Raw genomic sequence first — 42,384 nt, forward strand, 5'->3', positions numbered from 1 at the left:
CATCCTTCCTTCCACCCGATTGTATACCAGCCCTTTAGCGGCCAGCTTCTCAATCAGTCGGGTTACGGTGGATGGCTGGAGGTGAAGAATTTCGCCTAATTCCTTCTGCGAGATTCCTTCCTTCTCATATACAGCCATAAGCAGATATGCATACGTAGGCGACAATCCGCTTGCGGCAAACTCGTCTTCGGCCATCTTGGTAATGACCCGGCTAAGGCGATTGGCTGTGAAGTAAAGGCATTCCTTGATATACGTATTGAGCATAACGGTTACCTCTTTCGCTGAAGTTCATCATGTTGAAACACCACATATTGTTTGCACATACAAATATAGTGGATTTCGAAATAAAAGTAAAGCGGCAGTTTCCCCCCGTCTCTTGGAGTCATCTGCCGCTTCATTCTATTAGGATATGTCGTTCAGGTTGCGATCCTGCTTAGGATAACGCTGCTTTATTCAACATGGCTCTGATCCATGTACATGACTTCCCATAGATGTCCGTCCGGATCCTGGAAGCTCCATCCGTACATAAAACCGTGATCCACCGGGTCGTTGGAAGGCGATCCCCCAGCAGCCAGCGCAGCGTTCACGATGTCATCCACCTGCTCCCGGCTTTCTGCCGACAGCGCCAGAATCACTTCCGTTGTGTTGGCCGCATTCGACAGATCTTTCTTGGTGAACGTCTTGAAATAATCCTCGGTGAGCAGCATGGCAAAGATGTTATCGCCTATGACCAGGCAGGCCGCATTCTTATCCGTAAACTGCTCATTAAACTCAAAACCGATTTTCGAGAAAAAGTCTTTCGTTTTCTCCAGATCCTTAACCGGAAGATTCACAAAAATATTATCGATTTTCAATGCCATCTACGATCACCTCATCCATTTGATAGATTCATCTTAGCATGGGCAGCGGCATGGCATTTCTTTTCGCTTGCTATGTTCAAGCCAGTATTCGTCCAATTCCGTGAAAAACACATCCGTAAAATGGCCTCCGCTCTCTTATACCGTCATATTAGTTCGATAACTCCGCTGCACGCAGTAATCTCATAACCGTTACGACCGTTTGAGCTTTGGTTACGTGAGATTGCGGATCCAGCTTGGTAGCAGACACCCCCAGCATTATCTTCTGTTCTACGACAAAGGCGACAGAAGACTTCGCATAGGACGAAACCCTGGAGTGATCCTTGAATTTGTTTAACAGGCCTTTGTTAGCTTCATCATTCTTCTTACCGGCATACTCCAGCACATTGCTTAGAATAACCGCCAATTCCTCGCGCGTAATCAAGCTGTTGGGATCAAAGATATCGCCTGTGCGTCCCTTCACCAGTCCTGCAGCTTTGGCAGCCGCGATTTCTCTGGCATATCGGGATTTCGGATCCACATCCTTGAAGCTGGAATCCTTGTCGTCAGGCAATAGACCCAGCGCTTTCACCAGGATGGAGATGATCTCGGCACGGCTAATGTTTTTATTTGCACCGAACGAACCGTTATTTTCTCCGGATACGATCATTTTGGCGGTAGCTTGCGCCACGTCTTCCCGTGCCCATGAAGGAATCGCGTCACTAAATCGGATGTCCTGCTGTACCAGCGCATAAACGCCGCTGCCGGTTTTCTTGATTTCAACGGTCACCGTGCCGTCCGTATTCACTTTAAACAATGTCGGAACGGATCGAAGCTCGTTTGTACCCGGTATATAGACCACTCCGGTCGCACGTTTTATATTTATCTTTTTCGCATCCAAGGTAACAAACTCGCTGACATGGGATTTCCCGAAGCGTGTCAGCTCGGTTGCCGTTTTATCCGCGTGTACTTGCTCAAGCTTGAACTGCAGCGGACTCGCCAGTGTTTCTTTCCCTTGAAGCAAGGCGGCTAGGCTTGCTGCGTCCTTATTATCTGGAGCCACAATCGAGACTCTCACCGGCCCGGAAACCGAGATGAGCGAAGCCGGAATCCGGTATTCCGTACCGTTTAGGAATACGGACAGACTGGCTTTGGCCCCTTTTTTCGCAATGGCCGCAATCACTTCTTGCGGAATTTCCAGCACCGCCTGCTTCGCGCCCGCACCCGCATGGAGCTGGAAGTTGGAGGATTGCGAATGGTTAATGCTGTTAACTGCCGCAGCCGCAGGCACGGTAACTAGAGCCTTATCTCCTTCAAGCACAACGTTTGCTTCGAGTTGATCCTTGCCTTTAGGCGGCTGTGGCGTCGATGGCGTTGTAGAACCGGATCCGCCGGAGCCTCCTCCGCCTTCAGAGCCACCGGAGCCGTTGCCCGAAGTCGTGATGCTCAGCTGATTCGAAGCGCTGGAGACGCGGTTGATCTCATCTCCCGTTCGATCCACGGCAAGCACATGGATCTTGTAATTCGTTAGGGGGCTGAGGCCCTTCACGGTATAACCGTTCGTTGCTACCGAGCCGGACAACGCATGATTCACGTACACTTCATATCCCGTTGCTCCCGTCACGGCATCCCATTTCAGCTGGATGGAGCCGGAATCGGCGCTTACCTTGGACAGATTCCCTGGAGCTGGGAGTGCCGATGCATTGGCTTTGCCGTTGATCGGCAGATCGTGAACGAGTTGGGTCGTCAGCGTCTTATTGCGGTCGCCGCTGATATCCCAGCTCATGACGCCTGCGATATCCAGCGATTTCACGATGGAATCCGTATACTTCATGGTGTCCTTATCGTTGTAAGTGATGAACACTTTATTTTGCTCATTGTACAGGTATGGAACTTTGGCGGATTCGTTCCAGTATCTCTTATAACCGTTCTTGTCGATGTAGTTATTCTCGAGATCGCTGAAATCGAAAATGCCCGCTTCCCATGTCTTTAATGCGGATCCGCCTTTGCAAGTCTGATATTGGCCGGTAGGCGGGCAATCATCCCAGCCTTTACCGTAATATGGCACCCCGGCGATCAGCTTGTGCGTTGGCACCCCGCCGTTCAGATGGCCCAACAAACCGCCGAGCACATGATTTCTCGGAGCGGAGGAGGCGGCTCTTGGATGCTTGTGGTCAAAGAACAGCGGTGCATTATGGTGACCCAACGTCTCCCAGCTGCCGCTGTAATCATAAGTCATGATATTGATGAAATCGAGATACGTCACGGAATTCGCAAGATCGGCATTTTTAACGAAATTATCGCCCTGCCCGGAAGCAATCGTCAGCAGATAGTACTTCCCGTCTTCTGATCCGGCAGCATCCAGCGCCTCGCGAACGGTCTTCATTAACAATGTGAAGTTTTCCGTATCCTCCGGTCCTCGGGAGTTGTCGTCTTCCCCGCCTTCAACAGGATACTCCCAATCGATATCCAAACCATCGAATTTGTATTCTCGGAGGAAATCCACCGCGGAATTCGCAAAGGCCCGGCGTGTTTCTTCGGTCTTGGCCATGTTGGAGAAATGATTGGACCAGGACCAGCCGCCAACCGATATCATAAGCTTCAAATGCGGATTAGCGGCTTTGACGGATTCGAAAGCTTGGAAATTTTCGAAATCCTTTTCGGGATCGCCAAGTATCATCTCGCCATCATACACGTATCGATTTTGCAGCGGAACCTTCGGGTCTTCACATGCTCTTACCGTGCTTCCGAACTTCTTCCAACACAAATCAGCAAACGCATAATTGATATGCGTGATTTGAGAAACGTCAAGATCGGACGGATAGAAATTCCGTTCGGCTGGTAGTGCTGACCAAGAGGTGTAGTAGGTAATATTATTATAATTGCTGCCTGGTATAACAATAATCGCTTGACTGATCGGCGATGTCCATAAACGATTTACAGCGATGATCTGGAACGAATACGTTTTACCTTCCTGCAATCCGGCAGCCACAAACCGGTTCTCGCTGCTTGTCGCCACCTTATTTCCGTCCTGATAAATATGATAGCCCGTTGCTCCCGGAACCGGAGCCCATCCCAAGGAGACGGTAGACCTTGTAGCTGTAACAGCCTGCAGCCCCTTTGGTGCAGCGAGCTCTCCCCATTTTAAATGTACAGCGTTACTCTTCACCGAAGTTTCCGGGTTCTGTCCCTGCAATGCTTTTTGAGCAGTAACTTCAAAGATATAATCGCGATTGGCTGTTGGGTCCAGGGAGTACGTGACCGACGTCACCGTTTCCAAAGTATCGACTTTATGGCCGTCCACATACAGCTCGTATCCGGTAGCTCCTGAGCTTGCTCCCCAATTTAATGTCACCGATTTCTGGGAAACGTCCGTTACTTTCAGGTAACTCGGAGGTGAAATCGGAGCTTGTTCATATACGGTTTGATCCGCGGTGGTCGTGAATTCAAGAATATTGCTCTTCATATCCTTTGAGGGCCTGTGGTCATACCAGGTAATATATATGCGGTAGGTTGTCTCGGGCTTAAGCCCTGTAACAGCATGCGTGGTTAAATTTCCCCACGTGATATAAGCATCCGTATCTGCATTCCAGACATCGATATCGTTCTTGTCTCCCTTGAGGAAATCCCATTCAAAGGTAGCCTGGTTATGCGTTACCTCCACTAATCGCAGATTCTGGGGAGCGGACGTTTTTGGAGGCTTAACCTCGCCATCCAGCGTAGTAAACTCGATTACATTACTCTTATGCCGTTGGTCCGGACCTTGAGACGGTCTCTCATACCATGTAATGTATAATTTATAGGTTGTGTTGGGTTTCAAATCATCCAGGGTCCGGCTTCCGCCGTTCCCCCATGTATACCATGCATCATCCACGGCGTTCCAGACATCAATATCAAACGTATGCTGCGGATTATTTTTGTCGTAATCCCATAGTATCGTTGCTTCGGTGGCCGTGATGGAGTCTTGCACAATTCGCAGATTCTGCGGTGCCAGCCGATCCTGGGAGCCATAGGTCGAGCTAGTTACCGTCACCGGATCGATGCCGGAGCTCGTTGCGGCAATTTCTGAAGGAGATGCGCCTTCTGCTGCATAGGATGCAGGCGCATGAAGCAGTGGGGTAAACATGAGAATAAGGGCCAAAAAACACAGTACCCATTTTGGGCGTCTCTTCGTGATATAGGGTATCACCGTTTTCACCTCTGTCGATTAAATTTCGATTGCAAATGATACAGCATTTCCATGAATGTCTGTTCCTCTTGGTGTCACCCGGGTGGTATCCTTGATGACTTGCCCAGCTTCGCATATCGCTCGAAATCCATTCGTTTTTGAAAGCGGTTACCAATCCAGGTGAACTTAACTATGTAAAATTCATCCCTCCCCCTTGTCGCTCCATACCTACACTCACTTGCTCGATCGCTCTACTACGGCCCCCTTTCAATGAAATCCATGTTGTTCAATCCATATTCATATAGTTGTATCATGGAACCTGCGCCATCGATTGAGAAGGGATACATTTCCATAGACATGGGATAAATTCTTGTAATTTTATATTCTGTTAATAAATTCAATCTACAAAAAAGAGCCCTCCAAAGGCTCTTCTTCTGTTTCCTATGTAACAGGTGACGGCCGATTCATCCCATTGAACTTAGATGCTCATGCTTTAATTTCCATGCGCCGTCGGCATCTCGAACGAATACGTTCGTTGCTCTCCCGCTCCCGGTCGTGAATTCCCCCTGAAAATACCCCTCGTAGCGATAAGTATAAATACAAACAGCCGAATGTACATCAGTCGCAATCCACACCACGTCCTCCGCCCGGTACACCTCATCTCGAATGACGTCCCAAGCGTGCTCGAAATAGGCCCTGATTTCCTCCAGGCAACAGCAGCTCCGGTCCGAGAACCAATACACCGCTCCCTCATCCAGCAGCCGGGCTACCTGATCAAAATCATGCGTATTCGTAGCCGCTATGTAGGCCTCAAATGCTTTTTGATATGACATTGTTTCGCACCTCCCTATCTTATATCCTACGTATTCTTCAGGATCCACGCCACGATTCTAGCAATCTTTATGGTATGATATGTAGGCAATTTTATTCTCAAAAAACAACAGGTGAACGCCCATGATGAGCATCGCTCAATTCGCAGAACGCACCGGCATGGTCCCCAGTGCGCTTCGTTTCTATGAATCTAAAGGAGTTCCACACCTACGATCCATATGGCAACCAGATCAATGTATGGTGTTACGAAGACTGTTAGTTCATGATTTGACACATCCATGAGTGATTCCGCGTGTATGGTTATTAGTTGAATGATCAACAAAATCTGACCAATCGTCATGATCGGATCCCTTAATAATAGGGCTGCGAGCATCCCTAAAGATATCGCAGCGCTTATCGTATCGTTCACATACTTTTACTTTAACACTTGGTTTGAAAATTCGCCTTTCCTTCCAAGACGGCATTCAAGAATGTCTTCGACTTTTTCAATCGCTTCTGGATCTCTTCAATTTCTTTGATTTTTTGTTCTACCATTTTCGTCTTTGCCTCGTATGACAGGTTAAGTTGTTGATTGACTAACAAACTTAATTCTTCTATAGAAAAATCTACCGATAAAAGTACCTTCACATCATCTAGAAACTCCACAATCTCTTCGGAATAAATTCGATAATTATTTGCATCTCGTTTAACAAATGTGTCCGGAATTAGGTTCTTACGTTCATAGAATCTCAACGTCGATATGGGCAGACCCGTTAATTTTGAAACCTCGTTTATTTTCATAATAGGACCTCTTTTATTTCTTGCTATAAACCTAGGTTCATAGTTCATAATACGAAATATGATAACGAACGACATCCACAATGTCAAAAAAAATCAATGTTATCAAAAGGAGAGGTTCTATGTTTAACCATATTCAAAACAACGATTTCGCCAATATCGTTATGGGCCGACGTTCTGTCCGTAATTATGATGAGAACTTTAAAATATCGAAAGAAGAGATGAGCGACATGATTTCGGAAGCCAGTTTGGCTCCATCCTCTGCTAATATGCAGCCTTGGCGTGTAATTGTGGTCGATACTCCGGAAGGAAAAGAAAAGCTAAGACCTCTTGTGAGGTTCAATACGTTACAGAATGATACTTCATCAGCCATGTTATTGATTTTTGGCGATACCCAAAGCTATTTATATGCTGAAGAAATTTACAATACGGCTGTGGAACAAGGAAAAATGCCGGCAGAAGTACGAGATCGTCAACTCGAAACCATTCTATCCCTGTTTCCGACTCTATCAAGAGAAATGAAAGTTGAAATTGCAAAAATCGATAGCAGCCTCTTTGCCATGCAGTTCATGTTAGTAGCTCGTGCGCATGGGTATGACACGAATCCAATGGCAGGCTTTGAAGCTGATCAGTTAGCCAAAGCATTCGATTTAGATGAAGAACGCTATGCTCCAGTCATGATTATTTCATTAGGAAAAGCCAAGGAAGATGGGCATGAGTCCGTTCGATTAGTGCCTGACAAGATTACATTCTGGAGATAACCATGATCCGTAGTCGATTCCTCTTCAAAATAACATCAGACTCAAACCGTAGGTTTATGCAAACCGAAAAACTCAATCTAAAAGAAAACGGCAGCCGGTCATTGTGATCGGCTGCTTATGATGGTTAAACAAGCAGCCGAGGTAACATCGTTGGGTCCTCATTCGTAATATCCTTGCACAGCAGGCAATTGCTTATACTCCTCCCGCTCCTCCACCATGCCGATGATATCATCAACCAGCATGGTCATCCGTTTACCGTCTTCGCTCTTATCGCATTCGCTCCATGCAAAGTGGTAACTTCCATTCGCTATCTTGACCGTCAGGTCAAAGCTCTCATGCGGCTTTTTATTGCATGCAGTTATTAAGGATTCGTCCTCTTGATAATCGGCAAGCACCAACGCCTTATAGATGCTCTGACGGTCCTTATCGGTGAATTCGAAATTGCGGATCGTCGCAGTCTCTCCATTCTGAAGATCCTTCACGACGGTTCGTTCCTTTGTATTGATTTCGTTCCTCTGATTAACGCCGAACCTCAATTCCATGTCGAACGTTACCTTCGGCCTAAGCTCATACTCCATTCGCAGGATATCCACCTCAGAACGTTCACCGTCACAACCAGTCAGCGTATAACTCAGATAAGTATCCGTCTCGACTCGCTTCAGTTCGCTGCACATACGGGTAGTAACTTGTTGATTCCCTTCCCTGTCCCACCTATTGTCATAACGCAGCTCAATTCGATCTCCGATATGATTCAATTCATGAAATACAGGATCGCCCTCAATCGTATAATGTACAACTCGCTGCGTTCCCTCCGGCTGATCGATAAAGGCATCCAGTTTCCCCCGATTTTTCACGTTCACACCATGTTGGCTGATCACATCCATGGCCTCATCTATGATCGGAACTGCCTGTTCCTTCTCGAAACAACCTAACACGATCCATACCGCTAAAAGTGCTGCAGCAACCAGGCCTTTTCTCATCCTTCTATTCCCTCCTAATAGAAATACGTCGGAGACGGCGTAACTATTAGACGGATGTTTATCCTATTTTGTTCCACCCGCTGCATGAACAAACAACAAGCAAGCCAATATTTCATGCCATGAATTATATTTTGTTTGTATACATGATTTTGCCCACATCGTGTCTAACGGTTTTATGACCTTGTTTAATTCCTTTCCCAATGGCAATAAGCATCACATCTTCATACCTGTCAGAAATCTGTAAGGTTGACTTTAATTGTTCGGAATCATACCCGGACATGGTAATCGTATGGAGACCCGCCTCGTTCGCCAGTAAGACTAACGACATAGACGCCAGGCTTGCGTCTCTTACTAATTCGAGCTTCAAATCTTCTTTGGATTTATTTAGATAATATTGAATAGCCGCGCTGGCTAAATAATCTTTTAATGATGCGTCAAAATAACCCTTTTGAAATCCTTCTTCATGGATATGTATAATATTCTCTTTTTCAAATGCTTGATAATCGCCCAGTACAACGATTAGAGCCGACGCTTCTATTACCTGTTGCTGATGAAAGGCAATGGGGAGTAACACGTTTTTTAAATTCGGTTCGTCGATAACCAGGTACCGTGTGGCTTGAATATTGTTTCCGTTGGGCGATTTACTGGCTCCTTCAATCAAAGCCGCCAACGTTTCCGATTCCATTTTATAATGGGGGTCATAATGCCTGACAGAACGTCTTTGCTCTAATATATCTCTCACACTCATTGTGCTCACTCCATATGTTTTATTTGCTTCACATTCCGATTATAATGGACCGTACAGTGGCAGAAAATAACGCACAATAAAGTGGGTTAGCCACCTTTATGTGCCTATTCAGGAGGAATACATAATGAACAGCCTCAACACGGGAATCAATATTTTTATGAACACGGTAGGAGGAAAGTGGAAATGCTTAATTCTCTTCTTTCTGAGTCAAAAGCCAAGGAGAACTAAGGAGTTCTACCTGCTCATGCCGACCATTACGCAGAAAGTCTTAACCGAGCAATTAAAGCAGCTGGAAAAAGATGAGCTTGTCCGAAGAGAAGTATTTAAAGAAGTACCGCCTAAGGTAGAATACAGTTTAACTGAGCTGGGCCAATCCTTCGTGCCTGTACTACATACCATGTGTGAATGGGGCAACACCTACGCAACCTTACAAAACCTCGAAAGAGAAGAACAAATCTGTCGCCAGCATGAATAAGTGGTCGTGCATACATAGTGGCGCGAAAAAAAACGAGCAGACAATCATTCGTCTGCTCGTTCTATGTTCAAACTCCTTCATCCGTCTCATTCTCGGGAGTCTGCTCTTGCTCCTCCGAAAGCGCGCTTTCGGAGGACAGCTCATACGAGACGCCATCCACTACGACCTTCTCGACTAGGGATACGTCAAGCGCCTGATCCAGCTTCACGGTGACCTGACTCGTACCAGCCGGGTTTGCCGGAACGGTGCCAAGGTCATCCGAGGTCTCCACATCCTCACCTTCAACAGGATCAGACGTGTTTTCCCCTTCTGTTGTCCCGCTATTCGGATCCGCTTGGTTCCCGGATGAATCCGTCTCGGATCCTGACGGATCAGCAGCATCGGCTTCCCCTGTGGCTTCATCCGCGCACACCCGCGATAATTCAGGACTGGCCGCTTCAAGCAGCGTGCTTCCATCCTTGCCTATAATCTGTAATTTGTCCACACTGAAATCCCGGCAAGCCGCCGGCTGTTTAAAATGGAAATTCAGCTCGGTGCTTCCCGCCTGCTCACCTTCCTCCACCACCGTCGCCGTTAATAAAGGCTGCTCATCTATGGTCTCGGAAGAAGCCGGCGGTACCGTAACCGGCGGCGTAACGGCCGGATTCGGATTGGCATCGCCGTCCGCGGGACCTTTGCCGTTTTGGATCATCATGAAGGCAGCGCCAGCAACAACGATTACCACAAGCAAGGAAGAAGTGATTTTTACGAACCGCGAATGCCGGCGAAACCATTGCACCAACGGCGAAGCCAACTCGGCCTTAACCTGCGCATACACCGGTTTGAGGATGGGTGCAGGCGAACTGAAATAAGTTTTTACGTAATCCTTATTTTTAAAGGCTTCGCGGTCGTGGATTTTGAAATAATCGATGATGGCGGCGGCATAAGCGGGAACAAGTCCGCGCGGTCTAACGAATACCGGCTGCTCGGCAGACCACTGAATATATTGGTATACCACGTCCGGGCTCTTGCCGTATCTGTGCAAGTAATCCAGCAAGCTCCGATAGTCTACCGCACTGGAATTGATATCCGTGCAGAAAGCCAAGGTTATGCTCTCGAAATTGGACGGCTCCACATGATGCTGCAGCCACTTCCGCATGATATGCTGGGTGCGCTCCCGTTCCTCTGCCGAGAGTTCCGCCAGCACTTCCGCTCTAACCTCTTCATGGCCGGACCACTGGTGAAGGGCCAGCATGACCGCGGCTTTGGACCGAATCCGGGAATCGAACCGCTCTACCCAGCCTTTGAACTCCTTCGGCATTTGCAGGAACCCGATATCCATCAGCTGCTTCTGGCTTAATTGCTCAGGCTCCAGCTCACGCAAGAGAAAGAGATTGGCTGCATAGATCATCCGGTCCGCAAAGGCACGCCCGCCTTGATAACGGCCGATTCCCTTTTGCGGATCGCGTTCCAGCGCATCCAATTGATCCAGTACGGCATTGACCGTTCTCACAGGGTCGGAATCCTGCTGAAGCTTATCGATAAGCTGGGCTTCCGCAAGCCGTACATAATTCTCCTGCTCCAGCAGGAGAGGGTGATTCCGAACCCACAAGCCGATCAAATCCACGAGGTCTGCAGGCGTTGCCGCTTGCTTCATGCGCGTTTTCATGTAGGGATCGAACATCAGCGCCGGCAGCCCCGGACTGGTCAGCACCCTCGCATAAAAGGCTCGGCTTAAAGACGGGCTGCTCTCCAACAGCTCGTAAATCGCCATAGTCGTATCCTGACGCTGCTTCGATAAGGCATTATTTAAGGAGCGGATAAAATATTCCACGATCCAATCGTTATGCTGCCGGGGATTGATGCCATGATAATCCTTCAGGAATCCCGCGATCGCGGCATCCGGAACATGCCCGCCTTTGACGAGCTCGAACTCCTTGGCAAACAGGGCAAGAAACAGCTGATCCAGACGTTGCTTCGCATCCAGTGCGCCTGCCGGCTGCAGATAGAGCAGCGAAGCACGCAGCACGGCATGTTTATGCTCATGGTACAGGCCTTCATGGCCTTCTTCGATCTGGAACAGCATACATAAATCATCATAGCTGTCCAGCGAGATCTGATGTATCGGCTCCATGTCCGTAAGCATTTGCTCGGCGAAGGCAAAAAAACGTTCGGACCGATCCGGGTCCAGCAGCGTATCCCAAGCAAAATCAAGATAAGGCTGCTCGGACCATTTCAGATCGGCATTGATGACCCGGCCGGCAGCGAGTTCAAACAAGTAATCCTTCTCGATGCTCCGGTCATTCAGGCGCAGGCTGCCCTTCTCCACGAACATGAGATGAAGCCCCTTCTTGCTCTGCGGCTCCTTGGCATAAGTTACGAATCCAAGCACCCGGCGCAGCGCATAGGGCAATCGGCCAAACAGCACAAAGAGCAGCTGCTCCGCCTTCGCGGACAACTGTTCCACCGGGACATCCAGAACGATGTATACCTTTTTCTTCCCGGCAGCCGCGGATATGCAGGCATAGATCAGCTGCTTGAATACTTTCTCGTTGATTCCAAGCTCCTGCAGCAAGGCTGGCGTCCTCTCGGACGAGACAGCGGCCCGGGAATCGGCCTGTACCGGAATCGCAGGAATCTGCGGCAGATCGACGCCTTCTTCGATATCGTAATGATCGGCAAAAGCGGCCTGAAGCCATGTCCGGTAAGCGTTATGATCATCTCGATGGAAGCCTTCCGGAATGACGTAATGATGCGTAAAAAAGGCGCTGCGCAGCCCCGTGAAATCCGCAGGCTGAAACACGCTTCGGCCCAGCACCGTTTCCCCTGATTCGGTATGGAACAGATGAAGGGCAGCCGGATAAGACGCAGCGTCCCGTTCACTGCGCGCCGTCAGCTCGGCAGGTGCTTCGTATTGGCAGAAGGGATGCAGCACCTTTTTAATAAAGGAAGCCTCCAATCCGGACGAACGGGCCACCGTGTCAAAACCTTCGGCCGAGCGGAATATGCCTCGCCGCTCACGCGTGTACATCTGCTGCTGTATGTTTCGGGTTGGGAATTCCGGCACTAGTCTTCCCTCCCCTGAATGTACTTCAGCTTGTACAGAAGCCAGATGAACGGTTCATCCACCCGAATCGGGCTGACCACGCTCTGCAGCTTCTGATCGACAGGGTTGCTGCCCAGCGCCGACACGGCAAAATAGGCGGTATTCGAAAAGTACACATCCATCGTCCCTTTGAACGGACGGTCGACCTTTTCGATAAAACGGCGGATTTCGCCGTCAATATTTTCGAACTCGGTCAAATTCAAAAACTTGCGGTGCACCACATTGTTAAAAATATTGCTGTTCAGCTTCACATATTCGCCATCCTCATCCTTAAGCGCGTGAAGCATGTCGCTCTTGGTCAAGACGACGGCGGTTGGAATATCCGTCTTGCCCTTGTCCTCATACGCGATGAAATCGCCGAACATGGTCAGCACGACATCCCGCGGCTCATCATACTGGGATACCCACTCTCCGGGCTGATCGCCGAATTTCAAACGGATTTTTTCCCGAATGGAGCGGATTTGGAGCGGATCCACCATAAACAGAATGCCCGCGGAATTCTTGATATGCTGTCCGTGCAGCCCCAAATAATCCTCATCCACCATGCCCTCGCCCGCCACGTCAAAAAATACGAGCGTCAAAGGCGGCTTCGACTCATCCTTGAACACGAATTGGAAAATAAAAGGCTCCTGCATTTTCTCCTTCTGCGTAGACGCCAGCAAATCCCCGCGTTCAAACAACGGCTCCTCATAGCCGGTGCGGAACTTGCGGCTGATCTCGGCATTCAGCGGCATGCAGGCCGCATCGAAATGATCTGCCGTCGTATGCTGCAGCGTATGAATCAGCGAAGTCATATAAACCGATTTGCCCACTTGCGAAGCACCGATAATCGAGATAATGTTGCTTGGCACCTTCCCGGCGGTAACCGGCAGCTCATTGTGGCATTTCGGGCACAGCCGTCTGCGCGTGACGATGCCGTAACGGTCATTCAATCCAACCAGGACGTGTTCCGAATAAATGTGCTGCTCCTCCGGGATATCGCTCGGACGGATGATCGCTTCGATATCATACACCGAATCCAGCCCGAATCGTTCACGGTACCGATTCAGCTCCTCATCTTCCCCAAGCGCATAATCCTCGTCATCCTCGCGGTCGTGGGCAGCCCGGAAGACAACCTCCTTCGGAGCGAACTTACTGAAACAGTAAGGGCAGACAATATCATAGAACAGCGGCCTTGGCTCCGGCTCCGGTTTTTTCTTGAATATATCAAAAATGCCCATCTTTCGTACCTCCCTCTGAACCCTATGAAATCCACACGGACGTTCATCGATGTTAACCGTGTGTTCTTCGGTCTCTATCTATCTGTACACCAGCTCATATCGTTGTCCGTATTTCTTGCCGTCCGTAAAAAACAGGCGAACGTAATCGTTTTTGCCCACCTCGATCGCAGGCAAATCGTTGCGTCCGGCAGCAAAATCCCTCACGAACGGGTACAAGATGCCGTCTTCCTTGTTGACCGGATAAGCGCCCTGCTTCTTCACGTAACATAAAGCTTCCTTCGGTACCGGCACCTCTGCCGTCACCTGGATTTCGATCGTCTTATAGGGCTGCAGCCAGCGGCTTTTTTCGCGAATGGAGTAGACCAGTTTCGCTTTGCCGGTACTGAACCGAATGCGGTTCGATTCATCCTCCTGCCTGATTAACGCCATCTCTCCGTCTTCGGAAGACAAGGCGTAGACCGTGTACGTGATCTGACCGATCCCGTCAAGCCGGTCGCGGTACCCGTTGTTAGCCTTATACTCGTCACGGGTGTATAAACGCATCCCGCCTGGCTGCGAATCGCCTGCAGGCTGGCCGAATCCGTCGTCCATCGCACGGTGGATGTATACCGCTTGAAGACCCGGCGGCCAGCTCCAGCGGAGCGTGCAGTAACCATCGTCTAGTTGATAGCTTAATCCCTGAATGACCCATTCTCCGGGCTCCGCATGTTTAAACCGCATCTCGAACGCCCCCTGCTTTAAAATCCTCGGCTTGTTGAATCATTCGGCCGCTGCCCTCTTCCCGTTCGGCCCGGCCGCTGCACGTTGCGGATGATCTTGCTGCTCTCCTTAACCGGAATCACCAGCGTGAACAAAGCGATGATCCCCGCGAGCAAAAGGCAGGCAATCAGACGAACGGAGGCATCCCCGATTTCCTCGCCGGAGAGGCCGTATTCCAGAACCACGCCTGCCAGTACGCCCGATACCGCGCCGCCGATGCTGAAGCTCAGCGCAAGATGGCGATTGTCAAACACCGTGCCGAGGGCCAGGCCCATGGCAGCGCCGATGAGCAGCATCGCAGCGATTCTTCCGATCTGATGATACACGCTGTCTTCCATAGCGCCCGTACGTTTCGTCAACAGCGAACGGTCTCCAACGTCGTCATAGATTTTCTGGAAAACGAAAGACAAATCCTCCGCATGCTGAACGTCGTAATATTGTCCGCCCGTTTCCGCCGCAATCGTCTGAAGCAGCTGGGCACCGTCCGGGTTGACCAGGCTGAGACCAATCGTATTTACCGCGATTTGCTGCTGTTTGTACTCCGCAAGCACACGATCATGGTCGGTTTCGCTGAATCCGTCCGACAGCATGATGACCATGGCGCTTCGGCCGGCATCCCGGCTTTCCTGAATATGCGACATGGTATCCTCCAGCGCAAGGCTGATGTCCGTACCGCCATCGGTCGTTGCCAAACCGTCGATTTCCGCGATGATCTCATCCTTGGTTTCTTGGTTATTCACGCGCGTGAACGGCTGCAGTAACGTTGTTGCATGATCAAACATTATCACGGATACGCGGTTATCCCGATCCATGCGGTTGATCAGATTTTTGGCTGCCGTGTACCGATCCTGATTCGGGTCCGTCTCATTCATGCTGCCCGAATTGTCAATGACCAGCACGATATCCTTCACGGGCTTGGCGCTGCCCGGGTTCAACTGGTACGCCCATTCAAACAGCATGCCAAGGAGGAACAGGGCCACCAACGTGGATGGAATCAGCAGCTTCCATGATGTGCCCGTGTACCGCTGTCTCCATGAGCTTCCGCTCAAACGGGGGGAGATCAGTTCTGCGATTAAACAGGCCAAGCCGATGCATAAGGCCAGAATCCCGAAATAAATCCCCGTAACCACGATGACAGGAAGCCCTGTCCCCCACTGGCGAAGCAAAAACTCCCCAATGGCAAATCCGAGTCCCCCACCGACCAGGCTAAGCAGCAGCAGGAGAGGGTTTAATTTTCGTTGCACAATACACGCCTACTCTCTGTATCAGAATCTAAGAACGCTAACGCGGCTCGGGAAGCTGCGCCGGTTCCATGCCATGAAATTCATAACCATTTGCCGTGTAGGTCTCGTAGTAGGTTCTGCCATTCCGGTAATACATCAGATCCTCCAGATGGAAACCTCCCATCAGGTTCAGCTTCTCGACCCCGCTGGAGCGCTTCTCGTGCACGATGCCCAGCTTGTACACCCGTAAAGCTTCATCGGCATGGATCGCATAGCGGACGAATTCGCTGTCGGCATCGCCGAAGAAATATTTTTCCTCATATCGATGCTCCTGCGTATAATCAAGCAGCCTGACCAGCGTAACGGAGTTCTCCTCCAGCATCCGGTATAACACCTTAAACAGGTCTTCCTTGGCCAGCACCTGCTTGTTATTGTAGTCGATGGTGACGTTCGCCCGCCGCAACAGTTCTTCCTCGAAGGTCTGCACGAACGGCTCTGCCGTCAATAAATCCCTCAGACAGACCCGGATCATGTTCGACAGGATCGGTTCGATCCCTTCATGCGTAACGATGGAGAGATTGCCGACATACCGTTCCTCGAAGAACACGCCTTCGCCGCGCTTGCTCTCCAGCTCCAGCATCAGCTCCTCCGTCACGAGGCCGTAATACTCCATCAGGTTCTGGCCGATATAATCGTCTGCGGCACGGATGCTGGAACGGGCCGCCTCCAGCAGCTCCGCCTCCAGCTGATCCAGCATGCCCGCCTGCTGTTTGTACTGACGGTGAATACGTTCAAGCTCCGTCTCATACAGCCTGTAGAGCTCAAGCTCCGTTTCCAGCTGCAGCAGCTCATATTTGCGCCGATAGACCTCGCCCACGAAATATCGAATGAAATGGCGCATATTCTGTTTATCCCGAAAAGGAAGCTTCTTAAACGGCTGGCTTTCGACGCTTTCCTCATAATAGCGGTTTAGTTCGTCCTGCTCGGTCTTAAGCAAGCTGCCGAGATCCCGGATTCGGGATCGAACCGCTTCAAGCACAATGCCCGCTCCGGCCTTATCGCTCGTCCACGCTGCAATCTGATAACAACCGATTTGCGGGTGAGTCGCCAAAGAGCGGCGCAGCGCATCATGCAGTTCTTCTGCGATGCTCATATCGCTCAGTCTCTTTCGGGCCGCCAGCTCGTAATTGTCGCGAAAAAACTGCCGGCAGCCATCTCCGAAGAGCGCCTCTTCCGCCTCGCGAATATTCATTCGCTTCAGCCCGGCATAACTGACGGGATGCGACATCATGCCTTTCAGTCCGTCCAGATGCTCGGGGGCCGGCAGCATCCGGTCCGCTCTTGCCGTTACGGCCTCCGTGTCGAGACCGAAATAGGCCAGGCATTCATGAACCTCCGGCTCCGGCCTGTTCTTCATGCGAAGCAGCAGTCCGCGGCACAGATGGTAAAGGACCGTTAGCGCAATCGGCTCATTGGGCCTCTTCACCCGGGCAAAGCCGGCGGAGACAAAGCCTTGGCGACCGGATTCGGTCATGATATTGCTTTTGAATGACGTATTGTTGTAAATGCCTCGGATTCCGTCATAGGTCTCATCCTTCTGCTTCCGGTTCTTGAGCAGGCCCAGGTGGCAGATGATATCGTAGATATCCTGCATGCCGGCGTAACCCGAGATGCCGCGTTCATTCTTGTCGGACAGCACATAGACGAGATCAAACAATGGGGATGCCGGGTGGACGACCGGAATCGTCAGCCCGTCCTCCGTTACCTGCAGCGGCGCGGAGAAGCTGTATTCCCTGCTCTGCATCAGCTCCAGTTCCCGCAGAAACGCAACGCCTACGGAGCTCGCATAACCGTATGATTCAATCTGCTCCCTTTCATTAATGAGCGCATACAAATCCATTTGCACCGACTTGAACGACTGCTGGAATATGGATTCGGCCAGCAATGAAATTTCCGGGATAAATACATTAAACGGGTCATCGACCCGTGTAATGACAGACAGATGAACCCGGTCAAACGAAGCATAGCTGCGTCCAAAGTCTGAAATATGGTGGCTTAACTTCCGAATCGCTTGATTCAACCCGGACAGATAATGCGGGTTCTGATAGAAGCTCCGGTACAGCTCCTTCCGCATCGATTTGGATGCGGCGTCTGACACCGGCAGCTGCAGGTGGTACCTGTGAAGCCGACCCGAGAGTCCGGGGCCTTGGGGCTCTCGTCCCTCGCTCCGGTCCGTGCCTACATGAAAATAAACGACGCTGGCGCTGTTATCCCATTTGCGGTCCTGAATTTCCATGATCGGTTCGATGGCGGACGCTGTCTTGTCGCCAATGAACAAGTATACCTCCGGATAGTGGATGCTGCTCTGATCATCCTCCATCAAGGTAAGCTGCTCTTCCGACTTGGCATAGCCGGCAGCATACTGGCGAAGAATCTCCCTCATCGTCTATTTCAACCTTCTTCGGATGTCATTTAATTTCGAAGATACCTGTCTGTAGAACTGGTATCGCTCTTCGCCGTCCGCAAGCTCCACCTTCTCGTATTCCAGCCGGTCGCGCGTTTCCAGGAACCGTTCGGCCAATTCTTCCAGCTTCGTGAGCAGCGGCGTAATATCCTCGGAAGCGGTCAGCTCCTGATCGCGGCGGGAGGATTTGCGAAGCAGGGTGCTGCGGCTTTTCTCGTCCAGCTGACGGAAGTGCTTGTAGACTTCATACTCTACGTCGTTCACGCTTTTCAGCAGGTTGGCAAACGGCTCCCAGGAATCTTCCTCCGGATCGCGATCATAAACGAAGAGCGCACCCTTCTTGGTGATCGTCCCGGTGTACAACGCCTCGATGAATTGATCAAGCCACTTCTCTTCATTCTGATTGTCGCTGATCAAGAGCTCGAATTCCGTGATTTTGGCCGCGATGGCAGCATATTTCTTCAGCTCTTCCCGCACGATGCGGATCATTTCCGGCGAACGGATCAAATTCTCCTTGGCCATTTCCTCGTTGATGCTGTTGAAAATATCCTTTGAGCCTGCCCGCTCCAGCCCCTCGTTCATCAATCGCTTCAGCTCGGTCCATGCCCGCTTGACCTCGCCAAGGTTAGGCTTGGGACTATCGAGCTGCAGATCATAAGCGCGAAGCAGCTCATTCAGGTCAAACGGCTTCGTAAACACGACCGCATAGCGGCTGCTCGTATTCTGGTCAACGTCCTTCTGGATGACGACCTTATACTCAAGCGCTTGGTTGAATTCGGACCGAACCCGGGCATTGTACTCCTGAACCCGCGGGTTGACGTAGGTATCCCCCCAGGATTTTTCGGGAATCGGCGACGGCAGGTACGTCCAATTGTTACGGTCCGTCTGCACCAAGTGGCGTCCAACGCCTTCCTTGTCCATGATCGTGCGTTCGTAGCTTTCCTCATAAACCTTCAGCGGCGTGTAGACGAACAGCGGCACGCCGTTCTTCGTGTTCAGCCAGAAGATCCGGTTCTTCACTTCGCTTTCCTTCACGGTGAAATGGGATTTCCCGACCGAATTGTTCTGATAATTGCGAATCCCCTTCAGAATGCTCGGTGCCTGTACCGGCACGGACACGAAGCCCCAGGAAGGGAAGTACAGATTGCCTGCGCTGTTGCTCAGATGGAAGACCGGCACGGCTTCGTCATCCAGCTTGCTGGCGATACTGCGCTCTACGAATTTTTCGATGGAATCCTCCTGACCGAATTTCATGACCAGGAAATCCTCCATCGAACGGGTGATCAGATCGCCGAATTTATCGGTAAGAAACTCCGAAATGGAACGGACGACATCGATCTCCTGCTCCCGGGTCCAACGATTGGCATGACTCAGCAGCTCTTGGGCGAAATCGCGGATGAGATCGTCCACATCCTTCTGATCCATGATTTTGTTGATGACGTCGGAAATGTCGGGCACGCTCACCAGGTTCCAGTAATACGTCTTGTTCCCTTTATGATCCTGCTGTTCTTCCCCGTTCACGAGAATGTCGCCGTTCTTGGCGAAAATCGAATTCAGCGCATTCAGAATCTCCGTATATACGCTATAAATCCGGTTGTTCTCCTGGTTCAGCAGATCGTATAAATCCTCGTAAAATTCAATCATCTGCTCGGTGCGTTCCACATCGGCTTCCAGCCAATATTCGTTGATTTTGGCTTCGATATAGATGTTTTTCTTCTTGTCCTTCGAGACAAAAGCACTCTTTGCATCGCCCAGACGATCGATCGCCTGTTCTCTGGCCGACTCGATGTCCCGCGGTATGCGGGTCAGATTCTCCCGCAGCGCTTCGATGTAGGACAGCAGCATCTTCAGCAGGCTAAAGCCCTTCTCCGTATAGATCAACCGCGATACGTAAAACGGTCCTTGCTGCGGATGCAGGAACATCCGGCGGATTTGATCGCTGAACTGAGCCACGATCTCGCCCGGCAGCTGTTTCTTCGCTTTGATGTATTCCTCGCGGGCTCTGGCCAGAAAATTCTGTTCCAGCTCCGTGTCCATATTAATGACCTGGTTTTTCACCACGTTCGCGTAGCTGAGCCGCTCGCTGTTCTGGTATCCGGGCAGCGGCTCCGGTACGCGGGATTCGAAGTTCTTGGTCATTGAGTCCAGATCGATGCCCAGCTTGCTCGCAAATTTCTCGACGTCCTCCTGGCTCGGCGCTTTCTCGAACATGGTTTGCATTTTGCCGAAGACGCGGTATGCCAGATAAGTCGTCATCTCTTCGATCGGCAGCACGGCCGAAGATGCGCCGATGATGTTGTAGTCGTAATTGGCAGGATACGCCTTGTTCATCTGCGCAATATTGGTGCGGATGTTGCTGATATAGTCATGGATCGCAAATTCTTCGCCGGACTGTTTTTCCTCGCTGGCCATGAAGTTCGTGATGTTCTCCGCGGTAACGTTCATGCAGTAATCGTAGGCATTCTCCAGCAGCTTGCCTTCCGTATTCGTAGCGGATATCAGATGACATAGATTAAATGGAGGCAGCGGAGAATTCACGTTCAGAATGTTGCCGTACTGCTGCTTGAACCGTTCGCCTCTGGCATCCACGTTCATCCAGTAGTCCAGCTCTTTGAGCGCGGCATAACCGTTCTTCTTGATGTACTCGCGCGTGTGCTCGCTCAAGCTTTTGTTCGCCAGATTGATATCCGGCGTAAACAGATAGCCGAGCGTGTTCACGCGGTCGATGCCGGCAGAGCCGTGATCGCGTTCGATAATGCCGCGGACGATATAGGCGATGTCCAAGAAGCAGCCGCTGCCCGTACCGCCGGAGAGCCCCGTCAGCAGGAAGACCATCAGCTTTTTGTTCGTGCCGACCGACAGTGTTTTGATCTTCTTGTCGATCGCCTGCACCACTTGGGTAATCTTCGTGAACAGGAGCAAGCGGCCCGCCTGGCGTACGCCTGCGGCCCCGTTCATGCCGTCGGTAATGCTCAGCTCGGGCGACAGCCAATCCGTAATGTAAGGCTCCAGGATGCTGCGGTTCTGGAGAAGGCCTCCGATCTCGGCATTGGAGAGAAGCACGAATTCATTGATCGGATCCAATCCGATCCCCTTGTAGCGCTTATTCTTATCCTGTTCGTTGGTCTCAAAAGCCAGAAACTCCACGTTATCCGGCTTGTCCATTCTTTTCTTGGACAACGGATCCTCAGGCAGCTTGAAACGGCGGTTAATCTGATATTTCAAGCGCAGCAGCGCATCGATCCCCGTCCCTCCAAGTCCGATGATGAGGATCGGATTGTCGATGGTATCCACCCGTATTTTCTCGCTGACAATGCCGCCTCCGAGTGAAACGTCAAGCTGTTGTATATGTTCTCTAACTACCGGTTTCATAACTTCCCCTCCTGATAGGTCATGGCTTTAAGAGGTTGTTCAAAAAGTCCGCTTTTGATAAGAAAACCCATCGAGGTCAATTCAAGGCTGAGCGACCGCGATTCGGAAGTAGGTTTTCTTGCGACATAGAATTTCATCAACTCCGTTGATAACTTATAAATCCTATATCTAACACGAAGTGAATCAGGAAGCAGCTCGGCATCGAATCTTGAATTCTGCCGGGACTTCCGGTGCTCACGTACCCAAAACGTACGCTCCGCTCCTCACTCCCTAGCTTCATCCAACCTTCTCGGTGCTGAAAATCCGACTTTTTGAACTCGCACTTTAAGCCAAATATTCAAATAATATCGTTTTGTCCGCCTGCTGAAGGGAAACTCTCAGCCGGTCTCCGTTCTTCAGCTCCGTCCCGTTCGTTGCATCCAGAGCCCGTCCGGACTTCTCGATGACGGCTGAAGAAAGGTTCTTAAGTATGATGCGGTCGTTCTTGCCCGGCATGAACAGGATTTTCTCCGTTTCCTTGAGCTCCGGAGCAAGCTGCAGAAGCTGATGCAGATTGAACTTCCCTTTGAAGGAAGTCAGCTTCTTGTATTGCGGGGACGTCTTCTCCCCGGTGTTCTCATCCCTGATCTCAATCACGATTTGGCCGACAAAGCCCTTATTCGCTTTCTTTATCGCGCCGAGAATGAAATAAGCTGCCGCTCCAACAATGAGCAGCGCCGCGATGCCAATGATTACGGGCCATAATGGAAAAGGTTTCGCATCCTCGCCCGCGGTCATCTCCTTCCCGCCATTGCCGGAGCCGGAGGCTGCCGCCTTCGCGCTAATCTTCACAGGCGGGCTTTCACGGTAGAAGCTCTGCTCCTCCGCACGTACCCTCAGCTCGTAGTCATGCTTCTGCGGAATCTTGTAATCCCCTACAAAGCTGCCTTCTTTGTTCTCTAGTTCGACCTCCGACTCGTCCCCGGTGTCCAGGTCCTTGATCAACAGCTTGGCCGTCATATTGCCGTACTGTTCTTGGTCCTGCAGCTTCTGTCCATTGCTGACGAGGTACGCGTTAATGTCAATCGTATCCCCTGCCTTTACATTGGAAGATGGCGGAGGATCCATAGCCAGCTCCAGGTCGTAGTTGAACACAAGGTTGATGTCGATTTTGTCCTTCGATACACCCTTCACCTGCAGCTTCCAGTCGCCTTGCTGCGGCTTCAGCAGCTTGAGCAGCGAATAGGAATTGGACGTGGAGCGCAGTACGCTAGCCGAAGGGATGCTCTGCTCAGCACCGGCGGGATCAACCAGCTTCACGTCCACGGGGCTGGAGGACATAATGGAAATGTTCGCTTCCAATACGTTGGCATTCGGCACGCGGACCGTAACCTCCTGATAGCTTCCGTTGCCGGTAATCGACTGTACCGGAACGATCTTGAGCTGCTGGTGGCTGGCAAAAATCTCGCTTAATATTTGCGGAAGGTCATCCGCCGAACTCGTCGTAAAGGATTTGCCCCCCGTTTGGTTGGCCAGTTCAGCCAACGTTTCTTTGTTCAGCTTCCCGTCGGCATTGAGTCCGATCGTATAAATCGGAATACCGCTTCCCTTGGCCTCCTTGACGGCTTGGTTCAACTGCTCTGACGCTTCCTTGCTCGTCCTGCCCGTATTCGGATCCAGATCATTGTTACCGTCGGCCAAAACAACGATCATCGGCGCATGAGCCGGGTCCATCCCCTGCTTCAGCACCTTCACGGCTTCATCGAGACCGACGGACATATCGGTGTACGGTCCGCGATCCAGCTGATTGATAAATTCTTTCAGTGCGGTTTTGTCCGCCTCCGACTGAATTTCAAGCAAGGCTTTCTCCCGCTGAATCCGGTCGGTATAGGAAACGATGCCGACCTTGTCGCCGGTTGTCGCCAGCATGTCGATGAACATCTTCATCGCTTCGCCGCTAATTCGCTCCGGATCGCTATTTTTCATCGAATTGCTGGCGTCCATCACCAGTACGGCATCGATGTTGGAGCCTTGGGAGGCAGCCGCTGCCTTAGGCAAGGCTCCTCCGCTCCAGGTCATGATCAGCAGCACCGCTGCCATCAGAGAGAGCAGCCATTTATTTTTACGATGCATAGATTTACTCCTTCATCCATTTAGTCGAGCATCGGCGGATGTCTCGGTTCGTTAGTCAGACACTAGTTAACTGTAGGCAAAAAGTCTTAAAATCACATGAAAGGAAGCTTAAAATAATAACCGAAATATCCATTTCCCTAGTGTGTTTATATAGAAAATCCCATGCCAGTCACTAAAATATCCCAGTACTATGTCCATATGATATAATTATACCTGCCAAAGTTCAACATCATCAGTCGTGCCACCCGGACTTAGGACACAAGGCTCACCCGCATTTTCGAACCAATTTCGATACCGAAAGGAACCGACATATGATTACATACGGATGTCTCGGGATTTTGTTTCTTTTTGTCATCATCAAGATCACGGCCTATTCCAAGCGTAAGAAGAACGCCCCGACACCGGAGCAGCTGCAGCAAACTTTGCTTGAAGCGGCCAACTCAAAGAGGGAACAGCATGGATAAGAAAAAGCCGGTACAACTTCGTCCCTATTCTAAAACGAGATATGTCTACCAAAAGTTAAGGGTTTGCAAACATTGCCACAATTTCACGATTCTTTGGGAAGACAGCTGCGCTCACTGTAAACGCCAGACCCTGGTCCCCGTTATGGAACTTGCAGGGAGCATGGCCAAACGGTCCATGCAGAGCGATCGGCTTCTTTTCTACATTATAGGACTTTCCGCCGTGCTTCTCGGTCAGACCTTCTTGCAGATCGCGATCGCCTTTGCCTGCATGTTGGCCCTGCTCGTATGGTTATGGCTGACCCAGCGGCGAATGCTGCATACCGAGACCCTGCACGCGCTGGACAAGCTTATAAGAAGTCATCGAGAACAGATTCTGGAAGGCCTCGATCTGAACAAAGCGACGGCCGCCGCCGCCATCAAGGAAGATGCTCAGCTAGGCTTTGAGATCGTCAGGGAAATTGCTTCGTTGGTCCGGAATGACCGGATTCGCCTGCAGCAGATCGTCCTTCTGCAAAGCTTCAGCCTCCGCAAGGATATGGATCTTGAACTCGAGCCCTTGCTTCTGGACGAGTTTGATCCGGACCTGGCCGCCTATATCGGAGAAATCGCCAAAATTAAACGCGAGCTGATCAACAGCAAAGCCATTTCTTACCTGCTCGATCATGAAGCTGACATTTTACGGATGGAGCATGGCAGGCAGATTATGATCGACGCTGTCGGAGCAGCGGTACGGAAGAAAAAATATATCGATACGTTTCCTGATTTCATTAGCCGCTATGCGGATGGATTGCCAAGGTATCGCTTCCTCCGCCTGTATCAGATCGTGCGCCGCAATCCCGGCTTGTCGTGGAACGGCCTGCGGGATCGGGTATCGGCGATTTATAATGAACACTACCGCTCGGACCCTGATTTTCAAAAATGGGATTAGAGGGGCTATACCGTTATGACGATGAAAAACACGCTAACCCTGCGAAATTTGTATCTTTTTTTATGTATCGTCCTTCTGCTGCTGATCGGGTATAAGGGAATTCACATCTATCAAAAAATCGAGGCGATGACGCAAGCCGAGTCGTTGTATGCCCAGAAAAAGCTCGTTCAGGCAGAAGAGTGGTATCAGAAGGCCCGGAATAACCGTTCCCTTCTATATAAAGAAGATCTGCTTGCTTCAAGGCTGCAAGAGCTTGCGCCCATTACGTCCATGAAGGAAAGTCTCTCCTCTCTTGATCATCGATTAAGCCAGGTCGGGGAGGCCGGAGATTTCTCCGGCTTCATGAACGTATATGCCGAATTGCTTGAGACGGAGAAGAAGTTCTCGGAACAACAGGGCTCCCTCGCCTCGTATTACGACGAAATTGCGGCGTTCTATGGCATACCCGATGATGTGAAACGGACATTCCTGCAATTCATCGATTTGTTTACGCGCAGGGCCGACGAGCTGCTTGAAGAGCAGCAGTACGAGGATAACAGCTTTAAATGGAATCTACTTCGCATTCCGGATTCTTTCTACGGCAGCGAGAAACAGAAGGATGAGAAGCTGCTCCGCCTGTTCCAGCGATACGACGAGATGGTTTTGACCCGCCTGGCAGGGGCCGGGCAGTATGCCGACCTGTTGAATTGGTCGCAATCCATGGGTTCCGAGTATGCCAACCGGTCGATATCGGCTGCCTGGTTGAATCGAAAGGCCGATGAACTTGTGTATGCCATGCTGCAAAGGGATGTGCAGCGGGAACAACCGGCCGTTTTTGCAGCTCACGCCTCAGGCTACAGAAAGTACCTGGAACGGAACGAGCGGAAGAACGCGGAGATCATGGCGTATATTCAGAATGAGATCAACCGCTGGGTCGCAGCGGCCGATGGGATGGTACAAAGCCAGAACTACGAGGAAGCGGTCGCACTCTATGTGGCCTTGTCGGGGTACCAGGATATGAGCGGTAAACGGCAAGCTGCCGAATTGGCCTGGACGATCCACGATCCGATTCGTTTGTTCCACATGGCCGGTCTGAAAGGCAGCTTCAGCTACGTCAGCGGAGGCGGCACTCGTTTCGGAGGATTGGCATATGCCATAGGGGTCGACGAGGGGAGCATCATCTACTTAGCGGTCTTGAATGCCGATGAAACGGTGCAATTATTCCAAAACCACGATTACCCGTCCGATGTCGCGATCCATGAGGTTTCAGTCGAGGAATCGCTTAGCACCGAGAAGAATCCGGTCATCCTTGTGGAGGGCTCTGCGGGGACCGACTTGGTTTTCTATTCAGCCTATGAAGCCAGAGATTCTAATCTGACGCCGCTGTTCCAATTTACGGCCGAAGGCTACCAGGTGCTGCCGGACAAATCTTTGCTGGTCACGAATCTGGAAGGAGTCAGTCCGGACGAGATCGCCATCTTTGAGCGTCAAGGAGACCAATACGGATTCACTGGGTATCAGGTTCAATATAACGACATCGATATCGCTAATATCGAGGGTTATCCGAATGAGAAAGTACGCTTCTCTGTCCATATCCCGCAAGGCGGCTATGGCGAAGTCATTGCCGAACGTGATGGATACTATATCGTCTTGAGGGGAGACTTGGATTTCCCTGCGGGGAGCGCGACGTTAATCGGATCGTTCCATGGCGAGTATCAGCAGCGGGAGATCCCGGTAAGCAGCCAACCACCTGCGTCTCCGGACCCTGCCGAGCCGGAGACCGGACATGTTGACGGAGATCATCTGGATGAAACTGAGAATCCAAGCGATCCCGTCACTTCCGAGGAGATCAATCCGGATGATGTTCAACAAGACCTTAGCGGAAGCAGCGAAAGCGCCGCATCCGGTCAGACCACGAAGGTGCCTGTCATTCAGGTGGAATCGATCGAGTAAGTTACTGAATCTTTAATCACTTTAATATCTTGAATCCTTCTTAACATGACAAAAGGCTTCGCCCCTAATCACCAGGGGCGAAGCCTTTTCATTAATAAATTCAAGCGAGATGAATCCTAAATTTCATTAACAGAACAACTAGAGCAGATCTTAATTGCCCGCTCCTGCCTTACTCCACCGTCACGCTCTTCGCCAGGTTGCGCGGCTTATCCACGTCGTTGCCACGGGCAAGCGATGCGTAGTAGGCAAGCAGCTGTAGCGGTACGACAGACAAAGCTGCCGTCAAGATCGGCAAGGTCTTCGGAATGGCAAAGGCTTGATCCACGGATTTCAGCAGTCCGGCCACATGCTCTTCATGCGTAATGGCCATCACTTCCGCGCCGCGGGCCTTCACTTCCTTGATATTGCTCACCGTTTTTTCAAGTACGGTTTCTTGGGTTGCCAAGGCAATGACCGGAATTCCCTCTTCAATCAGGGCAAGCGTACCGTGCTTCAGTTCGCCGGCAGCATAAGCCTCGGAGTGAATGTAAGAGATCTCCTTCAGCTTGAGGGAGCCTTCCTGAGCTACGGCGTAGTCTTGGCCACGGCCGATGAAGAACAGGTTCTCATGCTCAGCAATCTGCTCGGCATATCCCTTGATCGATTCCGCGTTGGTCAGCATGGACTCTACCTGTTCAGGCAGTGCTTCCATTGCTGCAATCACTTCAGCAACGGCGTCTTCTGTCATCGTACCGCGCACTTGAGCCAGGTACAGACCAAACAGATAGAACGCAATCAACTGCGAGGTGTAAGCCTTCGTGGAGGCTACGGCAATCTCCGGACCAGCCAGGGTGCCAAGCACATCGTTGGCTTCTCGGGCAATCGAGCTGCCCACAACGTTCGTGATGGCCAGAACATGAGCGCCATGGCTTTGCGCTTCACGAAGCGCAGCCAAGGTATCTGCCGTCTCGCCGGATTGGCTCACAACGATGACAAGGGTTTCCGGCGTAACGATCGGCGAGCGGTAACGGTACTCGGACGCCACGTCATTTTCGACCGGAATGCGCACCATCTCTTCGATCACGCTGCGTCCCACCAGCCCGGCATGGTAAGCCGTACCGCATGCGACGATCTGAACATTGCGAATGTTCTTGATCTGTTCCTGTGTCAGCTTCAGCTCAGGCAGAACGACTTTACGTCCGCTCTCATCCACACGGCCCAGCATCGTATCCCGGTATGCTTTTGGCTGCTCGTGGATCTCCTTCAGCATGAAGTGATCGAATCCGCCTTTTTCCGCTGTAACGGCATCCCAGTCGACACGAATCATTTCCCGAGAAATAAAGTTCCCCTCAATGGTCATTAATTCGACAGCATCTGCCGTCAGCAGGGCCATCTCTCCATCGTTGAGAATATAAACGTTACGCGTATATTTCAAAATAGCCGGAATATCAGAACCGATGAAGTTCTCTCCTTCGCCAAGACCGATAATAAGCGGGCTTGCTTGACGCACAGCCACCAATCGATCCGGCTCATACTCGGTCAATACGCCAAGGGCAAATGCGCCTCTCATGTAAGAGATCGCCTTCTGCACGGCCTTAACGATATCTCCGTCATATTCTCGCGCAATGAGATGGGAAATAACTTCCGTATCGGTCTCGGAAGCAAACTGGTGTCCTTGACTGATCAGCTCTTCCTTCAGCTCCAGATAGTTCTCAACGATCCCGTTATGAACAACGGAGAACTTCTGGCTTTCGTCCGTATGCGGATGCGAATTCACGTCCGATGGACGGCCATGGGTTGCCCAGCGGGTATGACCGATACCTGCGGTCCCTACCAGGGGTGCAGACTCCAGTCGCTCCTCCAGATTGGCAAGACGTCCTTGTGCCTTCGCAACGCGCAGGCCTTCATTCGTAAAGACGGCAATCCCTGCTGAATCGTATCCACGATACTCAAGCTTTCTCAATCCCTCGATCAACACCGCTTGCGTTTTCTGATTTCCAATATATCCGACAATACCACACATTGTATGATTCCTCCGTTCGATTTCCCTATAATAGTTAGGCGGAAATAGAACACGGCAGCATCTGTGCGGCATCAGGAAAGAAGAATGATCTATTCAATTATCAACGTTCAAGAAACTCAGCAATTTGTTAGGCTGTTTAGTTGAACAGACATGAATGCACTCTTCTTCCACCGCGCTGCCCTGTTCTAGATCGCACATTCATGTTTTGTATATAAGTGATGAATACGCATCTGCGAATACGTTGTAAGAACGGTCGCCCATTCCTTTTCCGTTATCCGCTTACGGTTGATGCATAACCGAGAGGTCCCCGCCGAATAATCCGAACACCTCTACCTCGTCAACTTGCGTTCTGCCGTTTGGTTATCCTTAGCATGGCTATAACCAATCCCCGCGCAGGTACAAGCTCTGGCGCTTATAAAGCTTGAAGTAACCTCACGATCCTCGCTTTCTATATCTTGAATGACATCCTTTATTATATTCATGCCCTATCACTTTGGCAACTCGGCTGGTTCCTGACAATGCCAAGCCCTACCTAGGATGAACCCCATGAATGACACCGAATGGCCTATTTTCGCAAGCGATGCCGAACAAGCACCTCTTTGCAGGCAGGACAGGGGGTGTTGCGCTTTCATTCGACCGGCATTCTGGAAAACAGCGGGCCAGTGAACCGAAACTTCATAGTTCACTGGCCCTGACAGAAATTAGTGTGCTTTCCTTAAAAAATACACCCTTAGTCTTACGCCAATTCCCGCTTCACCACGTCTGCAATCTGTGTTACATAACGGTCAAGCTCATCTTTGTCCGGGCCTTCCGCCATGACGCGAATGAGGGATTCCGTTCCCGATGGGCGCACCAGGACACGACCGTTATCCCCCAGAATGCCTTCAACTTCAGCAATCGCAGACTCGATAACGGTATTGCCTTGGTACTTGCTCTTATCGCCAACGCGGACATTAACGAGTACTTGCGGATACTTACGCATGCTGCTCTTTAGCTCATGCAGCGGCTTGCCGGAGGCTACCAGCGTATCCACCAATTGAATCCCGGTCAGAATGCCGTCTCCTGTGGTGTTGTGGTCCAGGAAAATGACATGTCCCGACTGCTCGCCGCCCAGGTTGTATCCGCCGCGGCGCATTTCTTCCATGACGTAGCGGTCGCCGACTGCCGTTTTTGCCGTCTTCAGCTTCAGGCTGTCGCATGCTTTATAGAAACCGATGTTGCTCATCACGGTCGAAACGATCGTACCTTCCTTCAGCTTGCCGGCACGGTTCATGGCATCCCCGCAAATGCACAGGATGAAATCGCCGTCCACTTCCTCGCCTTTAGCGTCAATGGCAATCAGGCGATCCGCATCTCCGTCAAAAGCCAGTCCGAGGTCAGCGCCATGCTGGAGTACGGCCTCAACGAGTTTCTCCGGGTGAGTCGATCCGCAGTGATCATTGATATTCAGGCCATTCGGCTCAGCGCCGATGGTGATCACATCCGCACCCAATTCACGGAACAGTTTCGGAGCGAGCTCATACGCAGCCCCGTTTGCACAGTCCAGCACGATTTTCAGGCCGTCGAACCGGTTGCTGATCGTCGTTTTCAAATATTCCAGGTATTTATACTTAGATTCGTTATCTACCAGCAATTCACCTAAATCAGCCCCGATCGGTCGCGGCAGATTGTCGGTTTCCGCATCCATCAGCTCTTCAATCTTGAGCTCGGTTTCATCCGACAGCTTGAAGCCGTCGCCACCGAAGAACTTGATGCCGTTATCCTGCACCGGGTTATGCGAAGCCGAGATCATAACGCCCGCATCAGCCTTCAAAAGTCTTGTAATATAAGCCACCGCCGGCGTACTTACGACGCCAAGGCGAATGACGTGTGCGCCAATGGACAGCAGGCCTGCAACCAGAGCCGACTCCAGCATAGCGCCGGATACCCGGGTATCCATCCCGATGATAACGGTTGGCTTCTCTTTATCGCCCGTAAGCACATAGCCGCCGCAACGGCCGATGCTGTAAGCCATTTCCGCCGTCAATTCTTGATTCGCAACCCCTCTTACTCCATCTGTACCAAAATATTTCCCCATGTTTTATATACTCCTTTATCTACTCTTCGATATTATCCATCATTGGATGTTTCTGTGCCCGTTGTTCCATCGCTTGATCCGTCTCCCGGTGGATGTGATGGGTTTTCTCCTGACCCGGAGTTATCCGTGCCCTCATTCGCGGGAGGCGTCTCCGGATCCTCCCCTTGATCATTGCCCGTCCCTGTTCCAGTTCCAGTGCCCGTTCCCGTCCCCGGTACATCAGGCTTGTCTTTGTCGGTTCCCTCGTTGTTCGAAGTACCCGGGTTCGTTGTCACGGGTTTCGAATTATCCTTGAGCTCTATCTTTATCACAGGGCGATCCTGGTCCGTGCGGTTGATGAAATTAGGCAGCGTAATCTGCAGCGGAATTTCATGAACGCCGGCTTTCAAGCCGGTCGCGTTCGCTTCAACCCCAATATCCGTTGGCTCCAGACTATTAAGCAAGTCAGGCGCACCGGTGAGCGTCAGGGAGATCGTCTTCGTCTTTGGATCCGTAATGACGGCATCCAGGCCGGAGGCGACACCTTTTAACGTGATCGGAATGCCGGTAATCTCCCGTTCTCCATGCGATACAGCCGTAACTTCAACCGTTACAGAGCTCGGCTCGATTTTCTCAAAACCTTCAGGCGGCGTCAAGTCGGCCGTAAGCACTGTTGTTCCCGAATTTCTAACTTCTCCCAGATTGATGGCGGCTTCGATATAGGTCTCAGCTCCTGCCAGTACCTCTTTGCTGCCGAACAGCTTCACTTCTTTGACCTTCTGTTCTACCTTGGATAAGACAAACCCTTCCGGCAGCCTTCCGGTATATTGAAGCTCCAGCGGCAGGGTGACAAATGCAGGCTCAATCGGTACTTCAGCTGCTACCGTAGCAGGCTCAATGACCGCATCCTCCATTTCGGCGCCTTCTTTATCATATGCTGTTAGCTTGACTCGTTTCTCCGTAATCTTCTCTTTGGCTCCATCAAGCTCCACGTTACCTTTGACCTGCCCTAAATTTGCCATCGACGATTCCGGCAGGGTAACCGTGACTTGCCTTGGGTCAATCAGCACGGGCGTTCCGGCCCGGTAATCTTTAGCAGGCTCGCCCTTCGTGCCAATACTTACCGTCACGGATTTCGACACTCTCGGCTCTACGGTCACCGTAACAACGGATGGTTCCATCGATACCATCTCCACGCCGCTTGGGATGGAGTAGGTCAGGGGAAGTGTGTGCGTACCAGGTTCTTTGACGTTGCTCAGATCGAGTTTTACTTTATATTCGTCGGTCAAAAGCGAAATATTGGATTTCTTCCCCCGCACCTCGAGATTCACGCGATCTTGATCAATGCCGGTTAGCACATATTCGCCGTCATCAAATCCATAGGTTTGAATCTTAACGCCTTCAATGATCTTGGTATCATAAAAGGTCGTCGGCGGTGCGGGCGTTCCGCTGTCCATATGAACCATTGCCCATAACAGAATGCTGACAGCGAGTGCAATGAGCTTGCTTGCCGTGTTGTTCTTGATCCATTTATCCATTGCTGCCGTCCCCCTTCCGTTTCCAGAAGAACGTGCGTTTCTCCTTGATGGACGCGGCAGGTCTGAGCTCCTCATACAATTTCGATATCAGAGACTCTTCCTTAATATCCCGAACCACTTGTCCATTTAAGGCCAGCGATACTTGCCCAGTCTCCTCGGATACGACAACCGAAATCGCATCCCCCACTTCACTGATTCCGATAGCTGCACGGTGCCGCGTCCCCAGCTCCTTACTGATGAAAGGATTCTCCGATAGCGGCAAATAACAGCCTGCGGCCGCTATTTGGCCGTTCTGAATTATGACGGCTCCGTCATGGAGAGGCGTATTCGGTATAAAAATGTTGATGAACAATTCCGAGCTGATCACCGATCCCATCGGAATTCCCGATTCTACGTATTCATTTAGGCCTGTCGTCCGCTCAAACACGATCAGCGCCCCGATTTTGCGCCGCGACAAATAATTAACCGCCTTAATGGTTTCGCTGATTAACTTATTCGTTTCCTCGTCAATATCCGCGGTCCGCCCGAACAGCTTGCCTCGGCCGAGCTGCTCCAGACCGCGTCTGAGCTCAGGCTGGAAGATAATAAAAATCGCCAGCACCCCAAAGGTAAAGATCTGGTTCATCAGCCACTTGAGCGTATACAGATCAAACCAGGTGCTCAGCGCCCAGATGACCACCAGCACCAAAATTCCTTTGAGCAGCTGGACCGCCCGCGTGCCGCGGACGAGCAGAATCATCTGGTATATTATATAAGTAACGATAAGGATATCGATGATATCTTTAATGGATTCACCCCAGGTCATATCTGTGAAATACTCCACCATACAGCAACCCCCGTCATTTCCTTTAAGTGCGGGCCCAAAAAATCCGGTTCCTTCGAAGATGAACGCCCTGGTTTGAAACCGAGCCTGCTTTCCATCATCCTTCTAATCACGCGGAGATTCTTGAACATCCTCTTTAATAACGCATGAGACTATATATGTAGTATGTACTCTACACTCTCTAGGTTATAACGTTAATCTTTCCGATGCAAGCGGACTCCCTCCGCTTTCCATGCAAATCCGCATAAAATCAACAAAAGAAGCGCCGTCTTTTCACTGAAAAGAGGCGCCTTTGCTTCGTAATTGCGGTTTTCACCTAGCGGTAAGCGGCATCTGTAAACAGAGTGGAGATCTTATACCATATCCAATCCATGGCTCTATCTATATCCTTCACTTGACCCGCTATATGCGCGGTGGAAGCCTGAAATAATTCTCCGTCGATAACGGTCACATTGCCATTAACCTGACCGTAAACCTTAGTCTTTCCGTTCTCGACCGTAATATCTCCCGTGATGATCTGATCCGGTGGAATAATGACCGTATCCCCTTCAATCACCAGCTTTTCGAATTCATCGCTCTTTACAACCAGCTGAGTGTCCTGACTCCAGAAACTGATCGTGCTAAAGAGCATGACGACCAAAAACAAAGCTGCAGCCGTGATCGCAGGATGATTCTTAACCCATTTGACCCAAGCTTTTTGTTTCTTGGGCTGCGGCAGCATGCCCATTATACGTTCCGTTAAATCATCGGATGGCTTGGTCGCATGATGAGTTAAGGAAAAAAGAAGCATATCGGTATGCTCCAGCTTCTCGAAGTAATTCCGACAGTCAGCACAATCCAGCAAATGCTTCTGCAATTCTAGCTGCTGCGGGTCGGACAAGTCATTATCCAGATAATCATGCATCAAAGAGACGGCTAATTTGCAATCCATTTGTGAGCCAATCCTTTCATTCAATCTCTTTGCTGGGTCTATCCCCCCTAGGGGCATAAGACTTGCTTATTGTTCATACGTGCCGGAATCGGGGATGTTTCAACTTTTTTAAAAGAAAATCAGAAAAAAATTACGGGCACTGACTTTCTGATTTCCGCAAGAAAAAAAGCGCCCTTAAACGCGGTCTCTCTTCCTCAAAGAACGGCGATAGGCGTTTTTTCCTCACAATTTGTACTCTAATTTTTTCCGCAAAAATTCGCGTCCGCGATGTACGCGCGTTTTGATCGTTGTTACAGGCAGGTCCAAAATCTCGCTGATCTCTTGCAGGGATAAATCCTGGATGTACCTTAAAATCATAATGGTCTTGTACTTTGCAGGAAGTCCGTCAATGGCCTGATGGATAATGCGCTGCGTTTCCGATAGCAGCATCTCGCTCTCAGGCGTACGATTATCGCTTGGGATCAGGGAGTAGCCGTCCATACCTTCGCTTTCGTTCAGGTCGGCGTCCAACGAGAAAGAAGGCTTGCGCTTGCGCAGCCGATCAATGCTAAGATTCGTGCCAATTCGGTATATCCAAGTTGAGAACTTCTGGTTCTCGTCATATCGGTCAAGGTTCTTGTAAACACGCAAAAAAGTCTCTTGTACGACATCCTCGGCCTCATGGCGGTTGCTCAGCATCCGGTAAGCCAAATGAAAAATCTTGTCTTTATAAAGCTCTACGATTTCGGCAAATGCCCTTTGGTCCCCTTTTCGGGCCAGCTTTGCCAGTCTTACATCCAAATTGTCCACCATAATTCCCCCAGAATGGTCTGATGGGTAACGTCTAAAAACGCATCATTCAAATCGTAATTCAACTGTTTCTAAAAATCAACAATAATTCAAAAAGAATCCCATTCGTGTATCAAAGACAATTCACCTGCAGCCGATACTTTAATCATTAGGACGCAAGCTGCGCATAGATGAAAAAAACGAGGTCCCTCTAGGGAACCTCGCCTTATACTATCCCTTTCAAACAGCTTTAGCTTCTGCAGGGATCAGCCTGTATTGCGAAGCCCGGCGGCAATGCCGTTGATGGTCAGCAGTACTTCCCGAAGCAGATCCGGATCATCCTGCTCCTGCTCCCTTAGTTCACGCAGCTCGTTAAGCAGTTGAACCTGCAGATAGCTGAGCGGATCCACGTAAGGGTTGCGGAGTCTTATCGATTCCTGCAGAACCGGCTGGTTATCCAGAATATCCTGTTGTCCTGTAATCTTAAGAACCAGCTCTTTCGTCAATTTGAATTCTTCCTGAATCAGACCGAAGATGCGCTCGCGTGCTTGATCATCCTTCGTCATCAAGGAATACTCCTTGGCGATGATCAGATCTGCCTTGGCAAGTGCCATCTGAAGGGTATCGATCAGGGACGTAAAGAACGGATAGCTCGTGTACATCTGTTGAAGTACCTTCATATTCTCTTCCTTGCCTTGGTAGAAGCTCTGTAAGCCCGTACCAGCCGCGTACCATGCCGGAAGCAGGTAACGACTCTGCGTCCATGCAAACACCCAAGGAATGGCTCTCAGGTCCTCGAAACGGTCGCTGTTCTTGCGCTTGGAAGGCCGGGAACCAATATTCAGCTCGCCCACCTCAGGAAGCGGCGTGGATTCCTTGAAGAAGGTAAGGAAATCCGGATCGCGGAATATCAGATCCTGATATTTTTTCTGAGAAACGGCCGAAATGCTGGAGGAAATCACTTCCCACTCTTTTTCGGTCGATTCTTTTTCAGGGTAACGGGCATTCAGGGAAGCCGTAATCAGTGCTGAGGTCGCCTGATCCAAACTCCGGTAGGCAATGCCCTTCAAGGAGTAACGGGACGAAATAACCTCGCCCTGCTCCGTAATTTTGATGCCGCCTGCAATGGTCGATGCCGGCTGAGCCAAAATGCTGCGGTTCAGAGGCATACCGCCGCGTCCGAGCGATCCGCCGCGTCCATGGAAGTATTTTACCTTGATGCCGAATTCATTGGCTACGGCCGTAATCTCTTTGAGTGCTACCTGGAGCTCCCAGTTCGCCGTAATGGCTCCGCCGTCCTTGTTGCTGTCAGAGTAGCCCAGCATGATCTCCTGCAGTTCGTTCATGGCGCTCACCGCTTCACGGTAGATCGGCAGGCTGAAGAGCTTGCGCATGATATCCGGGGCGGCATGAAGATCGTCAATCGTCTCGAATAATGGAGCAGCCTGCAGCGTAGCGATTACGGAACCGTCGTTATCCTTCCGGAACAGCCCGACTTCTTTGGCAAATACCATAACTTCCAGAATGTCGCTTGCGCCCTCGGCCATACTGATCAAATAACTGGAGATGCATTTCACGCCGAATTCCTGCTGCGCACGGAAAACGGTACGGTATACTTCGAGGCATTCCTCGGTGCTGTCGCTATACTCCTGATAAGGCGTAGTCAACGGACGCGGATCGTTAAGCAAGTTATTGAGCAGTTCGATCTTCTCGTCTTCGCTCAATTGGGCGTAGTCCTGCGTCACGTTCATTTTCCGCAGAATTTCGGCCATGGCATTCTCATGCTCTTGGCTATGCTGTCTGATATCCAGCGTTGCGGTATGGAAACCAAACAACTCCGCCTGGCGAATCAGCTTTTGAATATAGGTGTCTGCAACATAGTCAGCAAAATGGAAACGCAGGCTTCGATCAATGATTTTCAAATCCTCGATGAATTCCTCAGGGGTCTGATAACGCTCGCCGCCCGTCATGTTCTCATCCAGAATGTGACTCATTTTAGCCAGCATATATACCAGTTTTACACGATAAGGCTCTTTCTCATTGTGCCAAATTTCCATCTTCTTCAGTGTTACATGCTCGCGGTCTTTTTCAATGGATTGAAGCAATTCATCCGAAACGTTAACGATTGACGAGCTGAAGCTCAGGTATTTCATGAATTCACGCAAAATCCGTTGGTATTCACGAATCGCCAGCTTCCGCTGCATTTCAAGCGTTCTCCATGTTACGTCCGCCGTCACTGAAGGATTTCCGTCCCGATCGCCACCGATCCACGAACCGAAACGCAAATAGGTTGGAACGTGCCAATGGTGACCCGGATAATATTTAGTTAGGCAGCGCTCCAGTTCTTGATAAACCTCTGGCAGAATGTGAAACAGGGTTTCGTGAAAATAATACATACCGTTTCTGACTTCATCCAGAACAGTAGGTTTACGGTCACGAAGCTCATCGGTTTGCCATAGCGTAATCACTTCATTCAGTAGTTTCTCCCGAAGCTGCTCCCGTTCGCGGAACGTCAGTGTCGGATTGTCCAGCTGCATCACATCGTCCGCTATCCGTTTATGGATATCCAGAATAGCCCGACGCATCGCTTCTGTTGGATGAGCGGTCATCACCAGCTCAAGGGATAGACTTTCGAGAATTTCTTGAACTTCTTCAAACGTAATATTGCGCTCTTTCAAATCCTGGACTGCACTTTCGATGGAACCTGGTTGAACACTTTCCCCGGCGGAACGCTCGTAATCGCGTTTACGCCGTATGCGATGATTCTGTTCGGCGATGTTAACCAATTGAAAGTAAATGGCAAACGCGCGAATCACCTGATGGCGAATGTCGGGTTCCAGCGTGCTGATGATCCTTTTGAAATCTGCAAACAATTCTGGCAAGAATACGGATCGCAACGATTTACTCGTTTCGCGAATTTTCTCAACTATATCTAAAAGCTCATTGCCTCCTTGATGGACAAGAACTTCTCCAAGAATATTGCCAAGGAACCGTACATCTCGCCGCAGCAGATTGTTGGAATTGCTTTTTGCGGTTACTGTAAGTTCAGTCATGCTACTCCTCCCATCTCAACCCGTTTCAGCAGTTTATCTATAGGACGTAACGCCTTCCTAACATCATACAATAAAAGCGAATGAAAATCTGCATTTTTCAGGCGAAAAAATTAGCCAAATCGACAAAACTCATGGTCATGTTATACCCATAGCCCACGGACATTAGTCCTATAAACCGTTGATACGACAAGCATTCTTTATTGCATTAACACTTCGCAGGATAGTCGTATGAATATGTAAAAAAAACATCACACACGGTGATGTCCTGCTTATGTATGGAGCGGGTGATGGGAATCGAACCCACGCTACCAGCTTGGAAGGCTGGAGTTCTACCATTGAACTACACCCGCATATCAACCCACAAAAGTGACGTTATGCTTCAAAGCATATTCCGGTTACTTTTGCCGGGCCTCAATTCTTAAGCAAATCGGGATGACACGATTTGAACATGCGACCCCCTGGTCCCAAACCAGGTGCTCTACCAAGCTGAGCTACATCCCGATATTAATCTTTTTTGAAAATGGCACGCCCTGAGAGATTCGAACTCCCGACCTTTTGATTCGTAGTCAAACGCTCTATCCAGCTGAGCTAAGGGCGCAAATGGAGCGGACGACGGGAATCGAACCCGCGACCCTCGCCTTGGCAAGGCGATGCTCTACCGCTGAGCCACGTCCGCATTAATGGTGCGCGTGGAGGGACTTGAACCCCCACGTCAAAGACGCTAGATCCTAAGTCTAGTGCGTCTGCCAATTCCGCCACACGCGCACAAGATGAAACAATGGTGAGCCATGAAGGACTCGAACCTTCGACACCCTGATTAAAAGTCAGGTGCTCTACCAACTGAGCTAATGGCTCGCATTTCAGGCCACCGAAAATACTCGGAATCACCTTCAAAGCGTAACTTTACTATTTGGAGTAAAGTGGCTGGGGATATAGGATTCGAACCTATGCATGACGGAGTCAAAGTCCGTTGCCTTACCGCTTGGCTAATCCCCAAAATCGTTGAGTTACTTCTATCTTGCCGATTCTCGTTAGAATCATGCATGAAATGGTGGAGGCTGAGGGGATCGAACCCCCGACCCTCTGCTTGTAAGGCAGATGCTCTCCCAGCTGAGCTAAGCCTCCGTATAAACTCATGGGATTCTCATCCCCTGATGCAATAAAATAGTGGTGACCCGTAGGGGATTCGAACCCCTGTTACCTCCGTGAAAGGGAGGTGTCTTAACCCCTTGACCAACGGGCCACATTTTCATGATGCATGTCCAAACCAAAAGCGAATCTGGAGCTTCCAACCGGGATCGAACCGGTGACCTCATCCTTACCATGGATGCACTCTACCTACTGAGCTATGGAAGCAAGTGGCTCCCCGAACAGGACTCGAACCTGTGACAACTCGATTAACAGTCGAGTGCTCTACCAACTGAGCTATCAGGGAATATGTACCGCTTGGCGACGTCCTACTCTCCCGGGACCCTTCGGTCCAAGTACCATCGGCGCTGGAAGGCTTAACGGTCGTGTTCGGTATGGGAACGCGTGGAACCCTTCCGCCATCGCCACCAAACGGTTCAGATGCTTGATCACCTGAAAACTAGATACGAAACGATATTTGCAGCACATTGAAATATATTTTGGATAAGCCCTCGACCGATTAGTATTGGTCAGCTCCATGCATTGCTGCACTTCCACCTCCAACCTATCTACCTCGTCGTCTTCAAGGGGTCTTACATACTGGGAAATCTCATCTTGAGGGGGGCTTCACGCTTAGATGCTTTCAGCGCTTATCCCGTCCGTACGTAGCTACCCAGCCATGCTCCTGGCGGAACAACTGGTGCACCAGCGGTACGTCCATCCCGGTCCTCTCGTACTAAGGACAGCTCCTCTCAAATTTCCTACGCCCACGACAGATAGGGACCGAACTGTCTCACGACGTTCTGAACCCAGCTCGCGTACCGCTTTAATGGGCGAACAGCCCAACCCTTGGGACCTACTTCAGCCCCAGGATGCGATGAGCCGACATCGAGGTGCCAAACCTCCCCGTCGATGTGGACTCTTGGGGGAGATAAGCCTGTTATCCCCAGGGTAGCTTTTATCCGTTGAGCGATGGCCCTTCCATGCGGTACCACCGGATCACTAAGCCCGACTTTCGTCCCTGCTCGACTTGTAGGTCTCGCAGTCAAGCTCCCTTATGCCTTTGCACTCTTCGAATGATTTCCAACCATTCTGAGGGAACCTTGGGGCGCCTCCGTTACTCTTTAGGAGGCGACCGCCCCAGTCAAACTGCCCGCCTGACACTGTCCCCGTACCGGATTACGGTACCAGGTTAGAACCTAGATACGATCAGGGTGGTATCCCAACGTCGCCTCCACACAAGCTGGCGCTCATGCTTCTTAGGCTCCCACCTATCCTGTACAGATCGTACCCAAATCCAATATCAAGCTGCAGTAAAGCTCCATGGGGTCTTTCCGTCTTGTCGCGGGTAACCTGCATCTTCACAGGTATTAAAATTTCACCGGATCTCTCGTTGAGACAGCGCCCAAGTCGTTACGCCATTCGTGCGGGTCAGAATTTACCTGACAAGGAATTTCGCTACCTTAGGACCGTTATAGTTACGGCCGCCGTTTACTGGGGCTTCGGTTCACAGCTTCGGGTTTAACCCCTAACCGCTCCCCTTAACCTTCCAGCACCGGGCAGGCGTCAGCCCGTATACTTCGCCTTACGGCTTCGCACAGACCTGTGTTTTTGCTAAACAGTCGCTTGGGCCTTTTCACTGCGGCCCCCTCGGGCTATTCACCCTACCGAGGCACCCCTTCTCCCGAAGTTACGGGGTCATTTTGCCGAGTTCCTTAACGAGAGTTCTTCCGCGCGCCTTAGAATTCTCTTCTCGCCTACCTGTGTCGGTTTGCGGTACGGGCACCTTCACCTGACTAGAGGCTTTTCTTGGCAGTGTGAGATCATGACCTTCGCTACTGTAATTTTCACTCCCCATCACAGCCCAGCCTTACGATGTGCGGATTTGCCTACACATCAGCCTCACTGCTTGGACGGACATCCATCAGTCCGCGTCACTACCCTCCTGCGTCACCCCATCGTTCATAACGGTTTACGGTGGTACAGGAATTTCAACCTGTTGTCCTTCGATTACGCCTTTCGGCCTCACCTTAGGTCCCGACTTACCCTGAGCGGACGAGCCTTCCTCAGGAAACCTTGGGCTTTCGGCGGATCAGATTCTCACTGATCTTTTCGTTACTCATACCGGCATTCTCACTTGTATGCTGTCCAGCGCTCCTTACGGTACACCTTCAACCTACATACAACGCTCCCCTACCCCTGATGCAAAGCATCAAGCCATAGCTTCGGTGGTGTGTTTAGCCCCGTTACATTTTCGGCGCAGAGTCACTCGACCAGTGAGCTATTACGCACTCTTTAAATGGTGGCTGCTTCTAAGCCAACATCCTGGTTGTCTGTGCAACTCCACATCCTTTCCCACTTAACACACACTTGGGGACCTTAGCTGATGGTCTGGGCTGTTTCCCTTTTGACAATGGATCTTAGCACTCACTGTCTGACTCCCGGATATAAGTCTATGGCATTCGGAGTTTGACTGAGCTTGGTAACCCTTGCGGGCCCCGCACCCAATCAGTGCTCTACCTCCACGACTCTTCATTCCGAGGCTAGCCCTAAAGCTATTTCGGGGAGAACCAGCTATCTCCGAGTTCGATTGGAATTTCTCCGCTACCCCCACCTCATCCCCGCATTTTTCAACATACGTGGGTTCGGGCCTCCAGTGCGTGTTACCGCACCTTCACCCTGGACAGGGGTAGATCACACGGTTTCGGGTCTACGCCCACATACTAAATCGCCCTATTCAGACTCGCTTTCGCTGCGGCTACGGCTTCTCGCCTTAACCTTGCATGGGAACGTAACTCGCCGGTTCATTCTACAAAAGGCACGCCATCACCCATAAATAGGGCTCTGACTTCTTGTAAGCACACGGTTTCAGGTTCTATTTCACTCCCCTTCCGGGGTGCTTTTCACCTTTCCCTCACGGTACTGCTTCACTATCGGTCGCTAGGGAGTA

The 42,384-nt window shown here is 50.7% G+C and carries 26 protein-coding genes, 11 tRNA genes and 2 rRNA genes (2 of these 39 cut by a window edge); 5 read left to right on the forward strand and 34 right to left on the reverse strand.

What is annotated here, in order from left to right; translation table 11 throughout:
• The 5 genes from MHI43_RS28730 to MHI43_RS28750 form a co-directional block, all read right to left on the reverse strand.
• Positions 1–264, reverse strand: partial view of a MarR family transcriptional regulator gene (locus MHI43_RS28730; protein WP_015737585.1) — the 5' portion only. 165 nt of this gene lie to the left of the window's left edge; 264 of the gene's 429 nt are visible here — the first part of the coding sequence; it begins with the start codon at positions 262–264; the stop codon falls past the left edge of the window.
• A 185-nt stretch (positions 265–449) separates the two neighbouring features.
• Positions 450–860, reverse strand: coding sequence for a VOC family protein (locus tag MHI43_RS28735; RefSeq protein WP_015737586.1), 411 nt, complete (start codon positions 858–860; stop codon positions 450–452).
• Positions 861–1,008: 148 nt separating this feature from the next.
• The gene (locus MHI43_RS28740) at positions 1,009–4,962 is read right to left on the reverse strand and encodes a glycosyl hydrolase family 18 protein (RefSeq protein ID WP_341283190.1); all 3,954 of its coding nucleotides are present in this window, start codon (positions 4,960–4,962) and stop codon (positions 1,009–1,011) included.
• 506 nt (positions 4,963–5,468) lie between these two features.
• A complete protein-coding gene (locus MHI43_RS28745) occupies positions 5,469–5,837 on the reverse strand; it encodes a nuclear transport factor 2 family protein (RefSeq protein WP_015737588.1) in 369 nt (122 codons plus the stop codon).
• 418 nt (positions 5,838–6,255) lie between these two features.
• Complete coding sequence (locus MHI43_RS28750; RefSeq protein ID WP_015737590.1) at positions 6,256–6,615, reverse strand: MerR family transcriptional regulator; 360 nt, start codon at positions 6,613–6,615, stop codon at positions 6,256–6,258.
• 119 nt (positions 6,616–6,734) lie between these two features.
• On the opposite strand from MHI43_RS28750, the gene MHI43_RS28755 reads away from it, so the two are divergent.
• Positions 6,735–7,373 (forward strand): nitroreductase family protein, encoded by a 639-nt coding sequence (locus tag MHI43_RS28755; RefSeq protein ID WP_015737591.1) that lies wholly within the window; start codon positions 6,735–6,737, stop codon positions 7,371–7,373.
• Positions 7,374–7,531: 158 nt separating this feature from the next.
• On the opposite strand, the gene MHI43_RS28760 is transcribed toward MHI43_RS28755, so the two are convergent.
• Positions 7,532–8,353, reverse strand: coding sequence for a DUF4362 domain-containing protein (locus tag MHI43_RS28760; protein ID WP_036663729.1), 822 nt, complete (start codon positions 8,351–8,353; stop codon positions 7,532–7,534).
• Between the two features lie 124 nt (positions 8,354–8,477).
• Positions 8,478–9,101, reverse strand: coding sequence for a nitroreductase family protein (locus tag MHI43_RS28765; RefSeq protein ID WP_015737593.1), 624 nt, complete (start codon positions 9,099–9,101; stop codon positions 8,478–8,480).
• Between the two features lie 124 nt (positions 9,102–9,225).
• Here MHI43_RS28765 and MHI43_RS28770 point away from each other — a divergent pair, with 124 nt between their 5' ends.
• The gene (locus MHI43_RS28770; RefSeq protein WP_015737594.1) at positions 9,226–9,576 is read left to right on the forward strand and encodes a helix-turn-helix domain-containing protein; all 351 of its coding nucleotides are present in this window, start codon (positions 9,226–9,228) and stop codon (positions 9,574–9,576) included.
• Between the two features lie 67 nt (positions 9,577–9,643).
• Here the strand turns inward: MHI43_RS28770 and MHI43_RS28775 are convergent, their stop codons facing one another.
• The 7 genes from MHI43_RS28775 to MHI43_RS28805 all read right to left on the reverse strand — a co-directional run bounded on the left by MHI43_RS28775 (position 9,644) and on the right by MHI43_RS28805 (position 23,811).
• Positions 9,644–12,622, reverse strand: a complete 2,979-nt coding sequence (locus MHI43_RS28775) for a hypothetical protein (RefSeq protein ID WP_036663727.1) — start codon at positions 12,620–12,622, stop codon at positions 9,644–9,646.
• A complete protein-coding gene (locus tag MHI43_RS28780) occupies positions 12,622–13,881 on the reverse strand; it encodes a hypothetical protein (RefSeq protein WP_009589557.1) in 1,260 nt (419 codons plus the stop codon). The genes MHI43_RS28775 and MHI43_RS28780 overlap by 1 nt, the downstream gene beginning before the upstream one ends.
• A gap of 78 nt (positions 13,882–13,959) precedes the next feature.
• Complete coding sequence (locus MHI43_RS28785; RefSeq protein WP_015737597.1) at positions 13,960–14,601, reverse strand: hypothetical protein; 642 nt, start codon at positions 14,599–14,601, stop codon at positions 13,960–13,962.
• 17 nt (positions 14,602–14,618) lie between these two features.
• Positions 14,619–15,884 carry a vWA domain-containing protein gene (locus MHI43_RS28790; RefSeq protein ID WP_036663725.1) on the reverse strand — a complete coding sequence of 422 codons (1,266 nt, stop codon included), beginning with the start codon at positions 15,882–15,884 and terminating at the stop codon, positions 14,619–14,621.
• A gap of 37 nt (positions 15,885–15,921) precedes the next feature.
• On the reverse strand, positions 15,922–18,306 hold the full coding sequence (locus MHI43_RS28795) for a hypothetical protein (RefSeq protein ID WP_036663723.1): 2,385 nt from the start codon (positions 18,304–18,306) through the stop codon (positions 15,922–15,924).
• A gap of 3 nt (positions 18,307–18,309) precedes the next feature.
• Complete coding sequence (locus MHI43_RS28800) at positions 18,310–21,699, reverse strand: tubulin-like doman-containing protein (protein ID WP_036663721.1); 3,390 nt, start codon at positions 21,697–21,699, stop codon at positions 18,310–18,312.
• 324 nt (positions 21,700–22,023) lie between these two features.
• Positions 22,024–23,811, reverse strand: a complete 1,788-nt coding sequence (locus MHI43_RS28805) for a vWA domain-containing protein (RefSeq protein WP_036663719.1) — start codon at positions 23,809–23,811, stop codon at positions 22,024–22,026.
• A gap of 311 nt (positions 23,812–24,122) precedes the next feature.
• On the opposite strand from MHI43_RS28805, the gene MHI43_RS28810 reads away from it, so the two are divergent.
• The 3 genes from MHI43_RS28810 (at position 24,123) to MHI43_RS28820 (ending at position 27,135) form a co-directional block, all read left to right on the forward strand.
• Positions 24,123–24,275: a hypothetical protein gene (locus MHI43_RS28810; RefSeq protein ID WP_009589533.1), complete on the forward strand. Its 153-nt coding sequence runs from the start codon at positions 24,123–24,125 to the stop codon at positions 24,273–24,275.
• Between the two features lie 142 nt (positions 24,276–24,417).
• Positions 24,418–25,203, forward strand: coding sequence for a hypothetical protein (locus MHI43_RS28815; protein WP_341283191.1), 786 nt, complete (start codon positions 24,418–24,420; stop codon positions 25,201–25,203).
• Positions 25,204–25,218: 15 nt separating this feature from the next.
• Positions 25,219–27,135 carry a hypothetical protein gene (locus MHI43_RS28820; RefSeq protein ID WP_036663716.1) on the forward strand — a complete coding sequence of 639 codons (1,917 nt, stop codon included), beginning with the start codon at positions 25,219–25,221 and terminating at the stop codon, positions 27,133–27,135.
• 169 nt (positions 27,136–27,304) lie between these two features.
• On the opposite strand, the gene glmS is transcribed toward MHI43_RS28820, so the two are convergent.
• The 20 genes from glmS to MHI43_RS28920 all read right to left on the reverse strand — a co-directional run.
• On the reverse strand, positions 27,305–29,137 hold the full coding sequence (gene glmS, locus MHI43_RS28825; RefSeq protein WP_009589530.1) for a glutamine--fructose-6-phosphate transaminase (isomerizing): 1,833 nt from the start codon (positions 29,135–29,137) through the stop codon (positions 27,305–27,307).
• A 736-nt stretch (positions 29,138–29,873) separates the two neighbouring features.
• A complete protein-coding gene (gene glmM / locus MHI43_RS28830; protein WP_015737606.1) occupies positions 29,874–31,214 on the reverse strand; it encodes a phosphoglucosamine mutase in 1,341 nt (446 codons plus the stop codon).
• Positions 31,215–31,246: 32 nt separating this feature from the next.
• Positions 31,247–32,731: a CdaR family protein gene (locus MHI43_RS28835; RefSeq protein ID WP_015737607.1), complete on the reverse strand. Its 1,485-nt coding sequence runs from the start codon at positions 32,729–32,731 to the stop codon at positions 31,247–31,249.
• The gene (gene cdaA / locus MHI43_RS28840) at positions 32,724–33,557 is read right to left on the reverse strand and encodes a diadenylate cyclase CdaA (RefSeq protein ID WP_015737608.1); all 834 of its coding nucleotides are present in this window, start codon (positions 33,555–33,557) and stop codon (positions 32,724–32,726) included. Before cdaA ends, MHI43_RS28835 begins: the two co-directional genes overlap by 8 nt.
• Positions 33,558–33,870: 313 nt before the next feature.
• The gene (locus MHI43_RS28845) at positions 33,871–34,485 is read right to left on the reverse strand and encodes a zf-HC2 domain-containing protein (protein ID WP_015737609.1); all 615 of its coding nucleotides are present in this window, start codon (positions 34,483–34,485) and stop codon (positions 33,871–33,873) included.
• A gap of 222 nt (positions 34,486–34,707) precedes the next feature.
• The gene (gene sigW, locus MHI43_RS28850; RefSeq protein WP_009589526.1) at positions 34,708–35,277 is read right to left on the reverse strand and encodes an RNA polymerase sigma factor SigW; all 570 of its coding nucleotides are present in this window, start codon (positions 35,275–35,277) and stop codon (positions 34,708–34,710) included.
• Between the two features lie 242 nt (positions 35,278–35,519).
• Complete coding sequence (ppc, locus tag MHI43_RS28855; RefSeq protein ID WP_015737611.1) at positions 35,520–38,306, reverse strand: phosphoenolpyruvate carboxylase; 2,787 nt, start codon at positions 38,304–38,306, stop codon at positions 35,520–35,522.
• Positions 38,307–38,582: 276 nt separating this feature from the next.
• Positions 38,583–38,656: transfer RNA gene (locus tag MHI43_RS28860), tRNA-Gly, on the reverse strand.
• Positions 38,657–38,733: 77 nt separating this feature from the next.
• Positions 38,734–38,807, reverse strand: a tRNA-Pro gene (locus MHI43_RS28865).
• 20 nt (positions 38,808–38,827) lie between these two features.
• Positions 38,828–38,904 (reverse strand) — tRNA-Arg (locus MHI43_RS28870).
• 3 nt (positions 38,905–38,907) lie between these two features.
• A tRNA-Gly gene (locus MHI43_RS28875) sits at positions 38,908–38,982 on the reverse strand.
• Between the two features lie 5 nt (positions 38,983–38,987).
• Positions 38,988–39,071, reverse strand: a tRNA-Leu gene (locus MHI43_RS28880).
• Positions 39,072–39,085: 14 nt separating this feature from the next.
• A tRNA-Lys gene (locus tag MHI43_RS28885) sits at positions 39,086–39,161 on the reverse strand.
• A 66-nt stretch (positions 39,162–39,227) separates the two neighbouring features.
• Positions 39,228–39,302: transfer RNA gene (locus tag MHI43_RS28890), tRNA-Gln, on the reverse strand.
• Positions 39,303–39,355: 53 nt separating this feature from the next.
• Positions 39,356–39,431: transfer RNA gene (locus MHI43_RS28895), tRNA-Val, on the reverse strand.
• A gap of 43 nt (positions 39,432–39,474) precedes the next feature.
• Positions 39,475–39,549 (reverse strand) — tRNA-Glu (locus tag MHI43_RS28900).
• A 37-nt stretch (positions 39,550–39,586) separates the two neighbouring features.
• Positions 39,587–39,662, reverse strand: a tRNA-Thr gene (locus MHI43_RS28905).
• 3 nt (positions 39,663–39,665) lie between these two features.
• Positions 39,666–39,741: transfer RNA gene (locus tag MHI43_RS28910), tRNA-Asn, on the reverse strand.
• A gap of 9 nt (positions 39,742–39,750) precedes the next feature.
• Positions 39,751–39,867, reverse strand: a 5S ribosomal RNA gene (gene rrf / locus MHI43_RS28915).
• 67 nt (positions 39,868–39,934) lie between these two features.
• Positions 39,935–42,384: ribosomal RNA gene (locus MHI43_RS28920) — 23S ribosomal RNA — on the reverse strand (it continues 478 nt past the right edge of the window).

The organism is Paenibacillus sp. FSL H8-0457, assembly GCF_038051935.1.
Lineage (GTDB): Bacteria > Bacillota > Bacilli > Paenibacillales > Paenibacillaceae > Paenibacillus_AQ > Paenibacillus_AQ lautus_A.

Bases quoted from the DNA above. Each gene is read 5' to 3' on its own strand.
- MHI43_RS28735 (WP_015737586.1), bottom strand. From the start codon at position 860: ATGGCATTGAAAATCGATAATATTTTTGTGAATCTTCCGGTTAAGGAT.
- MHI43_RS28740 (WP_341283190.1), bottom strand. From the start codon at position 4,962: ATGTTTACCCCACTGCTTCATGCGCCTGCATCCTATGCAGCAGAAGGC.
- MHI43_RS28745 (WP_015737588.1), bottom strand. From the start codon at position 5,837: ATGTCATATCAAAAAGCATTTGAGGCCTACATAGCGGCTACGAATACG.
- MHI43_RS28750 (WP_015737590.1), bottom strand. From the start codon at position 6,615: ATGAAAATAAACGAGGTTTCAAAATTAACGGGTCTGCCCATATCGACG.
- MHI43_RS28755 (WP_015737591.1), top strand. From the start codon at position 6,735: ATGTTTAACCATATTCAAAACAACGATTTCGCCAATATCGTTATGGGC.
- MHI43_RS28760 (WP_036663729.1), bottom strand. From the start codon at position 8,353: ATGAGAAAAGGCCTGGTTGCTGCAGCACTTTTAGCGGTATGGATCGTG.
- MHI43_RS28765 (WP_015737593.1), bottom strand. From the start codon at position 9,101: ATGAGTGTGAGAGATATATTAGAGCAAAGACGTTCTGTCAGGCATTAT.
- MHI43_RS28770 (WP_015737594.1), top strand. From the start codon at position 9,226: ATGAACAGCCTCAACACGGGAATCAATATTTTTATGAACACGGTAGGA.
- MHI43_RS28780 (WP_009589557.1), bottom strand. From the start codon at position 13,881: ATGGGCATTTTTGATATATTCAAGAAAAAACCGGAGCCGGAGCCAAGG.
- MHI43_RS28785 (WP_015737597.1), bottom strand. From the start codon at position 14,601: ATGCGGTTTAAACATGCGGAGCCCGGAGAATGGGTCATTCAGGGATTA.
- MHI43_RS28795 (WP_036663723.1), bottom strand. From the start codon at position 18,306: ATGAGGGAGATTCTTCGCCAGTATGCTGCCGGCTATGCCAAGTCGGAA.
- MHI43_RS28800 (WP_036663721.1), bottom strand. From the start codon at position 21,699: ATGAAACCGGTAGTTAGAGAACATATACAACAGCTTGACGTTTCACTC.
- MHI43_RS28805 (WP_036663719.1), bottom strand. From the start codon at position 23,811: ATGCATCGTAAAAATAAATGGCTGCTCTCTCTGATGGCAGCGGTGCTG.
- MHI43_RS28810 (WP_009589533.1), top strand. From the start codon at position 24,123: ATGATTACATACGGATGTCTCGGGATTTTGTTTCTTTTTGTCATCATC.
- MHI43_RS28815 (WP_341283191.1), top strand. From the start codon at position 24,418: ATGGAACTTGCAGGGAGCATGGCCAAACGGTCCATGCAGAGCGATCGG.
- MHI43_RS28820 (WP_036663716.1), top strand. From the start codon at position 25,219: ATGACGATGAAAAACACGCTAACCCTGCGAAATTTGTATCTTTTTTTA.
- glmS (WP_009589530.1), bottom strand. From the start codon at position 29,137: ATGTGTGGTATTGTCGGATATATTGGAAATCAGAAAACGCAAGCGGTG.
- glmM (WP_015737606.1), bottom strand. From the start codon at position 31,214: ATGGGGAAATATTTTGGTACAGATGGAGTAAGAGGGGTTGCGAATCAA.
- MHI43_RS28835 (WP_015737607.1), bottom strand. From the start codon at position 32,731: ATGGATAAATGGATCAAGAACAACACGGCAAGCAAGCTCATTGCACTC.
- cdaA (WP_015737608.1), bottom strand. From the start codon at position 33,557: ATGGTGGAGTATTTCACAGATATGACCTGGGGTGAATCCATTAAAGAT.
- MHI43_RS28845 (WP_015737609.1), bottom strand. From the start codon at position 34,485: ATGGATTGCAAATTAGCCGTCTCTTTGATGCATGATTATCTGGATAAT.
- sigW (WP_009589526.1), bottom strand. From the start codon at position 35,277: ATGGTGGACAATTTGGATGTAAGACTGGCAAAGCTGGCCCGAAAAGGG.
- ppc (WP_015737611.1), bottom strand. From the start codon at position 38,306: ATGACTGAACTTACAGTAACCGCAAAAAGCAATTCCAACAATCTGCTG.